Raw genomic sequence first — 57,671 nt, forward strand, 5'->3', positions numbered from 1 at the left:
CTTTGCCAAAGAAAAAGGTACTGCCTATGGGACTTCTGCAGATAATTTTGTTGGCAATGGACCGTTTGTAATTTCAGGCTGGGATGGCAATTCCGAAACTTGGAAATTGAAGAAGAATGATCATTATTGGGATAAAGAACACGTAAAATTGAATGAAATTGATGTTCAAGTAGTGAAAGAAATTGGCACAGGAGCCAATCTTTTTGATAATGGCGATTTAGATTACACTGTTTTAGCAGATACTTATGCACTTCAGTATAAAGAGTCAAAACAAGCGCATTTTGTGCCTAAAGCCATGGTGGGTTATTTAAGCCCAAATCATCGCCGTGAAATTACCGGCAACGAACATGTTCGAAAAGCTTTTTTACAAGCGATTGATAAAGAAACTTTTGCAAAAGAAATTTTAGGAGATGGCTCGACAGCTTTAAATGGATTTGTACCAGCTAATTTTGCAAAAAATCCAGATACAGGTGAAGATTTCCGCAAAGAAAATGGTGATTTATTGCCATATAATATTAAAGAAGCCCAAGCTAACTGGACCAAAGCGAAAGAAGAGTTGGGCAAAGATAAAATTGAATTGGAACTAATCTCAGCGGACTCAGCGATTGCCAAGAAAACCATTGAATTTGTTCAAGGGCAATTGCAACAAAATTTACCAGGTTTAACAATCAAATTAAAATCATTGCCTTTGCAAAATCGTTTGGATTTACAAACAGCAGGTAATTACGATTTAGCCTTTGGAACATGGACACCTGACTATGCTGATCCCATTAATTTTTTAGAATTTTATGACTCAAAAAGTGGCTTAAATACTTCTGGTTATAACGATTCAGCGTATGATGCGGGTCTCCAAAAAGTTAGAAAAGATTACGCCAATGAACCTGAAAAACGCTGGAATGAATTACTAAGTTTAGAAAAAACATTAATTGAAAAAGATGCCGGCGTTTTACCACTATTCCAAGGAGCCATTGGTTACTTGAAATCAGATCGCTTACAAGGTTTGCAAGTATTTTCTTTTGGTCGCACAGTATCCTATCGTTTAGCTTATGTAGAAGAATAAATTGACTTCTGAAAAGTCCTATCTTTTGAAAAAGTCTGCTTTCTGTTTTATCCTTAAAGTAGGAAAATTAACTAAAAAAATCAACTATGAAAGGTAGGTTTTTCAAATGTTTAGCTTTCTATGGGCATTAATTGTCGGAGGAATTATTGGCGCAATTGCTGGCGCAATTTTAGGAAAAGACGTGCCAGGTGGCATTATTGGAAATATTATCGTGGGCTTTTTAGGAAGTTGGGTAGCATCACTCTTGTTGCCTTCTTTAGGACCAGTCATCGGCGGTTTTCCAATTATCTCAGCGTTGCTAGGAGCGATCATCTGTATCGCTATTTACTCTTTTATTGTAAACCGCAAGGCGTAAAATTGTATCAAAATGATATCTTGAAAAGCATCATAAAACTTGTGAAGGTTAATCAGACCATTACTTTTGATGTCTTTTCTCTCATATTTTAAGTCTATGACAAAAATCTCTTTGGATTTTTGTCATAGACTCTTTTTTTTAAATATTTATTATGAGAATTTCCTGCGTTAGACTGCTTATTTTTCATTTATTATTCATTTTTGATAAAGGAAGTTTTGTTGGATAAAGTGAATAGCTCAAGGCTCAACAAAAATAAAGAAAAAATTAATATGTTAAGTTCAAGGTGAGTGAAATTCTGCTCTCATAATACGCCGTTTTATTCATTAAACGATAGTTGAAAAAAATAAGTGCCCTTGTTATTCTTTGAATTAAACTAATGGGGGCGAAAAGCATGGAATCGTTAAAAAGTAATCTTTTTTTGACCAGAGAAGCATATTTGGAAGCTTTTGAAACAATCATGACACCTTTAAAAACGGCTATTTTAACATCAGAAAAACCTGGCGTGAATTTTGGGTCCAGTGGTGCTGTCTATGATCAGCAACATGCTGAAATGGAAGCGCTCATTCGACCATTATGGGGAATTGGACCGTATTGGGTTGCTTGTAAAGATGATGTTTTAAGAGATGCTTATGTGGAAAAATTAATCGCAGGAACTGATCCGTCATCCCCAGACTATTGGGGCGATATTGTTGATTATGATCAATATATTGTGGAAGCAGCAGCATTATCTTTAACTTTATTGCTTCATAAGACATATTTTTGGTCCTGTTTTTCTGAGAAACAGCAAGAAAATATCATGGTTTGGTTAAATAAGGCACTTGGTTGTAAAATTCCTAAAAATAATTGGACGTTTTTCAAAGTGCTCATTCGTTTAGCACTCGAGGGATGTGGACAAGTGATTAACCAAGCGGAACTAGAGGAAGAATTGGCGTTGATTGAACGCATGTATTTAGGTGATGGTTGGTATATGGATGGTAAAACTACGCAAAGAGATTATTATATTTCGTTTGCTTTTCATTATTATAGTTTGATTTATGTCAAATTTATGCGAGAAAGAGATCCTGTTCGTGCGAAACGTTTTACAGAACGAGCCGTTATGTTCGCGCAGGACTATCTGTACTATTTTGATGAGGAGGGCGAAGCGTTACCTTACGGACGTAGTCAAACGTATCGGTTTGCTCAAGGAGCGTTTTTCGCAGCTTTGATATTTGCAGAAGTAGAGGCGTTACCTTGGGGACAAATAAAAACGCTGTTAGCAAAACATTTACACTGTTGGATGCAACAGACTATTTTCACTTATGATGGTCGGTTGTCCATTGGCTATCATTACGAAAATTTAGTAATGGCAGAAGGTTATAACGCACCAGGCTCTCCGTATTGGGCTTTTAAAACATTTTTGTTGCTCGCAGTGGATCAAGACCATCCGTTTTGGCGTGCTGAACCGCTGGCTATAAAACGAGAAGAAAAGCGTTTGATAGAAAAGGGAAACATGTTATTAATCCATCCTAAAATGAAAACGCATGTCCTCGGCTATCCTGCAGGACTATGGCTTGAAAATCAAGCACATGCTGCGGCTAAATATAGTAAATTTGTCTATTCTAGCCGCTTTGGTTTTAGCGTTCCCAAAGCTGGCGCGTGTTATGAGGAGGGAGCTTTTGATAACGTATTGGCTGTTTCTCGTGATGGTGAATATTTTCGTGTTAAAGGGAAAATTCATGATTTTTATTTAACAGAGGAGCAAGTTTATTATAAATGGCTACCTTTTCAAGAAGTAGAAATTGAAACAACCATTTATCCTTTTGGGGAATGGCATGTTAGAGTACATGAAATAGTGACATCGGTTCCATTAAAAGTGCGCGAAGGAGGATTCAGTCTACCGTTACTTGGAAAATTTTCAGAAAAAGAACTTGGTAAAGAGTGGGCTAGAGTCGATTCAGGAGAATTGTGTTCGCAAATAATTGCAATTGAAGGGTATGACCACGCAGGTATTCTTCAACCTGAACCCAATACATCGTTGTTTTTCCCAAGAACAAGTTTACCTTATTTGCAAAAAGAGCTACCAATAGGAACGCATCGCCTGATTTGTTTGGTAGGTGGTGTGACAAGGGAGGAATAAAAAATGATAAAAATCGAATTGAAAAATAAAGACAATCAGATTATTACTGGCCGAATCGATCACGAGAAGCCAGAAGCGCCATTCGTGGCGGAGGGAGACACGTTAGCGGTATTAGCAATTAAACAGTACCTTTATCAAGTTGGCGATAAAATTGTAGTGACTTATACTGGGGCTATCCCTTATTTGATGGTTCAATTAGATGAAACTTTGGCTCCTTCATTGATTTATCTAAAAGAAAAAGTTTGGGAATATCAAATTCCATTAGAAGAATCTGCTCGAAAAGCTTTTGTTGATACGGCCTTTCATTCAGCAAGGCACCAAATAATGGTTCGACAAGCGCACACGTTTGAAAAAGACAATTATCAAAATCTTTCTATGAATACACATGACCAAAAAGAATATTCAGGAGCCTATCCTCATGCGTATGCAAACGTTGAAACGAGAGACGATGCTGTTTTCTTTGCGAAAAATGCTATTGATTCTAAGTTTGGTAACCTTTCTCATGGCTCGTATCCATTTGCTTCTTGGGGAATTAACCAAAAAAAGGAGGCACAGTTAACGATTGACTTTGGCAGACCTGTAGAAACGGACTGGATCCGCTTGCTATTTCGGGCGGACTACCCACATGATAGCTATTGGGAGGAAGTCACTTTAGCTTTTTCAGATGGAGAGGAACGAGTAGTTGCCACAACGAATACCGCCTGTTTTCAAGAAATAAAGTTCCCAATGAAAACAACACAAACTTTGACATTAAAATGCTTACGAAAAGCGCTGGACTCTTCTCCATTTCCAGCGTTGACCCAAATTGAAGTATTCGGTCGGAATAAATAACAAGAGGTCGGGACAGAACCGTTTAGCTCCGAGAAATAAGAAGAAATTTCCGAAAATTGATCTTTGATTTTTGGAGAATTTCGGCTTATTTCCGAAGGAGTTGGTTCTGTTCCCGCCGTTTATCAGTTTTTGAGCGTGGAGCAAAAATCCAAAGTGATTTTTGTCCCACGCTCTTGTTTTTAAGAGAAATAATCAAGAAAGGTCGCTTTTTATTTTCTTTTACGTTATAATACAATAAGTTAATATGTTAACAAGTTAAGGAGTGATGGAGATGTGTAGTCAAGAAAATAAACAAAGACTGATCTCTCTAGGAGAAAATGTCACAGATGAATGGATTCAAACGCAATTAAATGAATGCGTTTCAAAAATTGCTAAAAATATGCAGCGTTTCGGAACACAGTTTCCTTCAGCTTGTGCTACGAATGGTCGATATCGTCTCAAAGCTAACGATGATTGGACCAATGGCTTTTGGACAGGCATGCTTTGGCTGGCATATGAGTGGTCTCACCAAGAAAAATTTCGTTTACTGGCAATGGAAAATATTGACAGCTTTCAACAACGATTAGAAGAGCATTTTGTTTTGGACCACCATGACATTGGTTTTTTATATAGTCTATCGGCGGGTGCTGGGTATAAAATTACCGGTGATGAGCGCTGTAAACAAGAAGTGATAGCTGCCGCTGAAGTATTGTCAGCACGATTCCAAGAAAATGGCTCCTTCATCCAAGCGTGGGGCCATTATGGTGATCCCAAAGAATATCGATTAATTATCGACTCATTAATGAATTTACCGCTTTTATTTGAAGCAACTAAATTATCTGGAAATAGGTTTTATGAGGAAATTGCCTCACGTCACTATCATACGTTAATGAAAACGGTGATTAAATCCGATGCGACAACTTATCATACCTATTATTTTGATCCAGAAACAGGCAAACCAAAACATGGAGCTACGCATCAAGGACATAGTGATACTTCCATTTGGGCACGAGGCCAAAGTTGGGCAATTTTAGGGATTCCCCTAAACGAAACATTTCTCCATTCCCAACCATTTCCAGAAATTTATCCACAAATAGTGGAGGTTTTTCTAGCTCATTTGCCTGCAGATTTAATTCCCTATTGGGATTTTGATTTTAATGACCAAATGCCATCTGACAAAGATAGCTCGGCACTGGCAATTGCGGCATGTGGTTTATTGGAAGCAGACAAACTACAGGCTTTTCCTCAAGCGAAAGAGCTTGCCAAAGGAATGATTTATCAATTAGGAGAATATTATCGTACGCAAAATGATTCCGAAAATGAAGGACTGCTACTCCATGGTGTTTACGCACATGCAGAAGGAAAAGGGATTGATGAACCCAATTTATGGGGCGATTATTTTTACATGGAAGCCTTAATGCGTTTAGCAAAACCATCATGGCAAAGATACTGGTAAAGGGGAAAAATGATGCAAACGTTTGAGATTAAAGAAGACTTTTTATTAAATGGACAACCAATAAAAATTATTAGCGGGGCGATTCATTACTTTCGAATGACACCTAGACAATGGGAAGATAGCCTCTATAATCTGAAAGCTTTAGGGGCTAATACAGTAGAAACCTACATTCCTTGGAATATTCATGAACCAGAAGAAGGCGTATACGATTTTGAAGGAATGAAAAACATTGAAGCATTTGTCCGCGTGGCAGAAAAACTGAATTTACTAGTTATTCTGCGTCCTTCGGCTTATATTTGTGCAGAATGGGAGTTTGGTGGCTTACCAGCATGGCTTTTGAAAGAAAAAGGCGTGCGATTACGTTCGACAGATCCTATTTTTATGACTAAAGTTCGTAACTATTTTCAAGTATTATTGCCTAAACTAGCACCACTGCAGATAACACAAGGTGGACCAGTGATCATGATGCAGGTTGAAAATGAATATGGGTCCTATGGCATGGAGAAAGCGTACTTGCGACAAACCAAGCAGATAATGGAAGAACTGGGGATTGAGGTTCCTCTTTTTACATCTGATGGCGCTTGGGAAGAGGTTCTGGATGCGGGGACGTTAATTGAAGAGGATGTTTTTGTGACAGGAAATTTTGGTAGTCATTCGAAAGAAAATGCTGCCGTTTTGAAAAAATTTATGACTCGTCATGGTAAAAAATGGCCGTTGATGTGCATGGAATACTGGGATGGGTGGTTCAATCGTTGGGGTGAACCAGTGATTCAGCGAGAAGGTACCGACTTGGCGAAGGAAGTAAAAGATATGCTGGCAGTGGGTTCTTTAAATCTCTATATGTTTCATGGAGGAACAAATTTCGGCTTTTATAATGGGTGTTCGGCGCGAGGTGCAAAAGATTTACCTCAAGTCACTAGCTATGATTATGATGCTTTATTAACAGAAGCAGGAGAACCAACAGAAAAATATTATGCCGTTCAAAAAGCAATTAAAGAAGCATGTCCAGAAGTTTGGCAAGCACAACCACGCACGAAAAAACTGGGGAATTTAGGAAGCTTTCCAGTAACTGCTAGCGTATCCTTATTCGCAGTAAAAGATCAAATGATGACACCGAAGACCACCCCGTATCCATTAAGTATGGAAGAAGCTGGCTCAGGCTATGGCTACTTGCTTTATTCGTTTGATTTAAAAAATTATCATCATGAAAATAAACTAAAAGTGGTTGAGGCTAGTGATCGTTTACACATTTATGTAGATGGAGATTTAGCTGCTACCCAATATCAAGAGACAGTGGGAGAAGAGCTACTGATTTCAGGGCAAACTGAAAAAGACACACTTGCGTTAGATATCTTAGTGGAAAACTTAGGTCGCGTTAATTATGGCTTTAAATTAAATAATCCCACACAAAGTAAAGGAATTCGAGGTGGAGTGATGCAAGACATTCATTTTCACCAAGGCTATCAACACTATCCCTTAACTTTTTCACAAGAGCAATTAGCCAAGATTGATTACACAGCTGGAAAAAATCCATTGCAGCCTTCGTTTTATCAAGTAACATTTGAATTAGAACAGCTAGCAGACACGTATATTGACTGTCGAGGCTACGGCAAAGGATTCGTTGTGGTCAATGGCCATCATCTAGGTCGTTATTGGGAAATAGGACCCATTCATTCGCTGTATTGTCCCAAAGAATTTTTACAGCAAGGACAAAATGAAGTAGTAATTTTTGAAACAGAAGGAATTAACATTGAGTACTTGAAATTTACGAATCAAGTAATCATAGACTAAAATAATAGAAGTAGAAGCTGAAATTTATTCGGCTTCTACTTCTATTTTGGTTTTGAAATATTTCCAATGTTTATAACTAATAATATATTCAGCAACACTACCATCTGCGAGATAGGAATGTTTAACTTGTTTAACAGCGGGTTCACGAAAACTTAATTGAAGTAAATTCAATAACTCAGCATCTTCGGGAAAGACAATTTCATTTGTTTCTACAGAAGCCAACGAGAAGAGGTCTACTGAAAAATCTTTACGGACTCGTTCATACACACTTGCATAAGCTGTGAGGTCCTTTGAGAGCGGCTCTTTAACAAGCTTTTTGGGAAGATGTGTGATATGTACGAGAAAGGGTGTATCTTCAGAATAGCGTACACGCTTGATTCTATAATAAGAAGCGTTAGCTGGTAAGCCTAATTCCTTTAAAATTTCGGCTTGATTTTCTTCTTCAATTGAAAGGACTTTAACTTTTTCAGAGTCTAAAGAATGCAACTCGATATCAGAAAATTTTACATTTTGAGAAACTTTTGATTTCGAAACAAAGGTCCCTTTTCCTTGGATACGATACAAGTAACCTGCACTGGTTAGCTCATTCAGTGCTTTGACAGCTGTGATAGAACTAACAGCATATTTTCGTTTAATATCGGCTTCAGAATAAAATTTATCACCAGGAATAAAGGTATGATTTTTTATTTCACGTAAAAGGTCTTGTTTAATTTGTTCATATTTAGGTAACATGCGATTGCCTCCATTCTAGTAATCGAATGAATTAAGCATAACATGTTAACTAGCCTTTAGCAAACACTTTGAAAAAGAGGAAAGACAATTTTTATTTAAAGAATTCAAAAAAATAAATTCAATATATTAAGATATTAGGTTTACGGATAACTTAGTATGTGTTATAGTAAGTTCGTAGAGAACATAACATGTTAAGTAGGGTCACCTACATCTAGGGAGGGAAATTCGTGGAAAACATTGTACTAATTAGTCATGGTAGCATGGCTGAAGGCGTCAAAGTTAGCTTAGAAATGATCGTTGGTCGGCAAGAACACGTGCATACAGTCTCATTACGACCAGATAGCGACAATCTTCAATTTGAGAAAGAGCTAAATGAAAAAATGAAAGCCCTTAACGGTACGACACTGATTATTGCTGATTTACTAGGAGGAACGCCATGTAACGTGGCAACTAAGAATTATTTGAACGTTGACGGAGTGGAAATTATTGCAGGGATGACGCTCTCTGTTGTGATTGAAGCAGTGGTTAATCAACAGGCTTCGATTAAAGAATTAGTTTGTTTAGCACAAGAAAATATTGTTGATGTAAAAGCTGGGATGAATCAAGCAGAACAAGAGATTTCAGAAGCCAGCAAAGAAAAAGAATTAAGTAACTATAGTCAATATGCTGGAAAAGAAAATATTGTAAACACACGGATCGATGAACGGTTAATTCATGGACAAGTAGCGGGAATTTGGTCGACAAGTCTTAGTACACAGCGAATAATTGTAGCCAATGATGAGGCGGCTACAGATCCTTTACAAAAATCATCTTTGAGAATGGCAGCGCCTTCTTCGATGCGTTTATCTGTTCTTGGAGTAGAGGCTGCCGCTAAAAATATTCAATCAGGAAAATATGGTAAACAGCGTTTATTTTTATTATTTAAAAATCCGAAAGATGTGCTCCGCTTTATCGAAGCGCAAGGACCTATCAAAACTGTAAATGTTGGGAATATGAGTTACAAAGAAGGAGCACGCGAAGTAACAAAAAGTATTCAAGTTTTACCAGAAGAAGAACAAATTTTTGAAACAATCGCTTCAAAAGGCGTCACTGTGACAGCCCAATTAGTTCCAAACGATCCAGTCGTTGATTTTATGAAAAAATTACGCGGCTAAAACTGTCAGACTAAGAAAGAATATTTTTAAATTTAGGAGGAAATTTCAATGCATTTAGCAGCGTATCAAATTATTTTAATTACTATTTATGCGTTTATTGCTATTAATGACTCACTTATTTCAAATACGTTGACGCAACCAGCTATTGCTGGAATGATTTCTGGAATGATTATGGGAGATTTAAAAACTGGTTTAATGGTTGGCGGCACTCTTCAATTAATGCGTTTAGGAATTGCTGCTTTTGGTGGAGCATCGGTACCTGATTATTTCACAGGGGCTGTTTTAGGAACCGCTTTCGCTGTAATCTCTGGAAAAGGAGCGGAGTATGGCATTGGTTTAGCTGTTCCTGTTTCTCTGTTGATGTTGCAACTAGATGTAGTGGCCCGTTTTTGTAATGTCTTTTTACTTCATAGTGTCGATAAAGCGATTGATAAGATGCAAGTAAAACGGATTCCACGTTTAGTTTTATCTGGTTCTGTTCTATGGGGACTGTCTCGTGCCATTCCGATTTTATTAATGTTATTAGCGGGGGATGCTGTAGTAACAACGATTACCGATAACATGCCAGAATGGCTAATGACGGGCTTAAAAACAGCTGGAGGAGTATTACCTGTTGTCGGTGTAGGGATTTTATTACGTTACTTGCCAACGAAGCAATATATCCCCTATTTACTATTAGGCTTTTTCTTAGCGGCTTATTTAAAAGTTCCAATGTTAGGTGTTTCGATAGTTGGGATGGTAGCAGCGATGCTTGTATTTAAACGTGATGGGGCAAAAAGCACGACACAAGCAACAACAGGAAATGGTGATTTTGAAGGAGGATATGACGGCGATGAGTAAGCATAAACTGACAAAAAAAGAATTAAATGCAATTAGCTGGCGTTATATTTTAGGAAGCCAATTAAACTGGAACTATGAACGTATGATGAGTTCAGGATATTTATACGGCATCTTACCTGTTTTAAAAAAATTCTATGGTCATGATGAAGCACAATTTCAAGATATGATGCGCACACACAATCAATTTTTTAACACCAATGCTATTTTTGGGAATTTAATTATGGGGATTGATGTTGCGATTGAAGAGCAAGATGGCTATAAAGCGAAAGAAACAATTATTGCGCTAAAAACAGCTCTGATGGGTTCTTTGGCAGGCGTGGGTGACTCTTTATTCCACGTTATTTGGGGGACGATTTTCGGCTCTGTTGCAGGGACACTGGCTCAAAATGGTTCGGTGGTTGGCTGTGTTATTTGGATTATTGCAAATATTGCACTATTGTTTGGTCGGGCCGCGCTCTTACCACTTGGTTATAAGCAAGGGGTCAAACTAGTGACGACCTTAAAAGACAAGTTATCTGCCTTTACGAATGCAGCAACTGTTCTTGGTGTGACTGTGATTGGTGCCTTAATTCCTTCAGTTATCAAGGCGACAGTTCCTTTTGTTTATAAAAAGAACGGGGTCGAATTAGTTATTCAAGATACGTTAGATGCGATTCTGCCTTCCTTAGTTCCAATCTTACTTGTTCTTTTGACTTATTGGATGTTAGGTCAAAAGAAATTAAATTCCACACGAGTGATTTGGATTATTTTAATTTTATCGATTGTTTTGAGTGCCTTTGGTATTTTGGCGTAAAAAGTATATTAAGTGATTTTCAGAGAGTCGGAGAGTGTAGAAAGTATTTTTCTTCACTCTTTTTCTCTGATTTGTATGTAAGCGTTTTACAATAGTTTTTTAGGAGGAGAAAGAATGAAAAACAGGAAAATATGGGTAATGCTGGTCGGACTGTTTACTGCTTTGACGAGTGGATTTATGGGAACCACCCTTACTTTTGCAGAAGAAAACGAAGCGAGCCAAACGATTGAGCAACCCTCTTACATTTCAGATTTCCCCAATCAAGTTGGGCATTGGCAAGATTTGGTGGGAACAGCAGAAAAAAAGAATGATTCTGCTGGTTTATGGATCGCAAACACGAAGCAAGGGACAAACCTAGAATCTGTCTCTATCAATCTTGATGCACGCGAACAATCTTCAGGAGATCTTGAACTAACCTTTTTATATGAAGGACAAAGTAACTTCGGATTGGTTTTTCGCGGAGATAAACAAAAGACGAGTCAATGGCAATCTTTTGCTTATAATCGTGACGGCCGCTGGCAATTAGGACAACCAGGCGGTAAATGGCTAACTAATATTCCGGGGCCAACATTACTAAGTGGCCAACAATATAAACTGCTGGTTCGCTATGATGGGAAAAAAATTCAAACATTCCTGAATGATCAATTATTTTATGAAAATGAAGAGGTTCATTATCCTGATGGTACGTCCATTAATGATGACTGGACGGGGGCTGTAGGAATTAGACTATTTGGTAATCTATCAAAGCTGAATATCATTTCTATGAAAAGTGGCTCCGTTGGTAGCATTCCTGTTATCGATTCATCTGCAGAATACCGAGAATTAAAAGAAAAATGGCGAAATCAGCTTGTTTCCAAAGAATATGATTCAACTAACCAAGCGCTTGTAGACTACGTCCAAAAAATCTCCAATGAAGCAACAGAACTCGATCAAACGATGAATAAAGAGCCGAACCGCAGCTATTTATGGCCACTAGAGCCTGGCAATACGCCATCGGCTGATTTAACGACTCAATTTACCAAATTGCAAAAATTAGCGTTAGCCTATGGAACGAAGGGGAGTACGCTTTACCAAGATGACAAATTGGCAACAACCATTATTGATGGCTTAGATTTTATGGTGACGCAAAAAGGGTATGATGGGAAAAAGTACCACGGAAATTGGTGGGACTGGCAAATTGGTGTGCCACAGAAGTTTCTTAATATTCTAATGATTTTAGAGGATAAAGTTTCTCCGGAAAAGCAACAAATCTATACAAATGCGCTGAGCAGTTATGTCCCAGATCCGTTTAAACAGTTGTATACAAAACCACAAGGAACGTTTGTGGATTTAGCTTTTATCCCAAATTTTGTGACATCAGGAGCGAACCGAACGGACTTAGCTTTAACTGTTTTGGGGTTAGGAATTTTACAAAAGGATAGCGGGAAAATTAACCAAGCATCCAGTAGTATCGTCGATGTATTTAAATTAGTCACAAAAGGTGATGGTTTTTACCAAGATGGTTCTTTTATCCAGCACAATAACATTCCTTATACAGGTTCGTATGGCAATGTTTTGGTGAAAGGGGTTGGACAAATTTTGGCCATTACAGCAGATTCATCTTTTCAAATGGATGCAACTCTTGTGACAGAATTTGTTGAAAATGTTGATCGTGCCTTTCTTCCTTTGATTTATAAAGGTGAAATGCTACCAACTGTGAATGGCCGTTCCATCTCAAGAGCCCCAGCAGTTGGAAAAACAGGCTACGGCTCAACTACCATGTATAATTTATTAATTGTGGCTAAATTTGCTCCTAATAATTATCAAAAGAAATTTCAAGAAGCCGTTAAATATTGGATGAAGGAGAACCCAGATTATTATTTGACAAATGCTCGTGATTTTAATGATTTACAGATGACTATGCAACTTTTAACTAATCCAGAAATTACGGGAGGGCAACTTCCTTTTACAGGTACGAAACTTTATGCTTCGATGGATCGATTTGTCCAACGCACACCTAGTTATATGTTTGGGCTAGGCTTGTATTCAAAGCGCACTGCATCTTTTGAAGCAGGGAATAAAGAAAATAAACGTGGCTGGCACACTGGTGACGGAATGATGTACGTATATAATGATGACGAGGTTCAATTTAATTCCAGCTATTGGCCAACTGTAGATCCCTATCGACTACCAGGAACAACGGTAGATACCATTTCTTTGGCAGATGAAGTTTCAGCATTTACAACAATCACATCGAAAGAGCAATGGGTTGGTGGAGTAACGTCAGACAATCAGGCAGTAGTAGGGATGGCTCTTAATAAAGACGGGACCAAAAATAATGGGAAACTTTTACCTATGAACCTACAAGCTAAAAAATCTTGGTTTGTATTAAATGGGCAAATTATCGCATTAGGCGCAGGAATTAAAGGGGATACAGAAGCTTCGATTGAGACAGTTGTTGATAATCGTTTGTTAAATGATGCGTATCAGTATCAAGTGCTATCAAATATTGGGGAGATTCATGAGAAAAATGAAACGAGTAAAAAACAATGGTTATTACTAAAGTCGGATCATTCCAATGCTAATATGGGTTATTATTTTCCAGAAGAAACAACGGTAAATGTTAAAAGTGAAACTAGAAAAGGAACCTATAAAGCAATTAATGAAGCATTTCCAAGTGATAAAGAATATGTAGGTGATTATCGAACATTTACGATTCAACATGGTCAACACCCAATGAACGAGCATTATGCTTATGTAGTTTTACCAGAAATCGATGAAACTGATTTAAAAACATATGCTGCCAAAAAAACAGTAGAAGTTCTCTCAAATACAGAAGAAATTCAAGCAGTTAAGCAAGAAGAAGAAGGCTATCTTGGGGTTAACATTTGGTCAGAAACTGGCGGTACAATAGCAGGGATTACTTCAAATAAAGCTATTTCTTTAATGAGAAAGACACAACAACACCAAAAAACGTATACTTTCTCTGATCCCACACAAACAACTAAGACACTGACTTTAAAAATACCAAAAGATTACAGCACAGTAATTAGTCAAAGTGACGGAATCACTTATGATGATGCAACAGAAACCTTTACTATTAATTTTGAAAATGCTGCAGGAAGTAGTAAACAAATTATTGTAGAATAACTAAAAGAAATTAAAGTAGCCTCAAATTCCAGTTTAATCGGAATTTGAGGCTACTTTGTTGAAATTATTTAAGATTCTAACATTTCTGCAGGTAATAAAATCGTTTCACGATGGCCATCATCAAAAGCAAAAATTCGCGACGGATATGCCGTAGAATAACTAAATGGTAAGTCGATGGCCATTTCTACTGAACTATTTTCTTGAGAAAAATGGACAGTCACTTTGCCATTATTGTTCAACAAATCAAAGTGAAGTAAGTCGTTTAAAGGGATAACCCCTTTTAGATTTAAGTCAATAATCAACCAAATACTATCAATTAAGCCACTAGGTAAGCTGGAAACAACACCTAATGAAGCATAGCGGCTACGGTCACTATCAAAACGTTCAAACATATGGATGACCTCCTTTTTGTTTACTTACTTTTAGTATACTGCAAATTTTAAAAAAAGAAATTGTTTCGTTTGAAAATATTGCGTAGATTAGCAAAAATTTAATATTCCTCTGTAGCTTCCTAGCTTTGCAGGTGTCATCATTTATGTGAAGAAATCAAGACATGCAGTAAAAAGAAAATGGGACGTACGTTGTTTCAACGTACATCCCATTTCTAAAACTTAAGAGAATCAGCTGAACAAAAGTGTACTCTTTATTCGTCTAATTCTGGTTCAGTCGTTTCAGCAGCTGTTCCTTCTTCTTCTTCAGGAGCAGTTTGTGCTTCAACAATAGCAACTAGTTGTTCTTCTGGATCAGTTAAAATTTCATAGTCTTTGTGTTCAGGTAAATCAGCGATTGTAAGAGCATCACCAATTTCTAAGTTTGTAATATCTACTTCAATTGATTCTGGCAATTTATCTGGTGTGGCTGCCACTAAAACAGTGTACAAGTTTTGAGCTAAGGTACCCCCAGCTTTCACACCTGCAGATTCACCAATTAATTGAACTTCTGCTTCGACTTCTGTTGTTTCTTTCATATTTACAGATAAGAATTCAACATGAAGCATTTGACCAGTAAAGGTATCTAATTGTGCTTTCGACATTAATGTGTTGATGTTTTTGCCATCAACTGTCATTTTAATAACGGTGTTAGCACCATGTTCGCGTAAAATTTTTGATAAGTCTTTTTCTTCAAAATAGATTGGTGTACTTTCAATTTGGTAACCGTAAACAATGGCAGGTACTTTCCCTTCGTGACGTAGCTGATTTCTTAGTGAACGTGGACGGATAGCTCTTTCTTTAACTTCTAATTGTACTGACATAACCTAATTCCTCCTTGAAATAATGAGTGATTTGGTTAAACTCAGAAACAAAACATAATGGAAAAAAGAAACTCTTTTTTCAGTTGTTCTTGTCTAGAAAAATGCTAACAATAATCAAAAAATCCCCACAAATATTGCCAGGCAACACTCATGGGAATGGTTCATTGTTATCGTTGTTCTCTCCCAGGTCATTACGCTGTTTTTGAGAAACCTTTATTTACTTTACTTATTAACCGTAACACTTATATTTTTATACGTCAAGGAATTACCTTTTTCCACTTTTCATCTTTAACGGATTCCACTATACTAATACCAGAATGGAGCGGAACAATGCGAGTAGATAAATTACTAGAAGAACTTCAGTTTGGATCACGCAAAACGGTGAAACGATTAATCAAAGGCAAGCAGGTCACTGTGGATGGCATCGTGACTTTAAATGAAAGCCAAAATGTCGATGCGCAATTACAAATGATTAAAGTAAAAGGACAATTAATTTCGCATAAGACCCATGTGTACTACATGTTGAATAAGCCAAAAGGTGTGGTTAGTGCTGTCTCAGATGCATCTAAAAAAACAGTCATTGATTTGATTGCACCACAAGACAGACGCCCTGGTCTTTATCCAGTGGGCAGACTCGATGGCGATACGGAAGGGTTACTTCTATTAACAGATAATGGACAATTAGGGTATCAATTAATTCGGCCAAATAAAGAAGTAGCGAAATGTTATGAAGTGAAAGTCAATGGTTTGGTCTCTGCAGAAGATTGTGCTAAATTTAAAGATGGGATTGTTTTGCAAGGAGGCATTCAATGTAAGCCAGCAAAAATAACTGTTCTTGCAGCGACTGAAACGGAGAGTCATGTTTTCCTGACTATTCAAGAAGGAAAATTTCACCAAGTGAAAAAAATGTTTTTATCTGTGGGGAAAAAAGTGACTGCTTTAAAACGCCAAACTATGGGGCCGTTGCGGCTAGATCCGCAATTACCTTTAGGTGCTTATCGTTCATTAACAAGAGAAGAGTTACAATTGCTATTGCCTTATTTTTTTATTGAAAAACAACAAACAAGCAAAGCGTTACCGAGTAATTTGAAAAGAGAAGAGGAACGGAAATGAAAACATTGCTTTTTGATGTTGATGATACATTGTTAGATTTTAAATTGGCTGAAAAGAAGGCGCTCCATGCCTTATTTGAAGAAGAAAATGTACCATTTACATCTGAAGTCGAGTCAACATACCACCGAATTAATCAAGGATTATGGCGTTCATTTGAAGAAGGAAAAATAACAAAAGATGTTCTCCTTGATACACGGTTTGGTTTATTGTTTGACGCGTTTAATCGAGAAGTTGATAGCGTTAAAATGGGAGAAAACTACCGAGAATATTTAAGTCAAGGACATGACTTGCTTGGCAATAGTCAACGTATCTTGGAAAAATTAGCACCCCATTATGATTTATATATTGTGACAAACGGAGTGGCAAAAACACAGTATCGTCGGTTGGAAGATTCGAAATTAATGCCTTATTTTAAAGATATTTTTGTTTCAGAAGAAGTGGGTTATCAAAAACCGATGAAAGAGTATTTTGATTTTGTTTTTGAACGGATTCCTAATTTTAGTCGAGAAAAAACAATGATTATTGGCGATTCTTTGCATTCAGATATTCAAGGAGGTCAACAAGCGAAAATTCAAACTGTTTGGCTCAATCCGACCTCCGCTCCAGCAACACCAACCATTCAACCCAATTATACGATTCAACAGCTAGATGAGTTGTTACCAATTCTTGGGCATTAAAAAGAGCGTGGGACAAAAATCACTTTGGATTTTTGCTCCACGCTCAAAAACTGATAAACGGCGGGAACAGAACCAACTCCTTCGGAAATAAGCCGAAATTCTCCAAAAATTAAAGAGCAATTTTCGGAAATTTCTTCTTATTTCTCGGAGCTAAACGGTTCTGTCCCGACCTCTTTTTAACTTAAATGTAACCGTAAGCGAACCATATCCTTTAAAGGCAAGCCGTTTTCTATAATAGGCTCATCATAATGATGGATAAAAAAATCTGGTTCAATATGTGTCATTCGAAAACCGACTTTTTGGTAGAGATATAGCTGTTGAAAGCCTGTGCTCCCAGTCCCAATCTCCAAGGAATCATACTTTTCTTTTTTGGCAAAATCAATGGCAAAATGTAATAATTCTTGCCCGATGCCCCGCCCTCGGCTTTCTTCTGAGACAGCGATGTTTACGATTTCCAATGTCCGTGGGTGAGTCGGCAACAGGACTAAAATTCCTTGAAGTTCTTCAGTCTGATAGTCAAAGCAAATGCCGCGGGTAATGTAATCTGCCACCATTTTTTTTGAGGGATCTGCCTCATAAAGAAGAGCGTAATGCGCCGTTGTAAGTGCTTCTTTTTTGACTTTTTTAATCATAGGTAGGATTCTCCTTTTATTGATAAGTATACTGTAATTGAAAGAAGTGTGGGCAGATTTTTCATAAGAAGATAAAAATCACATGAAAAGTCTTGGAAAAGGTCTGGCATTCTTCAGAGTTTTCATTATAATAGTAAAAGACAATGAAGTTTTTGAAAAGAAAGAGGTTTATACATGAAAGATAGTCAGCCAATTATCATTGGTGTTACTGGCGGATCAGGAAGCGGAAAAACCAGTGTTAGCCGTGCGATTTTTAATAATTTTCCCGATCATTCAATTATGATGTTAGAACAGGATTCTTATTATAAAGATCAGAGCCATTTGAGTTTTGAAGAACGTTTAAATACCAATTATGATCATCCTTTTGCGTTTGATACAGATTTATTGATTCAACATGTTGAACAACTGTTAAACTATCAAGCCATTGAAAAGCCAGTTTATGACTACGTTGCGCATACAAGAAGTACAGAAACGGTGATCCAAGAACCGAAAGAAGTAATTATTCTTGAAGGGATTTTAATTTTAGAAGATCGCCGCTTAAGGGATTTAATGGATATTAAAGTGTATGTGGATACAGATGATGACATCCGCATTATTCGTCGAATCAAGCGTGATATGGAAGAACGTGGCCGTACTTTGGATTCTGTGATTGAACAATATTTGACAGTCGTCAAGCCCATGTATCACCAATTTATTGAACCTACGAAACGTTATGCAGATATCATTGTGCCAGAAGGTGGCGAAAACCACGTCGCTATTGATTTAATTAATACAAAAGTGGATAGTATTTTAACAAAAATGTAATAGTCAGCTTAAATAGCCGTCTCTATATCAGAGTCGACTGTTTAAGCTTTTTTTGACTTTTAAAGGGTGGTTTTATCAAATATTTTAAGGGATAGCTAAAAAGTTGAAAATATTGCAAGAAACAATATGCTATAATTTTTTAAAGGAAAAGGAGGGAAGGGAATCTGAATGATAAAAAGAGGTGAGGTTTTTTATGCGAATCTCTCACCAGTTGTTGGTTCTGAACAAGGTGGGATTCGACCTGTCCTGATTATTCAAAATAACAAAGGTAACTTATTTAGTCCAACGTTGATTGTTGCACCGATTACCCGTAACGTAAGCAAGCGGCTGCAACCAACGCAAGTCCTCATCGAAATTCCCCATAACGAGTGCAGGACGCCATCACTTATTTTGTTAGAACAAATTCGAACATTGGATAAAGAACGAATGCTACACAAGGTTTGTCAACTTTCTCGTGAAGAGATGGAACAGGTCAATCAAGCTTTAAAAGTTAGCGTTGGTATCCGTTAATTTACATATAAAGAAATCGTTTTGGGGAAACGGTTTCTTTTTTTTTGAAATAGTTTCCAAATATTCGTTTTTCTCGTATAGTGAAAGAGGAGGCGATCACATGGATAAAATTCGTTATGGAATTATGAGTACTGCCCAAATTGTCCCAAGATTTGTAGCAGGGCTTCGAGAAAGCGCGCAAGCTGAAGTGCGCGGGATTGCATCAAGGCGTTTAGAGAATGCTCAAAAAATGGCTAAAGAATTAGCGATTCCGGTAGCTTATGGCAGTTATGAAGAGTTATGTAAGGATGAAACAATTGATATTATTTATATTCCCACCTACAATCAAGGACATTACTCAGCAGCTAAGCTTGCGTTATCACAAGGAAAACCCGTCCTACTGGAAAAACCATTTACATTAAATGCTGCTGAAGCAGAAGAACTCTTCGCAATCGCACAGGAGCAAGGGGTTTTTCTAATGGAAGCTCAGAAATCTGTCTTTTTACCAATTACCCAAAAAGTAAAGGCGACGATTCAAGAAGGGGGATTGGGAGAAATTTTATGGGTTCAGTCAGTTACTGCCTATCCCAATGTGGATCATATTCCCTGGTTTTACTCGAGAGAAGCGGGTGGTGGAGCGCTTCATGGCTCAGGAAGTTATCCATTACAATACTTACAATACGTATTAGGGAAAGAAATTCAAGCGGTTACGGGAACCGCAACATATCAGCAAGGGGCGACGGATAGTCAATGTAATTTAGCTTTGAAATTTGCTGAAGGGACACTGGGCAATATTTTTATTAATGTTGGTTTAAAGATACCTAGTGAAATGACCATCTGTGGGACAAAAGGGCAAATCGTTATTCCTAATTTCTGGAAAACAGATTGTGCTTATTATACAGATACTCAAGGCAACACTGTCAAATGGTCTGAACAATTCACTAGTGAATTTACGTATGAAATCAATCATGTGAATCAATGTTTACAAGACAAAAAGTTAACTAGCCCCGTAATGACGAAAGAATTAACGATAGCAACCGTCAAAATTGTTGAAGGTTTTTATCAAGAATGGTTTGATAGAGAATAATTACCACAACTTGCTATCCATACTATTCTGTGTTAAAGTGTGTTTTATGCGACGAGTTGACTCAATCAGATAGCTTCGGCTATTCCGTTTTGACGGCTAGTGATTGTCAAACACAACGACACCAGATAGTACGGCTATCAGTTACCGGATTTGTAACGTGTCGGACAGAATACTTTTGTGGAGAAGGTCTCTGTCTATTTATGCAAATAAATAGTGTGGTATCCCTTAACAGTTACTACTGTTAAGGGATTTTTTTGTATGAAAAGAGAAGTGTTGCACTTTTATAAGTGCAACTTTTTTGTGTTGTGGAACAGATAAAATAACGCTATAGTTTTAAGTGTAAAGGGAAAAGAAAAGAGGTGACAAGGCATGACCGTGTTGTTGTCCAAAAGAGCGATAAATATTTTATTGATGCTTTTGGATTTGGAAGGGAGTATTACCACGCAAGAATTAGCTGAGAACTTTACTGTCAGCGTTCGAACAATTAAGTATGATTTAGAAGATATTCGTGCTTGGTTTGAACAGCACGATGAGACACTTTATTCAAAACGAAATAAGGGAATCTGGCTAGATTTACCTGACTCTAAACGCTTACTGTTAAAAAATGAAATTATCGATGTCGATCGATTTGAAACCTATCCTGATCAAAAAAGACGAGTCAATGTATTGATTTTTCAGTTATTGTCAGTCAAAGGGTACTTAACGGCACAGCAGCTAGCAGATGAATTATTAGTGAGTCGAAACACAATTGTCAGTGATTTGGAACAGGTCGAACGGTTGCTGCAAGCATATGATTTAACCTTAATTCGCCAAGCACGGCAAGGGTTTACAATTAGTGGTGAAGAAAGCAATGTACGATTACTGATGGAATTTATCACTCAAAAAGAACTTACAGAATACGATATTTACCAAATTATGAACTATGTGACAAAGACAAAAGGGGCTGAAAAAATCCCTAAAATTAAATTTGGGTCAGGGACATTGTTTCAAGGTTGTTATCGTAGTGCATTGAAAAAAATGCGAAATTTAATTAATCCACTCGATCAAAATCAATTTGATTATGCCGAAATATTATCTATTACGTTGAGAGTGGCAATTGCCGCAGCACGTATGCAGATGGCACATACAATTGGGACTTACCGAGTGTTATCGCAAAAAACACGCTTTGAACAACGGAACGAAGTACCACTTTTACTTTTACAAGAGGTGTTTGAAAGGTATGACTTGCCTTTATTAGCGGATGAATATTTTTATATTTATAGTGATTTATTCGGAACCCATCAACGGCAAGATATGGTTCAATTAACAAAGCAAGTGATTGAAAGCGTTTCAAAAGAGCTGAATTATCCTTTTGTAAATGATCGCCAATTATTTACGAACTTGTTTGCACACCTATCCTTACGTTTTACAAAGAAACATTTATTTATTAATGAATACAATCCGTTTTCTGAAGAAATCAAAGGAAAACACCCAGCGTTATTTTTAGCTATTCAAAGTGCCTGTAAACAATTAATTCAACGTTCTGTTTTGTTAGTCAACGATTCTTTCTGCGCATATATTGCGTTGCATTTTTTGGCAGCTCAGGAACGACAACAGCAGGAAGCTAAAGTTGTTAGGATTGTGTATGTTTGCTCGACGGGCTTAGGTGTGACCAGTTTAATTGAACAAAAAATTTTAGAGGAAGTACCAAACGTTGAACTCGCAGGATTTGCTTCTGTTTTAAATGCAACTGAAGTGATTCAAGCAGAAAAGCCCGATTTGGTATTGAGTATTTTCCCAATTGAAGAAATGACATACCCATTTATTAAAGTTAGTCCATTGTTGACGGACACAGACTTAAGTTTGATTCGGGAAGAGGTCGATAAAATTTTATTAGGGAAACGTCAAGGAAAAGGTACTGCTCGCTCCACGAAATCTGATGTAATTGAAAAAAATGAACGGATACAAAGCCAAGATTTATTAGTAAAAGCGTATATTATTTATGAAGAGTTAAAACGAATGTTTCAAACAAAGTTACTGAGCGAATATCAAGAAGCCTTTTTACTTCACGTTTTATTAATGACACATCGGATTACGTTTAATAAACAATACGAAGAGATTCCTTGTAATAGAGAAGTATCTCATGAACGGCAAGAAGAAATTCGGCAAATTGAATGTTTATTTGCTAAAAATGAGTTACCTGTCAATCATGCTGAAATTTCAGCATTACTTAATTATTTAGAACAACCAAAGGAGGAAGAGGATGGAACTAGCAATGGAAGCACAGGAGATCATTCGACAAAGTGCTGAACCAGAAAAGCTACAATCGATTATCAAACAAACCAGTGCGCGATTAGCAGAAGCACAAATTGAACCAACGGAATTACAGTGGACGATTTTGATTAACCATCTCAATGAGATGCTGAATCGTTCAAGAGAAGGAACGACATTAGCTGGTGTTGATCGGACGTTATTTACGGAACTAACACCAGAAACGTTGAAAATTGCACAAGAAACAACAGAAGCAATTGGTCAGTTATCAGAAGATGAATGGTATGTTTTAGCTGTTCATTTTGAAGTTGCTAAACAAAACAATTAATAGGAGGAAAAGTTATGATTACAGTAGTTATCGCAGATCGTTTAGGAAAAGGACAAAATGTTGCAAAAGGAGTGGAGCAAGCCGGTGGTCGCGCGGTTGTTGTTCCAGGAATGGGCGCTGATATGCGTTTAGGAGATGTGATGCAACAAGAAAAGGCAGATTTAGGCATTTCTTTCTGTGGCAGTGGTGGTGCAGGGGCGTTAACGGCTGCTACTAAATACGGGTATCCCGAAAGACATGGCATGCGATCAATCGAAGAAGGGGTAACAGCAATTAACGATGGGAAAACTGTTCTTGGATTTGGTTTTATGGATCAGGAAGAACTTGGTAAACGAGTAACTGAAGCATTTACTAAGAAACACGGAGCATAGAAAGTAGTAACTTAGAAAGGAGCGGTAATTATGGATGCCACAAAACGGTCAACACAAACCGTGATTGTTTCTGGAAAAGGTAATAAGAAGAATGAAGCTTTTGCAAGTGCGTTGAATGATGTTTCAAAAAAAGTATTAAAAGAAACAACAGAGGTCCTCATCCGGATTGAACCGAAAGAAGTAACTATTCGTCAGGCAAAAGAACAAGTTTATACAGAAAAATTTCTGTTCTTCTTCTTTCCTAGAAAGAGAGTGATTTATCATGTCGAACTAGCTGTAGAAGTGGAAATCCAAGCCATTGCAGTCGAAGAAGTTGATTTTTTAACGGAAACAATTAAAGAACCGAACGCAGTAGTAGTTCCGTTTCTTTCAAAAAGAGGCGTATAAAGGGAGGAAGAAGGAATGGAATTTGTAATCATTTTGCTGAAGTCATTGCTTATTGGTGGTTTACTAGGTTTTGCAGCTGGCGCAGGCGCTGCTCGGATGTTTCATGCACCACAAACGCAAGGGTTAGGGGCATTTAGAACATTAGGAGAAATGAACGCGGCACAAGGAGATCCAGCATCACACTTTTCTTTTGGTTTAGGTTTTTTCTTTAATGCTTGGGCTTCGGCCGTCGGAGCAGGTGCCTTTACACAAGATGTGACCCACCGGATTGTGCCTAACTGGGCTGCAGCAATTTTATTGGTAAAGGATAAAGATGTCACTAAAACGATGCATAATCCCAAAAAAATGGGGATTGTCGGGGCCTTTGTAGGAATGGCGACTGTGGCTTTCTTAAATAGTACAGCTGCAGCAATTCCAGAATCGCTACAAGTAACAGCAGTTGCGGTGTTGGTACCTGCAGCAACGATTTTAATCAATACTGTGATGCCCGTTTTATTCTGGCTAGCGGCTTTAGATGCAGGAAAACGGACGGGTTTTTGGGGAACGTTATTTGGCGGATTATCTCAATTAGTCATGGGCAATGCTGTCCCAGGAGTTGTATTAGGGATCTTAATCGGTAAAGGTGTCGATGATTTAGGGTGGACCCGAATGACACGCGGCATGCTTGGTGCCATTATCTTATTATTTATTTTAAGTGGCTTCTTCCGAGGGTTCGACTTAGAAATGATCGAAAGTTTCCGCTTGTCTATTCCTCAATGGTTAAATAATTTACACAATGTCTTCACCGTTAAATAGAAAAAAGGAGGTCTCATAGATGGAACAGCAAGAAAAAAATGAATGGGCACAACAAGAACAAGAAATTCAAGAAGGTTTAAAAGGCAAAAGTTTTTGGTATGCTGATTGGGGCTTTCCGATTTTAGTCGGGATTATGTCAGCGGCAATTTTTGCAGGAACACATATGTATGTAGTTTATGGTGTGGGCGCCTTTAATGAAGTTTCAATTGTTGCGATGCTAAAAGCTGGTTTAGATGGTGGTTCTTATGGCGCTGCCGCAGCATTTGGTGCAAGTTTCCTGTTTGCACGAATTTTAGAAGGTTCCTTAGTCGGGATTTTAGATTTAGGTGGCTCAATTTTAACGGGGATTGGGATTGGCGTACCTGCAATTTTCCTCAGCATGGGAATTAAAGCACCTGTAGAAAACTTTGGCTTAGCCCTTTTAACAGGTGCGCTACTAGGGTTAGCAGTTGGTGGCGTGATTGTGTTGATCCGGAAATTTACTATCAATCAAGGAAATTCCACTTTTGGTGCGGATGTGATGATGGGTGCTGGTAATGCCTCAGGACGTTTCTTAGGCCCGTTAATTATTTTGAGTGCGGCGGGAGCTTCGATTCCTATTGGGATTGGTGCCACATTAGGCGCTTTAGGTTTTTACATTTGGAAAAAGCCAATCGCTGGGGGCGCAATTTTAGGCGCAATGATTTTTGGTGCAATATTCCCGGTTTCTTTATAATAAGAAAAAGCCTTTTGTTTTGCACTTTCTCTGTCATGAATAAGAATAAGCGTTTACATTATAATGTTACTATGTTATTATAAATGCGAAATAATTATTATTTTTATTAGTTGAACGGAGGAATTAACAAATGAATGGTTTTGTACAGTGGATGGAAGTTAAGTTAATGCCGATTGCGAATAAATTTGGTTCGCAACGCCATATGACAGCGATTAGAAAAGGATTAATTGCAACGATGCCTTTAACAATTGTGGGCTCATTCTTTACAATTTTTCAAAATATTCCAATTGAGGCATACACAAAATTGATTGAACCTTATCAAGCAATTTTAGATATTCCTTCCCGCTATACGATGGGGTTACTTGCACTTTATGCAACATTTGGGATTGCTTCATCATTGGCCAAAAGTTATAAGCTTGACTCTTTGACGTGCGGAATTTTAGCATTAATGGCCTTTTTAGTAACAGCGGCACCACCAACACGTGTCTTTGAAGATGTTGACAACGTCATTACAGCAGGGCGCTATATTAATTTAGCAAATTTAGGTTCAGCTTCTTTATTTGGTGCGATTGTAACAGCGCTGTTATCTGTTGAAATTTATCGCTTCTTTATTGAAAAAGATATTATGATTAAGATGCCAGATGGCGTACCGCCTGAAGTGTCAAATTCATTTATTGCGTTAATTCCAGGAGCAGTTATTCTTTTATTATTCTGGGTTATTCGCCACGTAATTGGTTTTGATTTGAATGGTTTCTTGAGTACGTTATTAATGCCACTTAAAGGTATCCTTGCTGGTAACAGTTTATTTGGCGGCTTACTAACAGTCTTCTTAATCTGTTTCTTCTGGGTTTTAGGGATTCATGGTCCAGCGATTATGGGCCCGGTTATTCGTCCTTTCTGGGATATGTCGATTGCAGAAAACCTTGAAGCTTTTACCAATGGCGCAAACGTTCATCAGTTACCTAATATTTTTACAGAACAGTTTTTACAATGGTTTATCTGGATTGGTGGCGCTGGAACTACGCTTTCTTTAGTTGTTTTAATGATGTTTTCTAAATCAACGTATCTGAAAAGTCTTGGCCGTTTATCGTTCTTACCAGGCTTGTTTAATATTAATGAACCAGTTATTTTCGGAACGCCGATCGTAATGAATCCTATTTTAGGTATTCCGTTTATCGTGGCACCGTTAATTACCACAACGTTATCTTATTTCTTAACAGTCGCTAATATAATTCCGATGATGGCTGCACGCTTAGCGTTTGCAATTCCAGCACCAATTGCTGCTTGGATGAGTACCAATTGGAGTTTTTCGGCCGCAGTATTAGTGATTGTTAACTTCTTAATTACAATGGCTATCTACTATCCATTTTTCAAAGTTTATGAAAAACAACAATTGGATAAAGAAGCAGAAGAATTAGCAGCTGAACAAGCAGCGAAAAATTAAAAAATGTTAGGGCGGGTGTTCTGATATGAATATCCTGCCCCTTCTAAGTCAGAGAAGAAAGTCAGGAGCGTATAAGATGATTATTTGGTTCATTTTCTTTTTTATCGTTAGTCAAATTATTATAGAAAAAGGGCAGTTGCCTACTGTTGTTTATCAATTTGGTTTGGTAAAGACGTTGGTTTTTACGGCATTTTGTATTACTCTTTCCATGATAATTGGCGGATTTCTAAATCAACCAGTATTGCTCGTTGGCTCTACAACAATCCTGTGTAGCTCGGTGATTGCTTGGAAATTTCGAAATAAATTTGAAAATAGCGGAGTGTGAGAACGAAGATGAAAAGAGCATTAGGTGTATCAGTTTATCCAGATCATAGTGATATCAATCAAGATAAAGCGTATTTAAAAAAAGCCAGCGAATGTGGGTTTACTCGAATTTTTATGAGTATGTTAGAAGTGACCGATGGCAAAGAAGCGGTTCAGAAAAAATTTAAAGAATTAATTAGTTATGCGAAAAATTTAGGATTTGAAACAATTTTAGATGTCGTTCCAAGTATCTTTGATGAATTGGAAATTTCATATGATGATTTGACTTTTTTCAGCGAATTAGGAGCTGATGGGATTCGGTTGGATACAGGTTTTGATGGAAATAAAGAAGCCATGTTGACGTTTAATCCATTCGGCGTGGCTATTGAGTTGAATATGAGTAATGATGTCGCTTATCTTGATAACATTTTGACGTATGAAGCAAATCGACCTTTCTTATATGGTTGTCATAACTTTTATCCACAAGCGGGAACTGCATTGCCGTATGATTTCTTTGAAAAATGTAGCATCCGTTTTAAAAAGGAAGGTATTCGGACAGCTGCTTTTATTTCATCACAGGTAGGTGAAATTGGTCCTTGGGATGTGAATGATGGGCTACCTACTTTAGAAATGCATAGACAGTTGCCAGTCACTGTTCAAGCTAAACATTTATTTGCAACAAATTTAATTGATGATGTTGTTATTGGAAATGCTTATGCTTCCAACGAAGAATTAGAAGCATTGGGTCAGTTGAATCGTTATCAAACAGAATTGACCATTGTTTTTGAAGAAGCGACTTCTGAAATTGAAAAAGAAATCGTAACAAAAAATCAACATTTTCGCCGTGGAGATATCACTCAGCAGATGATTCGTTCCACAGAAGTGCGTAAAAAATATAAAAATGAAGCTAATCCCCCACATGATAATCAAGCAATGCTACAACCTGGAGATGTTGTTGTGGGAAATGATGCATTTGGAAAATACAAAAATGAATTACAAGTCGTTTTAGAACCACATCAAGACTCACGCAAAAATCGAGTAGGGCGTATTATAGAAGAAGAACTTGTATTATTAGAATTCATTAAGCCTTGGACAAAATTTAGATTTATAGAAAAGTAGGGAAGAATATGGACTACGATTTACTTATAAAAAATGGACAGACAGTAGATGGTATGCCTGTTGAAATTGCAATTAAAGAGAAAAAAATAGCTGCTGTTGCAGCAACTATTTCAGGTTCTGCAAAAGAAACTATCCACTTAGAACCAGGTACTTATGTATCCGCAGGCTGGATAGATGATCACGTTCATTGTTTTGAAAAAATGGCTCTTTATTATGATTATCCAGATGAAATTGGGGTCAAAAAGGGTGTTACGACAGTGATTGATGCTGGGACAACAGGTGCTGAAAACATTCATGAATTTTATGACTTAGCGCAACAAGCAAAAACAAATGTTTTTGGATTAGTCAATATTTCTAAATGGGGCATCGTTGCTCAGGACGAACTCGCAGATTTAAGTAAAGTACAAGCGAGTTTGGTCAAAAAAGCGATTCAAGAATTACCAGATTTTGTTGTAGGGATTAAAGCCCGTATGAGTAGGACCGTTATTGGCGATAACGGCATTACGCCTTTAGAATTGGCCAAACAGATTCAGCAAGAGAACCAAGAAATTCCCTTAATGGTTCACATTGGATCAGCACCGCCTCATTTAGATGAAATTTTAGCCTTGATGGAAAAAGGGGATGTCCTAACCCATTGTTTTAATGGGAAAGAAAATGGCATCTTAGACCAAGCAACGGATAAAATAAAAGACTTCGCTTGGCAAGCGTACAACAAAGGGGTCGTATTTGATATCGGGCATGGTACGGATAGTTTCAATTTTCACGTAGCTGAAACAGCGTTGCGCGAGGGAATGAAAGCTGCATCAATTAGCACAGATATCTACATCCGTAACCGAGAAAATGGTCCTGTTTATGATTTAGCCACAACGATGGAAAAACTCCGTGTGGTCGGCTATGATTGGCCAGAAATTATTGAAAAGGTAACCAAGGCTCCTGCTGAGAATTTCCATTTAACGCAAAAAGGCACGTTGGAAATAGGTAAAGATGCTGATTTAACGATTTTCACGATTCAAGCAGAAGAAAAAACATTGACTGATTCTAATGGATTGACACGAGTAGCCAAAGAGCAAATTCGCCCAATCAAAACAATTATTGGAGGACAAATCTATGACAATTAGTTACGAAAAATTCCACTTAAAAGAAGTCATTAATGCTTCTGGCAAAATGACCATTCTAGGTGTCTCCAAAGTTTCGGAGGCAGTCCTCGCGGCTCAACGATTCGGCGGCGAACATTTCTTTGAAATGAGTGAACTTAGTGTGCAAACAGGGGCCTTTTTAGCCAACTTGTTGAAGGTAGAAGATGCCCAAATCGTTTCCTCGGCTTCGGCGGGGATTGCCCAATCGGTGGCTGCCTTGATTGGAAAAGGCAGCTTGTACCACGCGTATCATCCCTATACAGAAAAGATCGAACAGCGAGAGATTGTTTTACCTAAAGGGCACAACGTGGACTACGGCACGCCTGTAGAAGTCATGGTAGCACAAGGCGGCGGCCAAGTGGTGGAAGCTGGCTACGCCAACATGTGCAGTCCAGAACACGTGGAAATGATGATTTCTGAAAAAACAGCGGCCATTCTATACATCAAAAGCCATCATACCGTGCAAAAAAGTATGCTGACGGTGGCCGAAGCGGCCAAAGTGGCGCAACGCTACCAGGTGCCGCTAATTGTTGACGCGGCAGCAGAAGAAGATCTTTTCAAATACACCGAAGCAGGCGCTGATTTGGTGATTTACAGCGGCGCCAAAGCCATCGAAGGGCCAAGTGCCGGTTTAGTGGTCGGAAAAAAAGAATACATTGACTGGGTGCGCCTACAAGGCAAAGGCATTGGTCGAGCAATGAAAATTGGCAAAGACAATATCCTGGGCTTTACGCAAGCAGTGGAAGAATACTTGGCGCATGGCAGTGAATCAGGGGTTTCGATGCAAGAACGCTTAAAACCGTTTGTTGAAGCCATCAACAACCTGTCAGATTTAACCGCCAAAATCGTCCAAGATGGCGCTGGCCGAGACATTTATCGCGCCAGTGTCAAAGTGAACGGCAGAAAAACCGCCAAGGAAGTCATCCAAGCATTAAAAGCAAAAAGTCCAGCCATTTATACGCGAGAATATCAAGCCAACAATGGCATCATTGAGTTTGACATTCGTTCTGTCAATCAAGAAGAAATGAACAAAATCGTGCAACGATTACAAGAAATTATGGACACAAAGGAGAAATAAGTCATGTCATTAAAACCTAATTATTTAGAAGAACGCATTTGTTTAAATGTTTTAGCCAATTCAGTAGAAAATGCCCAAGCCTGTTATGAAGCAGCAGAAGGGCATGTTGTGTTAGGCGTCCTTTCAAAAAACTATGAAACCGATGAAGCAGCCATTGACGATATGAAAAAATACCAAGCAGCAACCAACAACGCTTTATCTGTCGGCTTAGGAGCTGGTGATCCAAATCAAAGTCAAATGGTGGCTCGCTTATCAGAAGTTTTACAACCGCAACACGTGAACCAAGTCTTCACAGGTGTCGGCGCTTCGCGGGCCTTACTTCGTCAAGACGAAACAGTGATTAATGGCTTGGTTTCACCCACAGGCAAAGTTGGCTATGTCAACATTGCGACAGGTCCGTTAAGCTCTGGTGCGCCAGCGGCGGAAGTGCCTATCGAAACCGCCATCAAATTGTTGAAAGACATGGGGGGCAGTTCCATTAAATATTTCCCGATGAAAGGCTTGGCTCACAAAGAAGAATACCAAGCAGTAGCAGCAGCTTGTGCCAAGTATGACTTTTATTTAGAGCCAACAGGGGGCATTGATTTAGAAAACTTTGAAGAAATTGTTCAAATTGCGGTGGATGCCGGCGTTAAAAAAATCATTCCTCATGTTTACAGCTCAATTATCGATCAAGAAACAGGGGACACTAGAACAGAAGACGTGAAAACGTTACTAACCATGATGAAAAACACATTGAATAAGTAGGTGGCAAAGATGAAAATTGCTGCGTTTGGTGAAGTCATGCTTCGTTTCACTCCGCCAGAGTATCTAATGTTAGAACAAACAGAGCAGTTAAGAATGAACTTTGTAGGGACTGGCGTAAATCTCTTAGCAAATTTGGCTCATTTTCAACTAGAAACAGCATTGATTACGAAATTACCTGCCAATCGTCTTGGTGAAGCTGGCAAAGCAGCGTTAAGGAAGTTAGGAATTTCAGATCAATGGGTAGGAGAAAAGGGCGATCATATTGGTAGTTTTTTTGCAGAAATGGGTTATGGAATCCGACCCACACAAGTAACTTATCAAAATCGCCATCAGAGTGCTTTTGGCATCAGCGAGGCGAAGGACTACGATTTTGAGGCCTTTTTAGCGGAAGTAGATATGGTGCATATTTGTGGTATTTCGTTAAGTTTAACTGAAAAAACTCGTGATGCTGCTTTGATACTTGCTCAAAAGGCGCATGCCTGTCAAAAGAAAGTTTGTTTTGACTTTAATTATCGACCTAGTTTGAATACAGCAAATAGCGCACTCTTTATGCGTCAACAGTACGAACGCATTTTACCTTATTGTGATATTGTTTTTGGCAGTCGTCGTGATTTGGTCGAGCTATTAGGTTTCATTCCGCGAGAAGATTTAGAAGGTGAGGCACAAGAAACTGAACTGATTCAGCGTTTCATGTCTCAATACAATTTGGAATGGTTTGCTGGGACAACGAGAAGTCATTCCCAAAATCAAAACTACTTAAGTGGGTATTTATATACCCAAAATGAGTACCAACAGAGTGAAAAAAGACCGCTTCTTAATCTTGATCGAATTGGTGCTGGTGATGCTTATGCGGCGGGGATTTTATATGGCTATAGCCAAAATTGGTCGTTAGAAAAGGCAGTTACCTTTGCCACAGTCAATGGGGTCCTTGCACATACGATTCAAGGAGATATTCCTTTGACAACGGTCAAACAAGTGAATCACGTTCTTGAGCATCCGAATATTGATTTAATTCGTTAAAGAAGAAAACCAGAAGAAAAGTCGTGTGTGGCTTTTCTTCTGGTCTTTTTTTCATTATAATTAAAAGAAACAGATTGCAAAGGAGGCAGCAGGATGAGTGTTGCACATCTTTTAACAGTTTTAGAAAATGATGAATTTATTGAACGGATTCAAAAACGACCAGAAGCGTTCATTGGAACGACTGGCTTAGTCGGCTTAGAGAATTTACTTGTTCAGACAATTAACGGTTTATTAGAGTTTTTCATTGAAAAGAATCAAGGGAAAATTGCAATACAGTTATCGCGTCAACAAATCTCTTTTCAGGTATCTTCCACACGACCGCTTGTTTTTGAACAAAAGCAAGTCGATTTAGAACCACCTTTTCTGTATTTATCTGTTTTACAAGCCTTCTCAAAACAAGTAGGAATCAGTATCGATCAAGAAAAACAGCGGACTATTTTTATTTACCATCAAGGGCAATTGAAAAAACGTTTATTGTTACCTATTGAAGAAACCCAGGAACGAATTGAAGTCTTATTTTGGCCAGATACGCAAATTTTTGGTACAGAATCACTTTCTTATATGCGTGTTTTACAGCAATGTCAACAGATTGCCATGTTGAATCCAGGCTTAAAGATTCTCTTAACACAAGAAGAGGAACAAAAAAATCTTTGTTATTACCCTAAAGGTTTAAGTAATTATTTATTTGAAAAAGATAACCCATTAACTAGAAAAGCCGCACCGATTATTCAAGCCAAGCAAACAGAATTGGCCCTTGTTCAATTTATTTTGAGTAAAAATCATGCACCGCAAGTGCAAAAAACATTTGTTAATGGGCATTATCCTAGTCTTGGTGGAACCCACTATGAGGGTTTTCTTGATGGCGTAGTGGCCGCCTTTAATCAATTTTTAGAGGAGCAACATTACTCATTATCTGTGACAGCAGATAGTTTTTTAGCAGAATTTGATTTTGTTTTAGCCATTACGATACCAAAGCCCCGCTACACTGATGCAACGAAAACCATTTTAAGAAATACAGAGTTATATGAAGTGGTTAAAGAAGTCGTTTTTGACGAATTACAACACTACTTTCAACGTCATCCCAAATGGTTAGAGCAAGGAAGAAGCGAGGGAAATGAATGAAAATTTTTGTCGATGGCGATGGTTCACCTGTGAAAGAGACGGTTATTGAAGTCGCTGTAGAGAAAGCTTTGGATGTGGTGATTGTTACTAGTGTAGATCATTATTCCTTAAAAGATTATCCAGAAAATGTCTCTTTTGTGTATGTTGATAAAGGAGCGGATGCTGCTGATTTTAAAATTGTGCAGTTAATAAAAAAAGGGGATCTTTTAATTACACAAGATTATGGCTTAGCTTCCTTGGTTTTGCCAAAAGGAGTGTTGGTTTTACATCAACTGGGTTATCAATATACGAAAGAAAATATTGATGGCTTGTTAGAACAACGCTATTTTAGTGGCCAAATTCGGCGAAAAGGTGGCCGAACGAAAGGACCTAAACCTTTTACAGACCAAGATAGAATAACGTTTAAACAAGCCCTTATTGAGCTGGTGGAACGGAGTCTTTAGCAAGGAAAAGGCAAGCAAAGAATTTTGCCTTCACTAAATTTGCTTCTATTATGAAACTGGGTTTTATGCTAAAATAAGTAAGGATAATTTGAAAAATAATTTTTTCTAAAAGACAGGAAAGAAACTAGGAGGACAAGCATTTGAAGATTATTTTGTTGTATGGCGGCAGAAGTGAAGAGCACGATGTGTCTGTTTTGTCTGCATATTCCGTTTTAAATGCAATCTATTATAAATATTATCAAGTACAGTTAGTCTTTATTAGTAAAGATGGTCAATGGGTAAAAGGCCCTCTCTTATCTGAACGACCACAAAATAAAGAAGTTTTACATTTAACTTGGGCACAAACACCTGAAGAAACAGGCGAATTTTCAGGAAAACGAATCAGTCCTTCGGAAATTTATGAAGAAGAAGCGATTGTTTTCCCTGTTTTACATGGACCAAATGGCGAAGATGGAACAATTCAAGGATTCATGGAAACCATTAATATGCCTTATGTGGGCGCAGGTGTCTTAGCTAGTGCTAACGCAATGGACAAAATCATGACGAAATATCTTTTACAAACTGTTGGCATTCCACAAGTACCATTCGTGCCAGTTTTAAGAAGTGACTGGAAAGGAAATCCAAAAGAAGTCTTTGAAAAATGTGAAGGTTCTTTAATCTATCCGGTCTTTGTTAAACCTGCCAATATGGGTTCTAGTGTCGGAATTAGCAAAGCGGAAAATCGTGAAGAATTGCAAGAAGCATTGGAAGAAGCTTTCCGTTATGATGCCCGAGCAATTGTTGAACAAGGGATTGAAGCACGTGAAATTGAAGTAGCCATTTTAGGAAATGAAGATGTCCGTACGACTTTACCTGGTGAAGTGGTGAAAGATGTCGCTTTCTATGATTATGATGCAAAATACATCAATAACACGATTGAAATGCAAATCCCAGCGCATGTTCCAGAAGAAGTAGCCCATCAAGCGCAAGAATATGCTAAAAAAGCGTATATTATGTTAGATGGAAGTGGCTTAAGTCGCTGTGATTTCTTCTTAACAAGCAAAAACGAATTATTCCTGAATGAATTGAACACCATGCCTGGTTTTACTGACTTTAGTATGTACCCTTTACTATGGGAAAATATGGGCTTGAAATACAGTGATTTAATTGAGGAATTGATTCAGTTAGCTTTGAATCGTTTTAAACAACGCCAAGAATTTTATAATAACTAAGAAGAAAAAATCACACAAGACTGGGACATGACAAGACTTTGGCATGTCCCAGTCCCTGTGTCAGAGGAGCAAAACATAATGAAATTAACCTTCTGGGAAGTAGCGCAAGCGGTTGAAGCCAGTAATGATTGGCAACAATGGCCTGATTTTCCTTTAACAGGCATTGAATTTGATAGTCGTAAAATTGTGAAAGGAAATCTCTTTGTTCCTTTACAAGGTGAAAATGATGGTCATCGTTTTATTGAGAGTGCCATGGCTAATGGCTGTCAGGCCGCTTTTTGGGGACAGGATTTAGTCGATGCACCGCAACAATTGCCTGTTTTGCATGTTACTGATCCACTGGTGGCTATGCAAAAATTAGCTACCTATTATTTAAATAAAATGCAACCGAATGTCATCGCTGTGACTGGCAGTAATGGAAAAACCACCACTAAAGATTTAATTGCTGCTGTGTTATCTGAAGAGTTTGTGACTTACAAAACGCAAGGCAATTACAATAATCAAATTGGCTTACCCTATACTATTTTACACATGCCTGATGAAACAGAAAAACTGATTTTAGAAATGGGTATGGATCACGCTCAGGAAATTTCTTTCCTTTCCAATCTGGCTCAGCCAGAAGTTGCCGCCATCACAATGATTGGCGAAGCCCATGTGGAAAATTTAGGCTCACGAGCAGGCATTGCACAAGCAAAAATGGAAATCGTAGATGGTTTAGCCAAAGACGGTAGTTTATTTGTGCCAAGCGATGAACCTTTGCTAGAACCATTGGTGGAAAAAGTCACGCAACAAGTGATTACTTTTGGTTTTAGCCAGGAAAGTCAACTTCAAGGAATCGTCACAAATGAAGCCAAAGAGCAAACCTCATTCAAAATCAGTGATACACAAATGACGTTTACGATTCCAGTGCCAGGAACCTATAATGTCACCAATGCATTAATCGCAATTGGCATTGGTCGGTATTTCCAATTAACGGATAGTGAGATTCAAAAAGGGTTGGCTACAGCGGAACTAACAAAGAATCGGACAGAATGGCTGAAAGCAGCGAATGGTGCCGAAATTTTAAGTGACGTGTACAATGCCAATCCGACAGCTATGGGTCTTGTTCTGGACAGTTTTAGCAAAATGTCCAAAGTAGGAAAACGAATTGCTGTTTTAGGAGACATGCTGGAATTAGGTCCTGATTCTGCTGCCATGCATCAAGCAATGGCGCAGCATTTAGCCCCAGATGCGATTGAAGAAGTCTTTTTATATGGTTCTGAAATGGCTTATTTAGCTGATAAATTGCAAGAAACCTATGCACCAGCTAACATTCATTCTTTTAAAAAAGAAGAAAAAAATGAGTTGATTGAAGCTGTCAAAAAAGTTTTACAGCCAGAAGACATGGTGGTTTTAAAGGGAAGTAACGGGATGGGACTTCGTGAAGTCATCGATGCACTTTTGGAAAAGTAAATAAGTTTCATAAAACTTGCTGAAAATGGGATTCTATGATAGAATGACCTATTGCCGGAAGATGACGAGAAAAATTGAATCGTAGTAAATAAAATAGATCTATTTCTATGTTTAATAATAAATGTGAAGCTGAACGACCACGTTTGGCTTTTCTAATGCCATAAGGTGAATTTTTCGGTGAAATCAGGAAAGAAGAAATAGTTGGCACACTATAATGGATTTCTTTTTAACAACTGAAAGTGAAGACACCTGAAACTAGGAAGAAATCGTTCTTTCCGAAACAAAATCTAGGAGGATATCATTTGAAATTTAAAGAACTTGGTTTAGCGCCAGAATTATTATCAGCGGTAGAACGCGCAGGCTTCGAGGAAGCAACCCCTATTCAATCAGAAACAATTCCGTTAGCGTTAGCAGGAAAAGACGTAATCGGACAAGCACAAACAGGAACAGGGAAAACCGCTGCTTTTGGCTTACCAATGCTTAACAAAATTGACGCAGACAACCGCGTTATTCAAGGATTAGTCATTGCACCAACCCGTGAGTTGGCTATCCAAACACAAGAAGAGTTATTCCGTTTAGGCCGCGATAAAAAGATTCGCGTCCAAGCCGTTTACGGTGGGGCTGATATCGGTCGCCAAATCCGTGGACTAAAAGATCGTCCACATATCGTTGTAGGTACACCAGGACGTTTACTAGACCATATTAACCGTCGTACCTTGAAATTAGAAACTGTTGAAACATTAGTTTTAGACGAAGCAGATGAAATGTTAAACATGGGCTTCTTGGAAGACATTGAAAAAATCATCTCACAAGTGCCAGAACAACGTCAAACACTTCTATTTTCAGCAACTATGCCGCCAGCAATCAAGAATATTGGCGTGAAATTCATGAAACAACCAGAACATGTGAAGATTAAAGCCAAAGAAATGACGGCTGATTTAATTGATCAATATTATGTACGTTCAAAAGACTTTGAAAAATTTGACATTATGACACGTTTACTAGACGTGCAAACCCCAGAATTGACCATTGTCTTTGGTCGGACAAAACGCCGTGTTGATGAACTTGCCCGCGGGTTAGAAGCGCGTGGTTACAAAGCAGAAGGCATCCATGGCGACCTATCACAACAAAAACGGATGAGCGTTTTACGTTCATTCAAAAATGGTAACTTAGATATCTTAGTGGCAACAGATGTAGCAGCACGTGGGTTAGATATTTCAGGTGTCACCCATGTCTATAACTACGATATTCCACAAGATCCAGAAAGTTATGTTCACCGTATTGGTCGGACAGGTCGTGCTGGTAAAGGCGGTATGTCTGTGACGTTTGTAACACCAAACGAAATGGGTTACTTACATGTCATCGAAAACCTAACGAAAAAACGGATGACACCATTACGTCCACCAACCGAAAAAGAAGCATTTAAAGGACAATTAAGTGCAGCTGTTGAAACCATCGAAAGTGATCTAGAAGAAAATGGTTTAGACAAATATCTAGAATCTGCTGAAGCGTTATTAGAAAAATATTCAGCGACAGACTTAGCTGCGTTATTATTAAAAACAGTAGCGAAAGATCCAGCAGATGCGGTTCCTGTAAAAATTACCCCAGAACGTCCATTGCCTTCAAATAAAAAAGGCTTTAACAAAAATGGCCGTGGTGGTGGCGGTGGGAACAACCGTAATCGCAACCGTGGTGGCAATGGTAAAGGTGGCAGCTATCGTGGCAACAAAAACCATAAAGATGGCGACCGTAATTACAAAAATAGCGACCGCAAAAATAAAGATCAACGTGGCGGCAAACGTCATAACGATAAAAAACGTGGTTTCGTCATTCGCGAAAACGCTAAATAATCAAAAGAGCGAGTGTTCCGTCTATGAACGGAACACTCGCTCTTTTTTGGTAGATAATCGTTAAATAGAAAAACTTAAAAAAAGTAAAAAAGGCATCAAAATGATATAGAAAAAGAAAAACGCCAAAATTATCCAAGTTTTCAACGAGGAAGTTAGATTGAAGAGTTTCAGTTTTTGTTGTAGCAAATGAATGGTTATAATCCAAACCAGTTGCAAGAAAAAAAATAGGCTGGGATTTTTAAAGAAGATTGGAAATATGTAGAGCAACAAAGTAAAAATAAACAGGGCGCAACGAAGTAACTTTTTTTGCCGAGAAGTTAAAGTCATACGTTTTTCTCCTTTTTCTTTTTATTCTCCCATAAGTAGCCAAAATTTGCTATAAAATATTAAAACATCCGCTTAGTTTCCTGATTTTTTTCCGATACTTCTTAGTTGTTGTCTTACTTTTATAAAAATTCAGAAAAATTTTATAAAAATGTAAATAGGAAGAAAACGTATGGTACTTCAATTTGTGTGAGATCTTGTAAAACATTCTTTATTTTTTTAGCGAATCAGTGGAAAAATTTTGAAATTTTGTTAAAATGAAAGGTAATTCGGAGTAACTATATTAAATAGGAAGTAAGGCGGAAAATGATAAAGGGAATTGGTATTGACGCAGTAGAATTAAGTCGGATAAAACCGATTGTTGAAAAACAAGGATCATTTATTCAACGGGTTTTAACACCTAACGAATTGACCCTTTTTGAAAAGTTATCTACAAAACGTCAAATAGAATTTTTAGCTGGTCGTTTTGCTTGTAAAGAAGCGTTCTCTAAAGCATGGGGCACAGGGATTGGTAAAGTTGGTTTACAAGATATTGAGGTGCTGACTGAAAAAACAGGTGCACCATACGTAGCAAACTCGCCCCATAATGGTAAAGTGTTTGTCTCGATTACGCACACAGATACTATGGCGATTGCACAAATTGTTTTAGAAAGCGAATAATAGAAGCAACGAAGAAAGAAGGATGTACAATGGTCGTTGGATGGCATCGTCCTACACGGTTACATATCGATACGCAAGCAATTACTGAAAATGTCCAAAAGGAATGTCAACGTTTGCCAGAAGGAACCGCTTTATTTGCGGTTGTAAAAGCGAACGGCTATGGGCATGGCGCCGTAGAATCCGCTAAAGCGGCGAAAAAAGGTGGCGCGACAGGTTTTTGTGTCGCCTTATTGGATGAAGCAATTGAATTGAGAGAAGCAGGTGTTCAGGACCCCATTTTAATTTTGAGTGTGGTAGACTTAGCTTATGTGCCTTTGTTGATTCAATATGATTTATCTGTAACGGTAGCTACACAAGAATGGTTAGAAGCTGCTCTTCAACAACTAACGCCTGAGAGTAACACGCCATTACGTGTTCACTTAAAAGTCGATACTGGCATGGGACGGATTGGCTTTTTAACCCCAGAAGAGACTAAGCAAGCAGTGCGGTTTGTTCAATCCCACAAAGAATTTTTATGGGAAGGGATTTTCACTCATTTTTCAACAGCTGATGAAATCGATACAAGCTATTTTGAAAAACAAGCAGGGCGTTTTAAGGCTGTTCTAGCAGTTTTAGAAGAGTTACCTCGGTATGTCCATGTTAGCAATAGTGCGACAGCGTTATGGCATCCTGATGTGTCAGGAAACATGATTCGCTATGGTGTAGCCATGTATGGTTTGAACCCTTCAGGTAATAAGCTGGCCCCAAGCTATGCGTTAAAGCCGGCCTTGCGGTTGACCAGTGAACTCATCCATGTAAAACGCTTAGCGGCTGGCGAAGGAATTGGCTATGGCGAAACCTACGTGACTGAATCCGAAGAGTGGATTGGGACAGTGCCAATCGGCTATGCAGATGGCTGGTTGCGTCATCTCCAAGGATTTACAGTGCTCGTGAATGGTAAGCGTTGCGAAATCGTCGGACGAGTGTGTATGGATCAATGTATGATTCGTTTAGCAGAAGAAGTTCCTGTCGGCTCAGTCGTTACATTAGTTGGAAAAGATGGCAATGAAGAAAATACGTTACAAATGGTAGCCGAAAAATTAGAAACCATTCATTATGAAGTTGCATGTACTTTCTCACAAAGAATCCCCAGAGAATATAACTAGATAGGAGGTTCCACTATGGTCAAACGCGGAGATATTTATTTTGCAGACCTTTCCCCAGTAGTGGGCTCGGAACAAGGTGGCGTCAGACCTGTCCTTGTTGTCCAAAATAACTTAGGTAATCATTTTAGCCCAACGATTATCGTTGCGGCGATCACAGCCAAAATGGCAAAGCCAAAATTGCCAACACATATCGGGATTAATTCTGATGAAACGGGCATTGAAAAAGATTCAGTGATTCTTTTAGAGCAGATTCGAACAATCGATAAGGGTCGCTTGAAAGAAAAAGTTTGTCATTTGAGACTTGATATTATGGAAGAAGTTGATCGTGCCTTAGGCATCAGTGTTGGACTTAGTAGCGATTCAGCCCCAGCAAAAGCAAATTCAGCTACATAAAGAACGATAGCTACTATGAAATCAACAAAGACTAATTGGATTTTTTTAAAAGCGACTGATCTAGTTCGGTTCGTTAAACATAGTTTGAGTAAAAGCGAGAGAGATAGCCAAGTGGCATCTCTCTTGTTTTTTTGTTTTGTATTTAAAAAATTAAAATATAAATATAAAATTCAAATTTTTATCATCTTATTTTAAATAAAGTTGTTGGCAAGGCTCAAACGGAATGTTACAATCAATACTATATAGAGTTTTTAAAGAGCGTAACAGGTGATTTTACAAGTTTTGATTGTCGAGTGATGACATAAAGGAGATTATATTTGTATGATGATTGTTGTACTTTTAATGAGTAGTTGCTTATTTTTATTTGTAAGCTATCAATTGTATTTGCGATTACTTGTCGAAAAACTGGATTCAGAGGACCGGACATTAAAGAGGAAAATAAATTTCTATAAGTATCAGAAAAATAGCCGTTTAATGATTTATTTATTGTTTAGTGTTTGTCTACTTAGCGTATTATTGTTAGGAATTGTTTATACATATTATCAATTAAATCAACGAAATATCCGCATGGAACAGCGGATCGAGCGTTTGGCACAAGGCCAAGCTGCTCAAGGTGACAAAATAAAAAAACAAGCGATTAAAAAAACAGCCTTAAATCAGTTTCCCTGGAAGCAAGCTGTTTCGGCAGAATCGGCCGCTGTCTTGACGAATTATGAATTACAATTAGCGCGTGAATGGCGTCCTTACCTCGGAGAGACGAGTATCACAATGATTAGAAGTGAAAAAACACAAACCTTGACACTGTCTGTTTTTTCAGTTGGCTTAAGTTACCATGAATTTCAAACAGGCCAAGACAATATTGTAGCACTTATTGCAGCGTTGAATTCAGTTAAAGAAATTACCATGATTGATTTTAATTTTACTTATCGAGATCAAGAGCAAACCCTTGTCAAATCCATTGATACGTATGCTCGTGAGACGCTTGAAACAAATTTGGAGCCTGTCGTGATTAGTTAAAAGGATGAGAGAAAGGACATATATATGACAAAAAGACGTTTAATTAAAAAAATTAAAGATATTTCGGATGATACGCTTGAAAAAGAAGTCTTTTTTCAGCCAGGATTCGAACCAGAAAAAATAATTAGCGGAATCAAACCAGAACAACAGGAAAAAGAAATGGCGACGTTAAGAGAAAGGCTCGCCTACTATCAGAAAAAAGAAACAGCCTTTAAAAAACTTCAAGAAGAAAATGAGCAATTAAAGAACCAACAAGAAACGGAAAAACAAGCATTAGAAGAAAAAAATCAGTCATTACTTGAAACACTAAATCAAAAAGAACATGAAATTTTTGAATTGGAAGAGCAACTGGAAACGAACAGTGAAACCACGACAGAGGCTACCACTCTTCAAACAAATCTGCAAAACGCAGAAAAACAATTAACCACTGTACATAATCAAATGGAACGTTTAGAAAGTGAATTAACGCAGCAAGTGGCAGAATTAGAAAAAGAATCGGCTGAACAGCAACAACATATCCAGACATTACACAACCAGTTAGCAGAAGAAAAAGGAAAGTTGGAGAAAAAAGGGGATATTACAGGAATGGAAAAGCAAGTAGAAACGTTAACGACAGAATTAGAAGAAAGTACAACGACTCAACAAGCATTGCAGGAACAAATTGAAAAACTAACTGTACAATTACAAAAAGTAGAAGCCGAAAAACAAGCCTTACAAGAGGTTGCCCAACAAGAAGTGATTGTGAAACAGCGCATGGAGGAGCTAAAGAATGAGCTTCAAAATAGTTTACAACAAAAAAATGAAGCAGAAGTAAAACTAGGTCGACTACAAGGTGTCAATGACAAACATCTTGCTGAAAAGCAAGTTTACCAAGGAGAATTAGCTGCTCTAAGAAAAGAAGTAGAGGCCAAAGAAGACAATTTAGAACAAGTTCAAAAAGAATTGAAGACACTACAAGCCGTTTCAAAAAATATTGAACCGAGTAGTGAGCAGTTAACAGAACTGCTACGCGCAAAACAGCAAATTAACGATTTATTAATGAAAAATCAGCAATTACAAGAAGAGGCTTTAAAATCGCAACAAGAAATTGGCGAAGTGATGGTTTCTGCCAAAAAAGAAGCCAATCGGATTGTTAATGAAGCGAAAGTAGAAGCAAAACACCTAATCAATTCTGCAGAATTAGAAATGTTAAATATTGGTAATCGAGCGAAAAGTATTTCGAATGAAGTCGAAGCATCAAAAGTAGAAGTACTTGAGATTTATCGCGAATTAGAGGAACGCTTAACTAAACTGACACGTCTTGAACAAGATAACTATTAATAAAATGGTCAGTAAAAAGTTAACGGGAGCAAGGAAACTACATTGTCTTGGGGTCCTTTTTTTAGCTGTTACACTAAGTGGCTCTGCAGAACGATTACAGGCTGCTGCTGTCTCAAAGGAAGAGCAGTCGCTAAGGCAACCGCTTATCAGGAAAAACATAGTAACAGAGAAGAGCGAATATCTTGTAGAAGTAAATCAAAGTATTTGGGAGCTGGCACAAGATGCGCAGAAACCATTGAATCAGTTTATGAAGGAAAACCAGTTACGTAGTAGCTATATTAAAAAAGGAACGCAATTAGTTAAATAGAAAAAAGGAGCAAGAAAGGAAAAGTTTATTTAAGAAGCTTTTCCTTTTAAGAAAACGATGAAAGAATGGATAAAGCCCGTTATGCGAACAATTCGCCACATTAAGCGCGCCTTCTTGAAGCAAAAGTTGCCTGCGACATATCAGCTAAAAAAGCAAAAGACTAACAAAGCAACGGAATATTTGCTTGAGCAAACAGATAACCATCAATCAATAAGAGGACCGAAAAGAAAAATGACTGCTGAAGAGATTAAAAAAAAGCGGCAAGCCTACCAAAAGAAACAACGCATCCAAGTCGTTAAATTTTTTATGCCAGCTATTCTTTTCGCCATTTTTGTGTTCTTTTTTGTGTTAAAGACATCTAGCTACCCAATTGCTGGGCAATCCATGAAGCCGACACTTAACGCAGGGGAACGAGTCTTAGTACAACGGACGAAGCAAGTAACAAGGTACGATGTGATTGCATTTAAAGCACCGTTGGCTAGCACAGGTACGTACGTCAAGCGAATTATCGGGGTTCCTGGTGATCAAATTTGGGTAAACGAGACAAAACTTTATCTTTCGGAAGGACCTACAGCAAGTGATAATGAGGCACTGCCTGAGAATGCCAGTCGTTTTGACTTATCAGAAGAAGCGGCAGCCCAACTTCGCCTGTTTCAGAAGATTCCAGCTGGTCATTACTTTGTCTTAGGGGACAATCGTACGCATTCAAGTGATAGTCGTACGTTCGGCTTTGTCGAGATACAAGCGATTGAAGGAATCGTGGTGTTTAAAATGGCGCCGTTTAAGGAAATAGGGAAAGTAAAATAAAAAGCTTAAGTCAGCCATTTAAGAGTAGGGCACTTAAGCTTTTCTTTTTAGAGATTATTTGCCCAATAACAATTGAATGATTTTTTCAATTGATTGCAGGTCATAACGATTACTAATATCCGAAAAAATATAGTAATGGTCATACTGGGCAACGAGCTGTTCATTATTGGTATTCATTAAAAGCAAATCATAATGGTTTTCTGCGTTGTAAGGCTCAATTTTCAGCGGATATTTTCCAGCGATACTCTGTTGTATTTTTTGTGCTACCAACTCGCTATAGGCACTGCTCAGTGAGTGATAAACACCAATCGTTATTTTTTTTTCATTTAATTCAGCAATGTGATTCAAAATAAGCGTATAATTAATTTCAGTAAATTGATTTTGGTATTTAGAAATAGTGGCTTCTGTGGCAAAGTTCGTTGTAGCGATTTCCACTAATTCGTAAACTTCACTTTCACTAAAAGGATGACGTAAGACTTTCAAAAGTGACTGAATTGTCCAATAATCAAAGGGTAAAATAAATCCAGAAAAATAGTAGAGTTGCGCATGTAATTGAAAAAGTAAATTTTCAATATAAAGTAATCGAATAGGCAGTACGTAATGAGATAGATAACCATGTGCTTTAAGATACGTTAAAATAACTCGGTTCATTTCGTTAAGATACGTTTTTTCGATTCGTTGTTGTTTTGCTAAACGAAAGGCGAAAGCAGCATTCGCAGAATAATTATGCATGGAACAGAAAAAGTCATAAAACATATAGGCTTCGTTGATTGTATATGGACGGTCGATTCTTTTCATATATGTATGTATAGATAAATTAATTTCTTCAAATAAAGGTCGATCAAGTTGCGCATCATGCGGACTAATCGTTGGCAGAGGTTCTAAAACCATACGACGAAAAGAAATTTTCATCCAAAGCTTAATTTGAAGAATTTCTGTATGGTCAAAGGTAATTCTGGGGATTTCTTGTAATATCTCGATTAATCCTAGGTATTGATTGGCCAGTTCTTTTTCTAAATCTGTTTTTTCTTCAAAGATAAACCAGAAAAAATTAAAAAAGAAAAAGCGAATTTGTTTTTCTTCGCCGATAAGTTTTCCTCGTTTGATACATAAATTAAACTCATTGAGCAAGTCATTCAATTCAACAATTTTTCGATAATAGGTAGCAGAGCTGATGGCATAATTCTGTTGAAAATACCCGCCATTTATTTTATTTTTATGAAAGAGTTGCTGAACCATGTGAAACTTAATAGATTTATTCAAGAACAACATGATCATTGCTTTCATGGAAAAGGTTGGCGCTTTATTTAGATAAAGGGTATCACCTAGTACAGTCATGGTGAGGCTTTCTTGGAGTTGCTCTTCTTTCAAAAATTGTTCTAAAAAAGAAAGATATTCATTCAATGTTGGTAAACTAATATTGAAAAAATCTACTAATTCATTTCGTGTCGCTTGGCCTTTATTATTATATAGGAACAATAGAATATCATTCATATAATCATACGGTTTTTCTAAAAAATCTCGTTTTAACATCATTGCTCACCTCTCTTTTAAGAATACTGTATCTATGATAAAATGGCAATAAACAACTGATAAAAAGATTGTTTTTTGAAGTGTTTTTTATTATCATTGAGAAAAAGAAATAAAAAGAAAAAACAAAGTATTTAAATGACAACAAAATAATTAAAATGAAGGAGCAACAGAACATGAACAGCGTAGTGAACTTTAGAGATATTGGAGGATTTCCAACGCAACAAGGTACATCCGTCAAGACAGGGCATTTTTTTCGGAGTGGTGAACTCGTTAATGTTGCACAAGCGGATCAACAGAAACTGGTAGAGGACTATCAAATTAAACGAATCTATGATTTTAGAAGTGCAGCAGAAACGCAAGAACGACCAGATGATTCAATTCAAGGAACCGACTATTTACATATAGATATTTTGGCCGATATTCAGGCACAGACCGCTTCATTAGAAGGAATGCTTAAAACGGTTGGTTCACCCGATGCAGCAATGGACATGGCTTATAAAGAAATGGTTCTTTCCAATTCGGGGCGCAAAGGTTACCAAACATTTTTTGAAAACTTTTTAAGTTATCCACAGGAAGCTATTTTATTTCATTGTTTCGCAGGAAAAGATCGAACAGGAATCGGCGCAGCCTTGATATTAAGTGCTTTAGGTGTGGAACATTCTTATATTTTAGAAGATTATTTAAAGACGAACGAGCAAAGAAAAGCTGCTAACGAGCAAATTATTGCGCAATATCAAGCAAATGGAACGCCTCCAGCAGAAATTCAACAATTAGAAACGCTGCTTTATGTGAAAAAAGAGTACTTAGCGACCGCTTTACAGGCGATTGAAAAAGAATTTGGTTCGGTAGAGGGCTATTTAAAAGAGGGACTCGGCTTACCTTTATCCGCCAAAAAAGACATGCTAAGTCTGTACACAAAATCATAGATCCTAAAAAAAGACTATCCTTTCTAAAAAAGAAGTTTTATAATAGAAAAGAATCTGTTTGTAAGGAGGGATAGGGAATGAAAGAAGGACAAGAACAATTCTTAACGTTCATACTAGATCGAACAAAAGAAGATAAAAAAGAAAAAATGCAAGCGCTACTTGCAGAAATGTTTGAACGCCAACAAACAGGCAAATTAGATAAAATGTACTTGATGACAAAAGCACCAAAACTTTTGGCTTATTTAAAACCAGAAGCCATTGATGAAGTTAAACAAGTCGTTTCGGAATTTTCTAAAAATATGAAATAAACAATCTTAGCTTGAACTTACGACATTTTAAAAATGTGTCGTAACATTCAAGCTTTTGTTTGTTATTCTCTTGTATTTTATGCTAAAGTTATTCAGGCACAAAAAAAAGCAGGTGATTTTATGAAACATATAAAAAATACATGGGAACTATTTATTTTAGATTGGAAAAGAATTTTTAAAAACCCAGTAGCAACATTTTTGATTGTTGCCTTAATGATTATTCCATCATTATATGCATGGTTTAACATTAAAGCACTATGGGATCCGTATTCAAATACAGGAGAGTTACCAATAGCGGTCTATAGTGATGACCAAACAGCAACTTTTCAAGATAAATCGGTCAATATTGGTGATGAAGTCTTGAAAAACTTGAAGAAAAACAAGCAATTAGGTTGGCGTTTTGTTGATTCGAAAAAGGAATTAGACAAAGGGGTCCAATCAGGAAAATATTTTGCCGGGATTTATTTACCTAAAGATTTTTCCAAGGATTTGCTAAGTTTTACTTCTGGTGATATCAATAAACCTAAAATTGAATACTCAATCAATGAAAAAATTAATGCAATTGCGCCGAAAATTACGTCAAAAGGCGCTTCTTCCATTCAGTCACAAATTTCGGAAGAATTCATCAAAACAGCAAGTAGTACGTTAATCAAAACATTCAATGATATTGGCTATGATATTGATAAAAACATGGTTAGCATTCAAAAAGTTAAGAGCATGATTTTAGATACAGATGCCAACATTGGAACCATTGATACGTATGCAAAACAAGTCACAGACTTACATGGTAAGATGCCAGAGCTAAAAGAAAAATTAGCGAAAGCCAACGATGCGATGAAATATTTACCTGAAGTTGATGCTTTAGGAGAGAAGATTGTTGAGCTAAATGGCAAAATGCCAAGCATCAAAGAACAAGCTAGTGTTATTTTGACGTTACAAGAAAAAATTCCAGAAATTCAAAACGCTGGCCGACAAATTGCTATGATTGATGAAGACTTTGCCTCTGTGGAACAAACAATGAGCGAAGGAATCCAAGAAGCAAAACAAGGATTAGAAATCATTCAACAAGTCCAAACGGCGTTACCAGATATTCGTAAACTAGGTGATCAAGCCAATGATTTAGGGAATGTCACATTAGATGGCGCCAATAAATTGCAAGAGGCGTTACCAAGCATTACGAATAGCGTTGAAGTGACTTTGAAATCTATCCAGCAAGTTGCTACAACAACAACTTCTGTAGTCGCGACTATTCGTCAAGCGTTAGATGATGGACAGTTAACGCCAGAAGAAAAACAACATATTAATGAAGTAGTACAAGATTTCACAACTAATATCCAACGGCAACAGCAAGCAATTAGTAATCTTATAGAATTTATGCAAAAGATTCAAGAAAATGCCGGTAATCATGACTTAGATGAGACTATTCGTCAACTTACTAATTTAAGTACTTTATTAGGAGATTTTAGTAATCGATTAAATGAACTAAATAACTATGTACAGAATAATGATTTACAAAGTGCAAAGAAATTGCTAGACGAAATTGATGCAGCAGCGAAAAATATTGCTGGGATAGCTGGAGCAATTAAAGCAGATGAAATTAGTAACACTGTTAATACAGTCACAAGTAAATTAATTGCTACCATCCAAAACGCTCAAGGTCAACTAAACAAAGCGCAACAAATTGACTTTGAAGGATTATTGAGCTCAACAAGTCAAACGGTCACTAATGCGATTTCTTTATTAGAAAAATATCAAGCCGAAATGCCGGCAATTAAACAAGAAATTCATGATGCGAATACGATGTTGAATGGCAATATGGAAACCATTGTCAATGGCATTAATCGTGGTGCTGATTTGTATAAAAATGATTTACCAGTCATTCAAGACAAAGTCAGCAAAGCGGCAGCCTTTATGCAAAATGACTATCCAGGTATCCGAAAAGATTTAACGAATACCTTGAAAACAGTCAATGAGAAAATGCCAGATGTTGAAGCGGCCTTAGACAAAGCCAACGAGCTGATTATTAATGATTGGCCAAATATCAAAACAGGATTACACAAAGCAGCGAATGCAATCCGTAAAGGTGAAAAAGAAGTTGATTTAGGTGAAATTCTTAAATTACTAAAATTAGATGCCAATAAAGAAAGTGACTTCTTTACGCAACCAGTTGAAGTCAAAGAACATGCTGTTTATCCGATTGCTAATAATGGTTCGGCAAGTACCCCATTCTATACAGCTTTGTGTTTATGGGTTGGTGCTGTATTATTCTCAAGTGTTGCGACAACGGATGTTTATCTTGAAGGAAAAGATAAAAAACGCTTCTCTAAACGGGAACAATTTTCAGCGCGGATGTTTACCTTCATTGTCATGGGGGTTGGTCAAGCACTGATTGTAACCTTAGGTAATTACTTTGCGTTAGGCGTAGATGTTCGTAATCCAGCGTATAGTGTCTGGTTTGCGGTATTGATTGCCATTACGTTTATGATAATGGTTTATGTGCTCGTTGCTCTCTTTGGCAATGTAGGGAAAGGAATTGCGATAATAATCTTGGTACTATCCATCTCTGGTGGGGGTGGGAACTACCCAATTCAAGTCTCAGGTAAATTCTTCCAAATGATTAATCCGTTCTTGCCGTTTACGCATGCTGTGAACTTGCTAAGGGAATCAGCAGGAGGCATTTACTGGCCAAATGCTTGGTTTGCAATTTGGATTATGGTGGGAATTTCAGTCGTCTTTAGTATTGGCGGCGCAATTCTTTATCCACATCTGGAACACAGATCGAAAAAATTTGCGGCTTTAGCACAAAAGAGCCATTTATTCCATTAAAAAACAAAAAGCTGAAAACGTCTCTAGCGTTTTCGGCTTTTTGTTTTTCTTTATTTTCAAGGCAACCCTAACAAAGAAGTTTTGGGGGCTCTTGCTTTTGACTTTTTGGCAATGCTAAATAATAAAATCTCCCTCAGAAAGTGAGGTTTTTTGTGTACAAATGTATAAAAAGGTTTTATAGTATTTTTTTAAGAAATAAAAAGTGGGTAGGGGTTGTAAAATGATTCAAGCATTGCTTCAACGATATGAGAAAAAAATTGAACGTCGTAAATTGGAAAAACGAACAGCATTCGGTGCTTTTGCCGGGCGGATTGGGCTTGTTTCTAATTTATTTTTATTCGTTAGTAAATTTATGATTGGCTTGCTTTCAGGTAGTGTTTCAATCATGGCAGATGCCATTAATAGCTTGTCCGATACTATTTCTTCAGTTTTAACATTAGTCGGTTTTTATATTGCTGGTAAGCCAGCGGATAAAGAACATCCCTATGGCCATGAACGTTTTGAATATATTAGTGGAATGCTTGTATCATTAGTGATTACGTTTATTGGGTTTGAGTTTCTAACGACCTCCGTTGATCGCATCCTGCATCCAGAATCAATCAAGGTGACACCCATTTTATTTGCTGTTTTAGCTTTATCAATTGGGATTAAAATTTGGCAAGGGCTGTTTTACAAAAAAGTATCAGCAAAAATTGATTCTCAAGCATTAGTTGCTTCTGCTAAGGATAGCTTTAATGATGTTTATACTACATTAGCTGTTTTGGTTTCTGCATTTATTGAAGGCGTCACTGGTTTGCGAATTGATGGATATATTGGTTTTTTAATTGCTGCATATATTATTTATAGTGGCTTGCAGTTAATTCGCGAATTTATTAATGAGTTGATGGGCATGCGTCCGAGCCAAACAGAAATTGATGAAATGAAGAATGTCTTATCAAAAATGGAAACAATTGTAGGGTATCACGATTTACTGATTCATAATTATGGTCCCAGCCAAACGTTTGCGTCTGTTCACATTGAAATTGATGATCGCTGGGATTTAAATAAAGCCCATCAGACAATCGATGCGATTGAAGCGAAGTTTAAAGAAGAATTGGATGTTAACCTTGTTTGTCATATTGATCCAGTGAATTTGTATGACCCAACACAACAATTTGTTCATCAAACAATCAAAAAGATTATTCGTTCTTTTGACGCGTCTTTAAAAGTCCATGATATCCGCTTAGTTACCCATGGCGAAGAGCCGAAGATTTTGTTCGACTTGGTTTTGCCTACAGAATCAAAATTATCTGAATTTGAACTGGGTGTGGAAATTCAGCGGCAAGTTTATGAAAAAATTGGTCGTTATAAAGTGGAAATTACCTTCGATCATACGTACTTGTTACAATAAAAGGGAATAATTAACTAAGTTTTTAAGCGAGAGCTAAAAGGTCAAATAGACTTTTAGCTCTCGCTTTTTTGTTTAGATAATGCAAATCCTTTTGTTATCTGGATTCTCTTGATAAGATAAAGGAAGCGGGGGACTGTAAATGAGTGTCTGATTAAAAAAAGATGGTGATTTTTTTATCTTTTTCAGTAACAAAAATCAATTGACTTTTCATTGTGAGAAGCGTAGCATATGGATTTGTTTGATAAAAAATAATGAAAAAAGTGAGCGGGTCACTCTAGAGAAAAGGAGTCGAAAAAAATGGCGGATTTAAAACGACTGTTCATTGGGAAACCATTGAAATCAGCCGAAAATGATGAACATAAATTAAGCAGATTTGCAGCGCTTGCGTTGTTATCTTCTGATGCACTTTCATCCATTGCGTATGGTACAGAACAAATAGTGGTGGTTCTGGTTACTTTGTCGGCGGCTGCGATTTGGTATTCATTGCCAATTGCTGCATTTGTTATTATTTTACTTATTTCTTTAACATTGTCGTACCGACAAATTATTCATGCATATCCGCATGGCGGCGGCGCATACGTTGTTAGTAGTGAAAACCTCGGCAGAAATGCCGGTTTGTTGGCTGGTGGTTCGTTGTTAGTCGATTATATGCTAACAGTAGCCGTTTCAGTTTCAGCGGGCGCAGAGGCGATTATATCGGCGATTCCAGCGTTATATGGTCATCAAGTAGCAATTTCTATTGGGATTGTGATATTGATTACCTTAATGAACTTGAGAGGCCTGCGAGAATCTGCTTCGTTCTTAATGTTGCCAGTGTATAGTTTTATCGCAATTATTACCTTACTGATTGTTGTTGGGCTATTTAAAATTGTGACTGGCGCACAGCCATTGAATGCGACAGCTTTACCAGGAGCCGTGGTTCCAGGAATTTCTATTGCCTTAGTTTTACGGGCGTTTTCATCTGGTTCTTCTTCCTTAACAGGGGTTGAAGCAATCAGTAATGCAGTGCCATTCTTTAAGAAACCACGAGCAAAAAATGCTGCTGGGACGTTAGCGTTAATGGCAACGATTTTAGGGTTCTTCTTCGTGGGGATTACATTTATTAACTATTGGTATGGGATTGTGCCAAAAGAAGAAGTGACAGTTCTTTCACAAATTGGGAAAGCGGTCTTTGGTCAAAATATTTTATATTATTTATTACAGTTTGCGACAGCCTTAATTTTAGCGGTTGCTGCTAACACAGGATTCTCAGCCTTTCCAGTTTTGGCTTATAACTTAGCCAAAGATAAGTTTATGCCGCATATGTATATGGATCGTGGCGACCGTTTAGGCTATTCAAACGGTATTTTAACTTTAGCTGCTGGTTCCATTGTTTTATTATTGATTTTCCAAGGTTCCACAGAACGTTTAATCCCATTGTATTCAATTGGTGTGTTTATTCCGTTTGCTTTGTCTCAATCGGGGATGGTTGTAAAATGGCGAAAAGAAACTAAAAATTGGTTGCCAAAATCAATTGCTAACATTGTCGGCGCCTTTATCTCTTTCGCGATTATCGCCATTTTGTTTATTTATCGATTAGGGGACATCTGGCCGTTCTTTATTATTATGCCAGTGTTGATTTATGCATTTTATCGGGTCAACACTCACTATAAAAATGTGGCGGAACAGCTACGTTTAGAAGATGGGGCACAGTTGCATGAGTTTGACGGGAATACAGTTATTGTTTTAGTAGGGAACGTAACCAAGGCAAATGTCGGCGCCTTGAACTATGCGCGTTCCATTGGTGATTATGTTGTTGCCATGCATGTCTCAATGGATGAAAACGTTGAGAAGGAAAAAGAAATCCAGGAAGAGTTTAAAAAACACTTCCCGGACGTTCGTCTATCAATTGTCCATTCTTCGTATCGCTCACTGCAAAACCCTATCTTACGTTATGTTGATTTGGTTAGTAAAAATGCCACGAAGCATAACTACAGTACAACAGTTTTAGTGCCACAATTTGTACCAAATAAACGTTGGCAAAATATTTTGCATAACCAAACAAGTTTACGTTTGCGGATTCGTTTAGCGTGGCGGGAAAATATTATTGTGGCTACCTATAGTTATCACTTGAAAAAATAAATAAAAAAGTCTGCCATCTTTTGATGGCAGATTTTTTTATTGACGTAATTGTTTTTGATAAATTCTAGCGCAAGACTGCTCTTCAGTGGTTACCATTGTCAAAAATTCCCAGTCATATCTTTCATAAAAAGTAGTATGGTCTGTGAGCAAATAAAGCTTTTTAAATCCAGAATTAGCAAGAAAATCACCAACTGTTGTTAAAAGAATTCCTGCTAAGCCTTGGTGACGAAATGTTGGTTCGACATACAATGCACAAAGGTTTGGCGTAAGGTCTGCACGATTGTGGAAGTCATTATCAATTACGCCCACGCCTGCAACGATGTCCTGCTGTTTATTCAAGCAGACCCACCAATGTGGTACGTGGTTTTCGCTAGTTAGCATTTCCTGCATACTTGCTTGATACGCTTCAGCGGGGATTTGCCACTTTTGGCTAAACCATTGAGCAGCTGACGGAATTAAGTGTGGTTGTTGGTTTAAATCGATAATAGTATAGTTAGACATTATTAATCTCCTAGATAAAAGAACAGATCCCATTGAAAAGAAACAATGTTGGATCTGCTCTGCATTTTTTATTAATTGGAATGTTTGCTAGCTGGGTCTAAACGACGTTCAATAATCCCTAGAACCCAATCTGTGATAATCGCCATAAAGGCCGTTGGTAAGGCACCGACTAAAATGATAGAAGCACCATCTGTGGCATTGGTTCCACGAATAATAATATCCCCTAAACCACCAGCACCAACGAAAGCACCAATCGCAGTAATCCCGATTGCGACGACTAACGCATTTCGAATACCTGCCATGATTACTGACACAGATAAAGGTAACTCGACCATATAAAGAAGTTGTACTTTTGTCATACCCATTCCTTTACCAACATCTAAAATATTGCGATCCACTTGAATCATGCCAGTGTACGTATTTTTGATGATTGGTAGGAGAGAATAAAGGAAGACCGTTACAACCACCGTGTTGACGCCTAAGCCCATTCCCAACATTAAAATCGAAAGCATTGCCAAAGCTGGTACTGTTTGGATTATGTTCGCTAAACGGATAATCCAGTTGGCTAAGCTACGTTTACGTGAAATCATAATCCCGATAGGAATTCCGACAATTGCAGCAAAGATTACGCCATAAATCGAAATTAAAAAGTGACGTAAAAATTGTTGAAAGACGTAGCCGCCATTTTGTTGGAAATAGTAGATAAATTGTTGGAATAAATTCATATTATTCATCTGTTACTCCCCCTCAAAATAGTTATTTTCTTTTAAGAAACGTTCGGCTACGACCGCAGGTTCAATTAAATCATTATCTGCTTGATAGTTCAATTCTTGCATTTTTTTGGTAGAAATTTTACCATCTAAGCGATTTAAGACATCTTTAATTTCCGGCGTTTCTTTTAATAATTTGTCACTAACCACAGGAGCGGCATCATAAGGCGGGAAGAAGCGCTTGTCATCTTTTAACATGACTAAATCGTAACTACCAATCCGGCCATCTGTTGAGTAACCTAAGATAACGTCCATTTTTCCAGCGTTGACTGCATCGTACACCAAGCCAATTTGCATTGGTAAAATAGATTTAAATTGGAAGTTGTATTCCTTTTTAAAGCCTTCATAACCGTCGCCTTCACGTGTGATCCACGCAGTATCGACACCAGCAACTAATTTGTCTGCGACTTTCCCTAAATCACTGACTGTTTTTAAATTGTATTTCTCAGCCGTTTCTTTTGTAACTAAGAATACATAAGTATTTTCAAAACCATATGAAGGGAACCAAGTTTGTTGATAACGTTTTTCAAATTCTGATTGAACTAGATTGAACGCTTTTTTAGGGTCTTTTTCCGCTGGTAAGCCCAGCGTAGTAGTCACGTCAGTACCAGTATAACGAGCTGCAGAAATTGAAGCATCTCCGTTTAACATTGCTTGGTGATTGATGGTAGTAGTGGCTAAGTTGTTAATCACATTTGTTTTTTTATCTGTGTAATGCTCAACCATATCCGCTACAATGCTCCCTAAAATCTGCGCTTCTGAAGTAATCCCACCTGTAATGGCAACAGTGTTATCATCAGAAGTTGAAGCGAGACCAGGTAAAGAACAACCTGCCAATAAAAGTAAACTGCTTAAGAAGAGTAAGCTTAACTTGAGTTTCTTTTTCATCATTATTCGCCCTCCCTTAAAGCTTTTGGCGTTAAACGATTTTCTAATAATCCAAGAAGAACATCTGCTAAAAGTGCTAAAATAGTTACTGGAATAGTCCCGCCAAAGATTAATTCTGGCTGATAGTTATTTAATCCACTGAAAATCATATCACCAAGACCACCTGCACCAATATAAGAAGCCAGTGTAGCCCAAGCAATGACATAGACAGCAGCTAAACGAATGCCGGCCATAATTGTTGGCATGGCAATGGGTAATTCAACACTAAAAATAGACTGTAAATTGGTCATGCCCATGCCTTTAGCAACATCTCGGTAATTTTCATCGACATTTTTCATTCCGATATACGTGTTTCTTAAAATAGGTAGAAGGGAATAGATGAATAGCGCGATAATAGCGGGTGTTTTGCCGACACCAAAAATTGGAATCATCAAAGCTAATAAAGCCAACGAAGGAACCGTTTGTAAGGCACTTGTTAAACCAATGACAATATTGGCTACTTTGGGCAAACGTGTTAACCAAACGCCAACGGGTACAGCGATAGCGACCCCTAATAAAAGTGCAAAGAATGAAATATAAATATGTTCAATACTTTTTGAAATCATTTCTGATCCATATTCTTGAAAGAAGCTACTCATTGCTTACGCCTCCTCTTTATCAGTTTCGGACTCGCTTTGTTTTGCTTCTACAGCTTCACTAATCGTTGTTTCATCGCCCCAGATAACATCATAAACAATGTCAACAAGGGAAGCACGTGTTAAGATGCCCACCACTCGTTTTTGTTCATCAACGACTGGCACATATTTTAAGCCACGTTTTAAGATTCTTTGTAAAGCATCACGTAAAAGAGCGGTTTTTTGAACAAAGAAGACATCTTTATTCAAGATATCACCAACGCTAGAAGCTTTGCCACGTTGCTGGTCTAATGTTTCAACATCGATAAAGCCTTTAAGCACATGGGAATTATCAACAACTAATAAGGTATCAACCCGTTTTTCACGCATCAATTTAATCGCTTCTTGTAAAGATTTTTCCGGCGTGATAGTAATAGCTGAATTTAACATGACTTCATCAACAGTGGTGAAATCAGGTTTGGCTTGTAATAAGCGATCTTCTCCGATGAGTTCTTCTACAAATTCATTGGCTGGATGACGTAAAATATTATCTGGTGTGTCAAATTGAATTACTTTGCCTTCGCTCATAATGGCAATTTTATTTGCTAATTTCAACGCTTCATCCATATCATGGGTAACAAAGACAATCGTTTTTCCTAAACGTTCTTGCAAATCTTTCACTAAATCTTGTAATGAATCACGGGTGATAGGATCTAAAGCACCAAAAGGTTCATCCATTAGAATAATATCTTGATTGGCAGCTAAAGCCCGCACAACGCCGATTCTTTGTTGTTGTCCCCCAGAAAGTTCATTGGGATAGCGGTCCAACATTTCTCGTGGTAACTCAACCAAATCAATCATTTTTTCGGCTATCTTATTGCGTTCTTCCACAGGTACTTTTAATAATTTAGGCACTAAAACGATATTTTCACGAATGGTCATGTGAGGCATCAAGCCGATATTTTGAATGACATAGCCAATTTGGCGACGTAGCTCTACAGGATTGATTTTTTGAATATCTTGGCCATCAATTAAAATTTTTCCTTTTGAAGGGTCGGTCATGCGGTTAAGCATCCGCATTGATGTTGTTTTTCCACTACCACTTGTTCCGATGAAGCAGATAAATTCACCTTTATCGAAAGACAAATTAATGTCATCAACGGCGACTTTTCCGCCTTTATAAAATTTTGATACATGCTGAAATTCTATCAACTTACTCACCTCAACTAAATATTTTGAAAATGTATCTTATTACTAGTATGCTATAAAAATGCGATTTCGACAAATGTAATCTATTTTTAATGGGAAAAAGAAGGCGGTAAATTTTTTTTAATTCGTTCTAAAAAAAAGAAAAGATAACTATTGTTTAGTAAAAGTTATCTGAACGAAACAAGATGTTAAAAAGAGTATTCTGAGAAGGAAGAAAAGCCGCTATAACAAAGAAAAGTGTCCTTTGTAGCAAGTTGACGGGAGCTGAGTTTTTCATTAGAATGGAAAGAGAACAAGGGAATAAAATAAAAAAAGGCGCTTCATGATTTAGCGGCAACTAAATCACGAAGCCTTGAATAGTCACCTGTGCAAGTGGACCATCAAGTTGCCCGTTCAATCAATGGAAACCATTGATCACTTTTATTTTACTGAATTTTTGAAAAAATTACCAGTTTTTTTAAGAAGTAAGAAGTGGAAGAACGAAGGATGCTTTTTATGGAATGTGCAATGACGTTCAGAAAAATCTGAAGGTCATTTTTTATTCTCTTGTT

The 57,671-nt window shown here is 37.6% G+C and carries 55 protein-coding genes (1 of these 55 cut by a window edge); 45 read left to right on the forward strand and 10 right to left on the reverse strand.

The annotated features are described in order from the left end of the window. The 6 genes from IGK03_RS03090 to IGK03_RS03115 form a co-directional block, all read left to right on the forward strand. Positions 1-1,060, forward strand: the 3' portion of a protein-coding gene (locus IGK03_RS03090; RefSeq protein WP_010707804.1) for a peptide ABC transporter substrate-binding protein. 572 nt of this gene lie to the left of the window's left edge; the window shows 1,060 of its 1,632 coding nt (coding positions 573-1,632); its start codon lies off the left edge, out of view; its stop codon occupies positions 1,058-1,060. A gap of 106 nt (positions 1,061-1,166) precedes the next feature. Beyond that, positions 1,167-1,415 carry a GlsB/YeaQ/YmgE family stress response membrane protein gene (locus IGK03_RS03095; protein ID WP_002355684.1) on the forward strand — a complete coding sequence of 83 codons (249 nt, stop codon included), beginning with the start codon at positions 1,167-1,169 and terminating at the stop codon, positions 1,413-1,415. 376 nt (positions 1,416-1,791) lie between these two features. Further along, positions 1,792-3,531, forward strand: a complete 1,740-nt coding sequence (locus IGK03_RS03100) for a DUF2264 domain-containing protein (protein WP_202334773.1) — start codon at positions 1,792-1,794, stop codon at positions 3,529-3,531. 3 nt (positions 3,532-3,534) lie between these two features. After that, the gene (locus IGK03_RS03105; protein ID WP_071646590.1) at positions 3,535-4,362 is read left to right on the forward strand and encodes a hypothetical protein; all 828 of its coding nucleotides are present in this window, start codon (positions 3,535-3,537) and stop codon (positions 4,360-4,362) included. 271 nt (positions 4,363-4,633) lie between these two features. Beyond that, positions 4,634-5,797 (forward strand): glycoside hydrolase family 88 protein, encoded by a 1,164-nt coding sequence (locus tag IGK03_RS03110; RefSeq protein WP_010707802.1) that lies wholly within the window; start codon positions 4,634-4,636, stop codon positions 5,795-5,797. A 12-nt stretch (positions 5,798-5,809) separates the two neighbouring features. Continuing rightward, positions 5,810-7,588 carry a glycoside hydrolase family 35 protein gene (locus tag IGK03_RS03115; protein ID WP_141426106.1) on the forward strand — a complete coding sequence of 593 codons (1,779 nt, stop codon included), beginning with the start codon at positions 5,810-5,812 and terminating at the stop codon, positions 7,586-7,588. A 24-nt stretch (positions 7,589-7,612) separates the two neighbouring features. On the opposite strand, the gene IGK03_RS03120 is transcribed toward IGK03_RS03115, so the two are convergent. Then, a complete protein-coding gene (locus IGK03_RS03120) occupies positions 7,613-8,320 on the reverse strand; it encodes a GntR family transcriptional regulator (RefSeq protein ID WP_002366233.1) in 708 nt (235 codons plus the stop codon). 260 nt (positions 8,321-8,580) lie between these two features. Here IGK03_RS03120 and IGK03_RS03125 point away from each other — a divergent pair, with 260 nt between their 5' ends. From IGK03_RS03125 to IGK03_RS03140, 4 genes are all read left to right on the forward strand, one after another. Next, positions 8,581-9,474 carry a PTS mannose/fructose/sorbose transporter subunit IIAB gene (locus IGK03_RS03125; protein ID WP_002383065.1) on the forward strand — a complete coding sequence of 298 codons (894 nt, stop codon included), beginning with the start codon at positions 8,581-8,583 and terminating at the stop codon, positions 9,472-9,474. A 48-nt stretch (positions 9,475-9,522) separates the two neighbouring features. Continuing rightward, a complete protein-coding gene (locus tag IGK03_RS03130; RefSeq protein WP_002358771.1) occupies positions 9,523-10,314 on the forward strand; it encodes a PTS mannose/fructose/sorbose/N-acetylgalactosamine transporter subunit IIC in 792 nt (263 codons plus the stop codon). Then, on the forward strand, positions 10,307-11,107 hold the full coding sequence (locus tag IGK03_RS03135; RefSeq protein ID WP_002383066.1) for a PTS system mannose/fructose/sorbose family transporter subunit IID: 801 nt from the start codon (positions 10,307-10,309) through the stop codon (positions 11,105-11,107). Before IGK03_RS03130 ends, IGK03_RS03135 begins: the two co-directional genes overlap by 8 nt. A gap of 114 nt (positions 11,108-11,221) precedes the next feature. Next, positions 11,222-14,236, forward strand: a complete 3,015-nt coding sequence (locus tag IGK03_RS03140) for a polysaccharide lyase 8 family protein (protein ID WP_430602462.1) — start codon at positions 11,222-11,224, stop codon at positions 14,234-14,236. Between the two features lie 68 nt (positions 14,237-14,304). On the opposite strand, the gene IGK03_RS03145 is transcribed toward IGK03_RS03140, so the two are convergent. Next, positions 14,305-14,628: a DUF960 domain-containing protein gene (locus IGK03_RS03145; RefSeq protein ID WP_002355697.1), complete on the reverse strand. Its 324-nt coding sequence runs from the start codon at positions 14,626-14,628 to the stop codon at positions 14,305-14,307. 251 nt (positions 14,629-14,879) lie between these two features. Then, complete coding sequence (locus tag IGK03_RS03150; protein ID WP_202334775.1) at positions 14,880-15,488, reverse strand: 50S ribosomal protein L25/general stress protein Ctc; 609 nt, start codon at positions 15,486-15,488, stop codon at positions 14,880-14,882. A 330-nt stretch (positions 15,489-15,818) separates the two neighbouring features. Here IGK03_RS03150 and IGK03_RS03155 point away from each other — a divergent pair, with 330 nt between their 5' ends. Then, positions 15,819-16,601 carry a 16S rRNA pseudouridine(516) synthase gene (locus IGK03_RS03155; protein ID WP_202334776.1) on the forward strand — a complete coding sequence of 261 codons (783 nt, stop codon included), beginning with the start codon at positions 15,819-15,821 and terminating at the stop codon, positions 16,599-16,601. Continuing rightward, entirely contained in the window at positions 16,598-17,278 is a 681-nt protein-coding gene (locus IGK03_RS03160) for a YjjG family noncanonical pyrimidine nucleotidase (protein ID WP_002355700.1), read from the forward strand. The genes IGK03_RS03155 and IGK03_RS03160 overlap by 4 nt, the downstream gene beginning before the upstream one ends. Before the next feature lie 176 nt (positions 17,279-17,454). Here the strand turns inward: IGK03_RS03160 and IGK03_RS03165 are convergent, their stop codons facing one another. After that, complete coding sequence (locus IGK03_RS03165; protein ID WP_002386989.1) at positions 17,455-17,910, reverse strand: GNAT family N-acetyltransferase; 456 nt, start codon at positions 17,908-17,910, stop codon at positions 17,455-17,457. Positions 17,911-18,084: 174 nt separating this feature from the next. Here IGK03_RS03165 and udk point away from each other — a divergent pair, with 174 nt between their 5' ends. From udk to lepB, 28 genes are all read left to right on the forward strand, one after another. Then, positions 18,085-18,714 carry a uridine kinase gene (udk, locus tag IGK03_RS03170; RefSeq protein ID WP_002355702.1) on the forward strand — a complete coding sequence of 210 codons (630 nt, stop codon included), beginning with the start codon at positions 18,085-18,087 and terminating at the stop codon, positions 18,712-18,714. A 168-nt stretch (positions 18,715-18,882) separates the two neighbouring features. Then, positions 18,883-19,224, forward strand: coding sequence for a type II toxin-antitoxin system PemK/MazF family toxin (locus IGK03_RS03175; protein ID WP_002355703.1), 342 nt, complete (start codon positions 18,883-18,885; stop codon positions 19,222-19,224). Between the two features lie 100 nt (positions 19,225-19,324). Then, positions 19,325-20,290: a Gfo/Idh/MocA family protein gene (locus IGK03_RS03180; protein WP_025193965.1), complete on the forward strand. Its 966-nt coding sequence runs from the start codon at positions 19,325-19,327 to the stop codon at positions 20,288-20,290. A 369-nt stretch (positions 20,291-20,659) separates the two neighbouring features. Then, on the forward strand, positions 20,660-22,579 hold the full coding sequence (locus IGK03_RS03185) for a BglG family transcription antiterminator (protein ID WP_002388793.1): 1,920 nt from the start codon (positions 20,660-20,662) through the stop codon (positions 22,577-22,579). After that, entirely contained in the window at positions 22,545-22,868 is a 324-nt protein-coding gene (locus IGK03_RS03190; protein ID WP_002386165.1) for a PRD domain-containing protein, read from the forward strand. Before IGK03_RS03185 ends, IGK03_RS03190 begins: the two co-directional genes overlap by 35 nt. 14 nt (positions 22,869-22,882) lie before the next feature. Next, complete coding sequence (locus IGK03_RS03195) at positions 22,883-23,239, forward strand: glycine-rich SFCGS family protein (RefSeq protein WP_202334777.1); 357 nt, start codon at positions 22,883-22,885, stop codon at positions 23,237-23,239. A 30-nt stretch (positions 23,240-23,269) separates the two neighbouring features. Then, complete coding sequence (locus tag IGK03_RS03200) at positions 23,270-23,626, forward strand: DUF4312 family protein (protein WP_002355708.1); 357 nt, start codon at positions 23,270-23,272, stop codon at positions 23,624-23,626. A 15-nt stretch (positions 23,627-23,641) separates the two neighbouring features. Continuing rightward, positions 23,642-24,421 carry a DUF4311 domain-containing protein gene (locus IGK03_RS03205; protein ID WP_002355709.1) on the forward strand — a complete coding sequence of 260 codons (780 nt, stop codon included), beginning with the start codon at positions 23,642-23,644 and terminating at the stop codon, positions 24,419-24,421. Between the two features lie 19 nt (positions 24,422-24,440). Beyond that, a complete protein-coding gene (locus IGK03_RS03210) occupies positions 24,441-25,136 on the forward strand; it encodes a DUF4310 family protein (RefSeq protein WP_002361314.1) in 696 nt (231 codons plus the stop codon). 130 nt (positions 25,137-25,266) lie between these two features. Next, on the forward strand, positions 25,267-26,580 hold the full coding sequence (locus IGK03_RS03215; RefSeq protein ID WP_002358780.1) for a PTS sugar transporter subunit IIC: 1,314 nt from the start codon (positions 25,267-25,269) through the stop codon (positions 26,578-26,580). A 25-nt stretch (positions 26,581-26,605) separates the two neighbouring features. Continuing rightward, positions 26,606-26,905 (forward strand): hypothetical protein, encoded by a 300-nt coding sequence (locus IGK03_RS03220; RefSeq protein WP_016616519.1) that lies wholly within the window; start codon positions 26,606-26,608, stop codon positions 26,903-26,905. Positions 26,906-26,913: 8 nt separating this feature from the next. Then, positions 26,914-28,002 (forward strand): DUF871 domain-containing protein, encoded by a 1,089-nt coding sequence (locus IGK03_RS03225; protein ID WP_002355714.1) that lies wholly within the window; start codon positions 26,914-26,916, stop codon positions 28,000-28,002. A gap of 8 nt (positions 28,003-28,010) precedes the next feature. Further along, positions 28,011-29,120, forward strand: a complete 1,110-nt coding sequence (locus tag IGK03_RS03230; RefSeq protein ID WP_002381282.1) for an amidohydrolase/deacetylase family metallohydrolase — start codon at positions 28,011-28,013, stop codon at positions 29,118-29,120. Then, complete coding sequence (locus IGK03_RS03235) at positions 29,110-30,216, forward strand: DgaE family pyridoxal phosphate-dependent ammonia lyase (RefSeq protein ID WP_075578608.1); 1,107 nt, start codon at positions 29,110-29,112, stop codon at positions 30,214-30,216. The genes IGK03_RS03230 and IGK03_RS03235 overlap by 11 nt, the downstream gene beginning before the upstream one ends. A 3-nt stretch (positions 30,217-30,219) precedes the next feature. Continuing rightward, complete coding sequence (gene dagF, locus IGK03_RS03240; protein ID WP_002361094.1) at positions 30,220-30,963, forward strand: 2-dehydro-3-deoxy-phosphogluconate aldolase; 744 nt, start codon at positions 30,220-30,222, stop codon at positions 30,961-30,963. A 9-nt stretch (positions 30,964-30,972) separates the two neighbouring features. Beyond that, positions 30,973-31,983, forward strand: coding sequence for a sugar kinase (locus IGK03_RS03245; RefSeq protein ID WP_002415894.1), 1,011 nt, complete (start codon positions 30,973-30,975; stop codon positions 31,981-31,983). 93 nt (positions 31,984-32,076) lie between these two features. Next, complete coding sequence (locus IGK03_RS03250) at positions 32,077-33,105, forward strand: hypothetical protein (protein ID WP_002355719.1); 1,029 nt, start codon at positions 32,077-32,079, stop codon at positions 33,103-33,105. Beyond that, positions 33,102-33,548 carry a YaiI/YqxD family protein gene (locus IGK03_RS03255; protein ID WP_202334779.1) on the forward strand — a complete coding sequence of 149 codons (447 nt, stop codon included), beginning with the start codon at positions 33,102-33,104 and terminating at the stop codon, positions 33,546-33,548. The genes IGK03_RS03250 and IGK03_RS03255 overlap by 4 nt, the downstream gene beginning before the upstream one ends. Before the next feature lie 140 nt (positions 33,549-33,688). Further along, a complete protein-coding gene (locus IGK03_RS03260) occupies positions 33,689-34,759 on the forward strand; it encodes a D-alanine--D-alanine ligase (protein ID WP_002355721.1) in 1,071 nt (356 codons plus the stop codon). Between the two features lie 78 nt (positions 34,760-34,837). Then, complete coding sequence (locus tag IGK03_RS03265; RefSeq protein ID WP_289858291.1) at positions 34,838-36,211, forward strand: UDP-N-acetylmuramoyl-tripeptide--D-alanyl-D-alanine ligase; 1,374 nt, start codon at positions 34,838-34,840, stop codon at positions 36,209-36,211. A gap of 302 nt (positions 36,212-36,513) precedes the next feature. Next, entirely contained in the window at positions 36,514-38,061 is a 1,548-nt protein-coding gene (cshA, locus tag IGK03_RS03270; protein WP_002355724.1) for a degradosome RNA helicase CshA, read from the forward strand. A 630-nt stretch (positions 38,062-38,691) separates the two neighbouring features. Further along, complete coding sequence (gene acpS, locus IGK03_RS03275) at positions 38,692-39,045, forward strand: holo-ACP synthase (RefSeq protein ID WP_002355727.1); 354 nt, start codon at positions 38,692-38,694, stop codon at positions 39,043-39,045. A gap of 29 nt (positions 39,046-39,074) precedes the next feature. Beyond that, entirely contained in the window at positions 39,075-40,190 is a 1,116-nt protein-coding gene (gene alr / locus IGK03_RS03280) for an alanine racemase (RefSeq protein ID WP_016616511.1), read from the forward strand. Positions 40,191-40,205: 15 nt separating this feature from the next. Next, positions 40,206-40,583: a type II toxin-antitoxin system PemK/MazF family toxin gene (locus IGK03_RS03285; RefSeq protein WP_002355729.1), complete on the forward strand. Its 378-nt coding sequence runs from the start codon at positions 40,206-40,208 to the stop codon at positions 40,581-40,583. 321 nt (positions 40,584-40,904) lie between these two features. Then, complete coding sequence (locus tag IGK03_RS03290) at positions 40,905-41,600, forward strand: hypothetical protein (RefSeq protein ID WP_010713841.1); 696 nt, start codon at positions 40,905-40,907, stop codon at positions 41,598-41,600. A 24-nt stretch (positions 41,601-41,624) separates the two neighbouring features. Further along, positions 41,625-42,920 (forward strand): hypothetical protein, encoded by a 1,296-nt coding sequence (locus IGK03_RS03295; protein ID WP_430602466.1) that lies wholly within the window; start codon positions 41,625-41,627, stop codon positions 42,918-42,920. Further along, entirely contained in the window at positions 42,901-43,227 is a 327-nt protein-coding gene (locus IGK03_RS03300; RefSeq protein WP_025192659.1) for a hypothetical protein, read from the forward strand. The genes IGK03_RS03295 and IGK03_RS03300 overlap by 20 nt, the downstream gene beginning before the upstream one ends. Positions 43,228-43,284: 57 nt before the next feature. Further along, on the forward strand, positions 43,285-44,034 hold the full coding sequence (gene lepB / locus IGK03_RS03305; protein ID WP_016618063.1) for a signal peptidase I: 750 nt from the start codon (positions 43,285-43,287) through the stop codon (positions 44,032-44,034). A gap of 54 nt (positions 44,035-44,088) precedes the next feature. On the opposite strand, the gene IGK03_RS03310 is transcribed toward lepB, so the two are convergent. After that, complete coding sequence (locus IGK03_RS03310; protein ID WP_049096063.1) at positions 44,089-45,567, reverse strand: helix-turn-helix domain-containing protein; 1,479 nt, start codon at positions 45,565-45,567, stop codon at positions 44,089-44,091. Positions 45,568-45,740: 173 nt separating this feature from the next. On the opposite strand from IGK03_RS03310, the gene IGK03_RS03315 reads away from it, so the two are divergent. The 5 genes from IGK03_RS03315 to IGK03_RS03335 all read left to right on the forward strand — a co-directional run bounded on the left by IGK03_RS03315 (position 45,741) and on the right by IGK03_RS03335 (position 53,138). Beyond that, positions 45,741-46,493: a tyrosine-protein phosphatase gene (locus IGK03_RS03315; RefSeq protein ID WP_033921572.1), complete on the forward strand. Its 753-nt coding sequence runs from the start codon at positions 45,741-45,743 to the stop codon at positions 46,491-46,493. A 77-nt stretch (positions 46,494-46,570) separates the two neighbouring features. Beyond that, positions 46,571-46,801 (forward strand): hypothetical protein, encoded by a 231-nt coding sequence (locus IGK03_RS03320; protein ID WP_002355737.1) that lies wholly within the window; start codon positions 46,571-46,573, stop codon positions 46,799-46,801. A gap of 120 nt (positions 46,802-46,921) precedes the next feature. Then, positions 46,922-49,627, forward strand: coding sequence for a YhgE/Pip domain-containing protein (locus tag IGK03_RS03325; protein ID WP_080120674.1), 2,706 nt, complete (start codon positions 46,922-46,924; stop codon positions 49,625-49,627). 220 nt (positions 49,628-49,847) lie between these two features. Then, positions 49,848-51,017 carry a cation diffusion facilitator family transporter gene (locus IGK03_RS03330; protein WP_002391646.1) on the forward strand — a complete coding sequence of 390 codons (1,170 nt, stop codon included), beginning with the start codon at positions 49,848-49,850 and terminating at the stop codon, positions 51,015-51,017. A gap of 297 nt (positions 51,018-51,314) precedes the next feature. Beyond that, a complete protein-coding gene (locus IGK03_RS03335; RefSeq protein WP_002379167.1) occupies positions 51,315-53,138 on the forward strand; it encodes an APC family permease in 1,824 nt (607 codons plus the stop codon). Between the two features lie 36 nt (positions 53,139-53,174). Here the strand turns inward: IGK03_RS03335 and IGK03_RS03340 are convergent, their stop codons facing one another. From IGK03_RS03340 to IGK03_RS03360, 5 genes are all read right to left on the reverse strand, one after another. Then, entirely contained in the window at positions 53,175-53,639 is a 465-nt protein-coding gene (locus IGK03_RS03340) for a GNAT family N-acetyltransferase (RefSeq protein WP_002361333.1), read from the reverse strand. Between the two features lie 71 nt (positions 53,640-53,710). Beyond that, complete coding sequence (locus tag IGK03_RS03345) at positions 53,711-54,373, reverse strand: ABC transporter permease (RefSeq protein ID WP_002363261.1); 663 nt, start codon at positions 54,371-54,373, stop codon at positions 53,711-53,713. Between the two features lie 3 nt (positions 54,374-54,376). Continuing rightward, positions 54,377-55,297, reverse strand: coding sequence for an osmoprotectant ABC transporter substrate-binding protein (locus IGK03_RS03350; RefSeq protein WP_002355743.1), 921 nt, complete (start codon positions 55,295-55,297; stop codon positions 54,377-54,379). Between the two features lie 2 nt (positions 55,298-55,299). Continuing rightward, on the reverse strand, positions 55,300-55,935 hold the full coding sequence (locus IGK03_RS03355; protein ID WP_002355744.1) for an ABC transporter permease: 636 nt from the start codon (positions 55,933-55,935) through the stop codon (positions 55,300-55,302). A gap of 3 nt (positions 55,936-55,938) precedes the next feature. Then, positions 55,939-57,132 carry a betaine/proline/choline family ABC transporter ATP-binding protein gene (locus IGK03_RS03360; RefSeq protein ID WP_002355745.1) on the reverse strand — a complete coding sequence of 398 codons (1,194 nt, stop codon included), beginning with the start codon at positions 57,130-57,132 and terminating at the stop codon, positions 55,939-55,941. Positions 57,133-57,671: the final 539 nt, after the last annotated feature.

The sequence above is a fragment of the Enterococcus sp. DIV2453a genome (genome assembly GCF_050533535.1).
GTDB classification, from domain to species: Bacteria; Bacillota; Bacilli; order Lactobacillales; family Enterococcaceae; genus Enterococcus; species Enterococcus faecalis.

Excerpts from the sequence above, each read along its gene's own strand:
- IGK03_RS03095 (WP_002355684.1), top strand. The coding sequence starts at position 1,167 with ATGTTTAGCTTTCTATGGGCATTAATTGTCGGAGGAATTATTGGCGCA.
- IGK03_RS03100 (WP_202334773.1), top strand. The coding sequence starts at position 1,792 with ATGGGGGCGAAAAGCATGGAATCGTTAAAAAGTAATCTTTTTTTGACC.
- IGK03_RS03105 (WP_071646590.1), top strand. The coding sequence starts at position 3,535 with ATGATAAAAATCGAATTGAAAAATAAAGACAATCAGATTATTACTGGC.
- IGK03_RS03110 (WP_010707802.1), top strand. The coding sequence starts at position 4,634 with ATGTGTAGTCAAGAAAATAAACAAAGACTGATCTCTCTAGGAGAAAAT.
- IGK03_RS03115 (WP_141426106.1), top strand. The coding sequence starts at position 5,810 with ATGCAAACGTTTGAGATTAAAGAAGACTTTTTATTAAATGGACAACCA.
- IGK03_RS03120 (WP_002366233.1), bottom strand. The coding sequence starts at position 8,320 with ATGTTACCTAAATATGAACAAATTAAACAAGACCTTTTACGTGAAATA.
- IGK03_RS03125 (WP_002383065.1), top strand. The coding sequence starts at position 8,581 with ATGGCTGAAGGCGTCAAAGTTAGCTTAGAAATGATCGTTGGTCGGCAA.
- IGK03_RS03130 (WP_002358771.1), top strand. The coding sequence starts at position 9,523 with ATGCATTTAGCAGCGTATCAAATTATTTTAATTACTATTTATGCGTTT.
- IGK03_RS03135 (WP_002383066.1), top strand. The coding sequence starts at position 10,307 with ATGAGTAAGCATAAACTGACAAAAAAAGAATTAAATGCAATTAGCTGG.
- IGK03_RS03140 (WP_430602462.1), top strand. The coding sequence starts at position 11,222 with ATGAAAAACAGGAAAATATGGGTAATGCTGGTCGGACTGTTTACTGCT.
- IGK03_RS03145 (WP_002355697.1), bottom strand. The coding sequence starts at position 14,628 with ATGTTTGAACGTTTTGATAGTGACCGTAGCCGCTATGCTTCATTAGGT.
- IGK03_RS03150 (WP_202334775.1), bottom strand. The coding sequence starts at position 15,488 with ATGTCAGTACAATTAGAAGTTAAAGAAAGAGCTATCCGTCCACGTTCA.
- IGK03_RS03155 (WP_202334776.1), top strand. The coding sequence starts at position 15,819 with ATGCGAGTAGATAAATTACTAGAAGAACTTCAGTTTGGATCACGCAAA.
- IGK03_RS03160 (WP_002355700.1), top strand. The coding sequence starts at position 16,598 with ATGAAAACATTGCTTTTTGATGTTGATGATACATTGTTAGATTTTAAA.
- IGK03_RS03165 (WP_002386989.1), bottom strand. The coding sequence starts at position 17,910 with ATGATTAAAAAAGTCAAAAAAGAAGCACTTACAACGGCGCATTACGCT.
- udk (WP_002355702.1), top strand. The coding sequence starts at position 18,085 with ATGAAAGATAGTCAGCCAATTATCATTGGTGTTACTGGCGGATCAGGA.
- IGK03_RS03175 (WP_002355703.1), top strand. The coding sequence starts at position 18,883 with ATGATAAAAAGAGGTGAGGTTTTTTATGCGAATCTCTCACCAGTTGTT.
- IGK03_RS03180 (WP_025193965.1), top strand. The coding sequence starts at position 19,325 with ATGGATAAAATTCGTTATGGAATTATGAGTACTGCCCAAATTGTCCCA.
- IGK03_RS03185 (WP_002388793.1), top strand. The coding sequence starts at position 20,660 with ATGACCGTGTTGTTGTCCAAAAGAGCGATAAATATTTTATTGATGCTT.
- IGK03_RS03190 (WP_002386165.1), top strand. The coding sequence starts at position 22,545 with ATGGAAGCACAGGAGATCATTCGACAAAGTGCTGAACCAGAAAAGCTA.
- IGK03_RS03195 (WP_202334777.1), top strand. The coding sequence starts at position 22,883 with ATGATTACAGTAGTTATCGCAGATCGTTTAGGAAAAGGACAAAATGTT.
- IGK03_RS03200 (WP_002355708.1), top strand. The coding sequence starts at position 23,270 with ATGGATGCCACAAAACGGTCAACACAAACCGTGATTGTTTCTGGAAAA.
- IGK03_RS03205 (WP_002355709.1), top strand. The coding sequence starts at position 23,642 with ATGGAATTTGTAATCATTTTGCTGAAGTCATTGCTTATTGGTGGTTTA.
- IGK03_RS03210 (WP_002361314.1), top strand. The coding sequence starts at position 24,441 with ATGGAACAGCAAGAAAAAAATGAATGGGCACAACAAGAACAAGAAATT.
- IGK03_RS03215 (WP_002358780.1), top strand. The coding sequence starts at position 25,267 with ATGAATGGTTTTGTACAGTGGATGGAAGTTAAGTTAATGCCGATTGCG.
- IGK03_RS03220 (WP_016616519.1), top strand. The coding sequence starts at position 26,606 with ATGAATATCCTGCCCCTTCTAAGTCAGAGAAGAAAGTCAGGAGCGTAT.
- IGK03_RS03225 (WP_002355714.1), top strand. The coding sequence starts at position 26,914 with ATGAAAAGAGCATTAGGTGTATCAGTTTATCCAGATCATAGTGATATC.
- IGK03_RS03230 (WP_002381282.1), top strand. The coding sequence starts at position 28,011 with ATGGACTACGATTTACTTATAAAAAATGGACAGACAGTAGATGGTATG.
- IGK03_RS03235 (WP_075578608.1), top strand. The coding sequence starts at position 29,110 with ATGACAATTAGTTACGAAAAATTCCACTTAAAAGAAGTCATTAATGCT.
- dagF (WP_002361094.1), top strand. The coding sequence starts at position 30,220 with ATGTCATTAAAACCTAATTATTTAGAAGAACGCATTTGTTTAAATGTT.
- IGK03_RS03245 (WP_002415894.1), top strand. The coding sequence starts at position 30,973 with ATGAAAATTGCTGCGTTTGGTGAAGTCATGCTTCGTTTCACTCCGCCA.
- IGK03_RS03250 (WP_002355719.1), top strand. The coding sequence starts at position 32,077 with ATGAGTGTTGCACATCTTTTAACAGTTTTAGAAAATGATGAATTTATT.
- IGK03_RS03255 (WP_202334779.1), top strand. The coding sequence starts at position 33,102 with ATGAAAATTTTTGTCGATGGCGATGGTTCACCTGTGAAAGAGACGGTT.
- IGK03_RS03265 (WP_289858291.1), top strand. The coding sequence starts at position 34,838 with ATGAAATTAACCTTCTGGGAAGTAGCGCAAGCGGTTGAAGCCAGTAAT.
- acpS (WP_002355727.1), top strand. The coding sequence starts at position 38,692 with ATGATAAAGGGAATTGGTATTGACGCAGTAGAATTAAGTCGGATAAAA.
- alr (WP_016616511.1), top strand. The coding sequence starts at position 39,075 with ATGGTCGTTGGATGGCATCGTCCTACACGGTTACATATCGATACGCAA.
- IGK03_RS03285 (WP_002355729.1), top strand. The coding sequence starts at position 40,206 with ATGGTCAAACGCGGAGATATTTATTTTGCAGACCTTTCCCCAGTAGTG.
- IGK03_RS03290 (WP_010713841.1), top strand. The coding sequence starts at position 40,905 with ATGATGATTGTTGTACTTTTAATGAGTAGTTGCTTATTTTTATTTGTA.
- IGK03_RS03295 (WP_430602466.1), top strand. The coding sequence starts at position 41,625 with ATGACAAAAAGACGTTTAATTAAAAAAATTAAAGATATTTCGGATGAT.
- lepB (WP_016618063.1), top strand. The coding sequence starts at position 43,285 with ATGAAAGAATGGATAAAGCCCGTTATGCGAACAATTCGCCACATTAAG.
- IGK03_RS03310 (WP_049096063.1), bottom strand. The coding sequence starts at position 45,567 with ATGTTAAAACGAGATTTTTTAGAAAAACCGTATGATTATATGAATGAT.
- IGK03_RS03315 (WP_033921572.1), top strand. The coding sequence starts at position 45,741 with ATGAACAGCGTAGTGAACTTTAGAGATATTGGAGGATTTCCAACGCAA.
- IGK03_RS03320 (WP_002355737.1), top strand. The coding sequence starts at position 46,571 with ATGAAAGAAGGACAAGAACAATTCTTAACGTTCATACTAGATCGAACA.
- IGK03_RS03325 (WP_080120674.1), top strand. The coding sequence starts at position 46,922 with ATGAAACATATAAAAAATACATGGGAACTATTTATTTTAGATTGGAAA.
- IGK03_RS03330 (WP_002391646.1), top strand. The coding sequence starts at position 49,848 with ATGATTCAAGCATTGCTTCAACGATATGAGAAAAAAATTGAACGTCGT.
- IGK03_RS03335 (WP_002379167.1), top strand. The coding sequence starts at position 51,315 with ATGGCGGATTTAAAACGACTGTTCATTGGGAAACCATTGAAATCAGCC.
- IGK03_RS03340 (WP_002361333.1), bottom strand. The coding sequence starts at position 53,639 with ATGTCTAACTATACTATTATCGATTTAAACCAACAACCACACTTAATT.
- IGK03_RS03345 (WP_002363261.1), bottom strand. The coding sequence starts at position 54,373 with ATGAATAATATGAATTTATTCCAACAATTTATCTACTATTTCCAACAA.
- IGK03_RS03350 (WP_002355743.1), bottom strand. The coding sequence starts at position 55,297 with ATGAAAAAGAAACTCAAGTTAAGCTTACTCTTCTTAAGCAGTTTACTT.
- IGK03_RS03355 (WP_002355744.1), bottom strand. The coding sequence starts at position 55,935 with ATGAGTAGCTTCTTTCAAGAATATGGATCAGAAATGATTTCAAAAAGT.